Annotated in this window: 51 protein-coding genes, 1 tRNA gene, 1 pseudogene and 1 riboswitch (2 of these 54 only partly in view); of the genes and pseudogenes, 29 read left to right on the forward strand and 24 right to left on the reverse strand. The window is 66.9% G+C overall.

What is annotated here, in order from left to right; genetic code table 11:
* Nucleotides 1-293 carry the start of a class I SAM-dependent methyltransferase gene (locus BVC93_RS00835; RefSeq protein ID WP_157516716.1) on the reverse strand. Its footprint begins 751 nt before the window's first position, so only the first 293 of its 1,044 coding nucleotides appear in the window; it begins with the start codon at nt 291-293; its stop codon lies off the left edge, out of view.
* Nucleotides 294-397: 104 nt separating this feature from the next.
* On the opposite strand from BVC93_RS00835, the gene BVC93_RS00840 reads away from it, so the two are divergent.
* The 4 genes from BVC93_RS00840 (at nt 398) to BVC93_RS00855 (ending at nt 6,124) form a co-directional block, all read left to right on the forward strand.
* Nucleotides 398-1,237, forward strand: coding sequence for a UbiA family prenyltransferase (locus BVC93_RS00840; RefSeq protein ID WP_083735509.1), 840 nt, complete (start codon nt 398-400; stop codon nt 1,235-1,237).
* Nucleotides 1,224-2,279: a type III polyketide synthase gene (locus BVC93_RS00845; protein WP_083735510.1), complete on the forward strand. Its 1,056-nt coding sequence runs from the start codon at nt 1,224-1,226 to the stop codon at nt 2,277-2,279. The genes BVC93_RS00840 and BVC93_RS00845 overlap by 14 nt, the downstream gene beginning before the upstream one ends.
* Nucleotides 2,280-2,290: 11 nt before the next feature.
* On the forward strand, nt 2,291-2,782 hold the full coding sequence (locus BVC93_RS00850; RefSeq protein WP_157517152.1) for an isoprenylcysteine carboxylmethyltransferase family protein: 492 nt from the start codon (nt 2,291-2,293) through the stop codon (nt 2,780-2,782).
* A gap of 279 nt (nt 2,783-3,061) precedes the next feature.
* Nucleotides 3,062-6,124, forward strand: coding sequence for an ATP-binding protein (locus tag BVC93_RS00855; protein WP_236950195.1), 3,063 nt, complete (start codon nt 3,062-3,064; stop codon nt 6,122-6,124).
* Nucleotides 6,125-6,442: 318 nt separating this feature from the next.
* Here BVC93_RS00855 and BVC93_RS00865 read toward each other — a convergent pair.
* The 3 genes from BVC93_RS00865 to pgm all read right to left on the reverse strand — a co-directional run bounded on the left by BVC93_RS00865 (nt 6,443) and on the right by pgm (nt 9,468).
* Nucleotides 6,443-6,515, reverse strand: a tRNA-Ala gene (locus tag BVC93_RS00865).
* Between the two features lie 56 nt (nt 6,516-6,571).
* Nucleotides 6,572-7,837 (reverse strand): MFS transporter, encoded by a 1,266-nt coding sequence (locus tag BVC93_RS00870; RefSeq protein WP_083735512.1) that lies wholly within the window; start codon nt 7,835-7,837, stop codon nt 6,572-6,574.
* Nucleotides 7,834-9,468: a phosphoglucomutase (alpha-D-glucose-1,6-bisphosphate-dependent) gene (pgm, locus tag BVC93_RS00875; RefSeq protein ID WP_083735513.1), complete on the reverse strand. Its 1,635-nt coding sequence runs from the start codon at nt 9,466-9,468 to the stop codon at nt 7,834-7,836. The genes BVC93_RS00870 and pgm overlap by 4 nt, the downstream gene beginning before the upstream one ends.
* Nucleotides 9,469-9,576: 108 nt before the next feature.
* Between pgm and crcB (BVC93_RS00880) the strand changes: the two genes are divergently transcribed.
* The 9 genes from crcB (BVC93_RS00880) (at nt 9,577) to BVC93_RS00920 (ending at nt 18,880) form a co-directional block, all read left to right on the forward strand.
* Entirely contained in the window at nt 9,577-9,963 is a 387-nt protein-coding gene (crcB, locus tag BVC93_RS00880; RefSeq protein ID WP_083735514.1) for a fluoride efflux transporter CrcB, read from the forward strand.
* A 23-nt stretch (nt 9,964-9,986) separates the two neighbouring features.
* Nucleotides 9,987-10,325, forward strand: a complete 339-nt coding sequence (gene crcB, locus BVC93_RS00885) for a fluoride efflux transporter CrcB (protein WP_236950376.1) — start codon at nt 9,987-9,989, stop codon at nt 10,323-10,325.
* Nucleotides 10,322-11,287, forward strand: coding sequence for a DUF190 domain-containing protein (locus BVC93_RS00890; RefSeq protein WP_083735516.1), 966 nt, complete (start codon nt 10,322-10,324; stop codon nt 11,285-11,287). The genes crcB (BVC93_RS00885) and BVC93_RS00890 overlap by 4 nt, the downstream gene beginning before the upstream one ends.
* A 65-nt stretch (nt 11,288-11,352) precedes the next feature.
* Nucleotides 11,353-11,613 carry an acyl carrier protein gene (locus tag BVC93_RS00895; protein WP_083735517.1) on the forward strand — a complete coding sequence of 87 codons (261 nt, stop codon included), beginning with the start codon at nt 11,353-11,355 and terminating at the stop codon, nt 11,611-11,613.
* On the forward strand, nt 11,610-13,187 hold the full coding sequence (gene mbtM / locus BVC93_RS00900) for a long-chain-fatty acid--ACP ligase MbtM (protein ID WP_083735518.1): 1,578 nt from the start codon (nt 11,610-11,612) through the stop codon (nt 13,185-13,187). Before BVC93_RS00895 ends, mbtM begins: the two co-directional genes overlap by 4 nt.
* Complete coding sequence (mbtN, locus tag BVC93_RS00905; protein WP_083735519.1) at nt 13,184-14,338, forward strand: mycobactin biosynthesis acyl-ACP dehydrogenase MbtN; 1,155 nt, start codon at nt 13,184-13,186, stop codon at nt 14,336-14,338. Before mbtM ends, mbtN begins: the two co-directional genes overlap by 4 nt.
* Nucleotides 14,339-14,381: 43 nt before the next feature.
* Nucleotides 14,382-17,111 carry a helix-turn-helix transcriptional regulator gene (locus BVC93_RS00910; RefSeq protein ID WP_083735520.1) on the forward strand — a complete coding sequence of 910 codons (2,730 nt, stop codon included), beginning with the start codon at nt 14,382-14,384 and terminating at the stop codon, nt 17,109-17,111.
* A 54-nt stretch (nt 17,112-17,165) separates the two neighbouring features.
* A complete protein-coding gene (locus BVC93_RS00915) occupies nt 17,166-17,990 on the forward strand; it encodes an alpha/beta fold hydrolase (protein WP_083735521.1) in 825 nt (274 codons plus the stop codon).
* A 65-nt stretch (nt 17,991-18,055) separates the two neighbouring features.
* Entirely contained in the window at nt 18,056-18,880 is an 825-nt protein-coding gene (locus tag BVC93_RS00920) for an alpha/beta hydrolase (protein ID WP_083735522.1), read from the forward strand.
* Between the two features lie 71 nt (nt 18,881-18,951).
* Here BVC93_RS00920 and BVC93_RS00925 read toward each other — a convergent pair whose 3' ends face one another.
* The 5 genes and pseudogenes from BVC93_RS00925 to BVC93_RS00945 form a co-directional block, all read right to left on the reverse strand.
* Nucleotides 18,952-19,551 carry a GNAT family N-acetyltransferase gene (locus BVC93_RS00925; RefSeq protein ID WP_083735523.1) on the reverse strand — a complete coding sequence of 200 codons (600 nt, stop codon included), beginning with the start codon at nt 19,549-19,551 and terminating at the stop codon, nt 18,952-18,954.
* 44 nt (nt 19,552-19,595) lie between these two features.
* Nucleotides 19,596-19,827 (reverse strand): annotated as a pseudogene (locus BVC93_RS33840) (hypothetical protein).
* An 18-nt stretch (nt 19,828-19,845) separates the two neighbouring features.
* On the reverse strand, nt 19,846-20,133 hold the full coding sequence (locus BVC93_RS00935; protein ID WP_083735524.1) for a hypothetical protein: 288 nt from the start codon (nt 20,131-20,133) through the stop codon (nt 19,846-19,848).
* A gap of 116 nt (nt 20,134-20,249) precedes the next feature.
* Complete coding sequence (locus BVC93_RS00940) at nt 20,250-20,870, reverse strand: superoxide dismutase (RefSeq protein WP_083735525.1); 621 nt, start codon at nt 20,868-20,870, stop codon at nt 20,250-20,252.
* 182 nt (nt 20,871-21,052) lie between these two features.
* Entirely contained in the window at nt 21,053-22,477 is a 1,425-nt protein-coding gene (locus BVC93_RS00945) for a short-chain fatty acyl-CoA regulator family protein (RefSeq protein WP_083735526.1), read from the reverse strand.
* Nucleotides 22,478-22,606: 129 nt separating this feature from the next.
* Here BVC93_RS00945 and prpD point away from each other — a divergent pair, with 129 nt between their 5' ends.
* Genes prpD through BVC93_RS00960 form a run of 3 tightly spaced genes read left to right on the forward strand, consistent with a single transcriptional unit; the run spans nt 22,607 to nt 26,126 of the window.
* A complete protein-coding gene (gene prpD, locus BVC93_RS00950; RefSeq protein ID WP_083740706.1) occupies nt 22,607-24,112 on the forward strand; it encodes a 2-methylcitrate dehydratase PrpD in 1,506 nt (501 codons plus the stop codon).
* Nucleotides 24,109-25,026: a methylisocitrate lyase gene (prpB, locus tag BVC93_RS00955; RefSeq protein WP_083735527.1), complete on the forward strand. Its 918-nt coding sequence runs from the start codon at nt 24,109-24,111 to the stop codon at nt 25,024-25,026. The genes prpD and prpB overlap by 4 nt, the downstream gene beginning before the upstream one ends.
* Complete coding sequence (locus tag BVC93_RS00960) at nt 25,023-26,126, forward strand: bifunctional 2-methylcitrate synthase/citrate synthase (protein WP_083735528.1); 1,104 nt, start codon at nt 25,023-25,025, stop codon at nt 26,124-26,126. Before prpB ends, BVC93_RS00960 begins: the two co-directional genes overlap by 4 nt.
* Before the next feature lie 54 nt (nt 26,127-26,180).
* Here the strand turns inward: BVC93_RS00960 and metE are convergent, their stop codons facing one another.
* Both metE and BVC93_RS00970 read right to left on the reverse strand, forming a co-directional pair.
* Nucleotides 26,181-28,472 (reverse strand): 5-methyltetrahydropteroyltriglutamate--homocysteine S-methyltransferase, encoded by a 2,292-nt coding sequence (gene metE, locus BVC93_RS00965; protein ID WP_083740707.1) that lies wholly within the window; start codon nt 28,470-28,472, stop codon nt 26,181-26,183.
* A 99-nt stretch (nt 28,473-28,571) separates the two neighbouring features.
* Nucleotides 28,572-28,782: riboswitch (cobalamin riboswitch) on the reverse strand.
* Complete coding sequence (locus BVC93_RS00970) at nt 28,781-29,218, reverse strand: DUF998 domain-containing protein (RefSeq protein ID WP_236950196.1); 438 nt, start codon at nt 29,216-29,218, stop codon at nt 28,781-28,783. Its footprint overlaps the riboswitch before it by 2 nt.
* Before the next feature lie 123 nt (nt 29,219-29,341).
* Between BVC93_RS00970 and crtI the strand changes: the two genes are divergently transcribed.
* The 6 genes from crtI to BVC93_RS01000 are packed head-to-tail and all read left to right on the forward strand — an operon-like array spanning nt 29,342 to nt 34,958.
* Complete coding sequence (gene crtI / locus BVC93_RS00975; protein ID WP_236950197.1) at nt 29,342-30,847, forward strand: phytoene desaturase family protein; 1,506 nt, start codon at nt 29,342-29,344, stop codon at nt 30,845-30,847.
* The gene (locus tag BVC93_RS00980) at nt 30,847-31,791 is read left to right on the forward strand and encodes a phytoene/squalene synthase family protein (protein ID WP_083735531.1); all 945 of its coding nucleotides are present in this window, start codon (nt 30,847-30,849) and stop codon (nt 31,789-31,791) included. The genes crtI and BVC93_RS00980 overlap by 1 nt, the downstream gene beginning before the upstream one ends.
* 2 nt (nt 31,792-31,793) lie before the next feature.
* Nucleotides 31,794-32,129, forward strand: coding sequence for a lycopene cyclase domain-containing protein (locus tag BVC93_RS00985; protein WP_083735532.1), 336 nt, complete (start codon nt 31,794-31,796; stop codon nt 32,127-32,129).
* Nucleotides 32,126-32,437, forward strand: coding sequence for a lycopene cyclase domain-containing protein (locus tag BVC93_RS00990; protein ID WP_083735533.1), 312 nt, complete (start codon nt 32,126-32,128; stop codon nt 32,435-32,437). The genes BVC93_RS00985 and BVC93_RS00990 overlap by 4 nt, the downstream gene beginning before the upstream one ends.
* A complete protein-coding gene (locus tag BVC93_RS00995) occupies nt 32,434-33,951 on the forward strand; it encodes an FAD-dependent oxidoreductase (protein ID WP_083735534.1) in 1,518 nt (505 codons plus the stop codon). The genes BVC93_RS00990 and BVC93_RS00995 overlap by 4 nt, the downstream gene beginning before the upstream one ends.
* On the forward strand, nt 33,948-34,958 hold the full coding sequence (locus tag BVC93_RS01000; RefSeq protein WP_083735535.1) for a DUF5914 domain-containing protein: 1,011 nt from the start codon (nt 33,948-33,950) through the stop codon (nt 34,956-34,958). The genes BVC93_RS00995 and BVC93_RS01000 overlap by 4 nt, the downstream gene beginning before the upstream one ends.
* Here the strand turns inward: BVC93_RS01000 and BVC93_RS01005 are convergent.
* The 8 genes from BVC93_RS01005 to BVC93_RS01040 are packed head-to-tail and all read right to left on the reverse strand — an operon-like array spanning nt 34,936 to nt 44,101.
* Entirely contained in the window at nt 34,936-35,544 is a 609-nt protein-coding gene (locus BVC93_RS01005; RefSeq protein WP_083735536.1) for an FHA domain-containing protein, read from the reverse strand. The two genes, BVC93_RS01000 and BVC93_RS01005, sit on opposite strands and share 23 nt — an antisense overlap.
* The gene (locus BVC93_RS01010) at nt 35,544-36,833 is read right to left on the reverse strand and encodes a vWA domain-containing protein (protein ID WP_083735537.1); all 1,290 of its coding nucleotides are present in this window, start codon (nt 36,831-36,833) and stop codon (nt 35,544-35,546) included. Before BVC93_RS01010 ends, BVC93_RS01005 begins: the two co-directional genes overlap by 1 nt.
* A complete protein-coding gene (locus BVC93_RS01015; RefSeq protein WP_236950198.1) occupies nt 36,830-37,816 on the reverse strand; it encodes a protein phosphatase 2C domain-containing protein in 987 nt (328 codons plus the stop codon). The genes BVC93_RS01010 and BVC93_RS01015 overlap by 4 nt, the downstream gene beginning before the upstream one ends.
* The gene (locus tag BVC93_RS01020) at nt 37,813-40,011 is read right to left on the reverse strand and encodes a serine/threonine-protein kinase (RefSeq protein WP_083735539.1); all 2,199 of its coding nucleotides are present in this window, start codon (nt 40,009-40,011) and stop codon (nt 37,813-37,815) included. Before BVC93_RS01020 ends, BVC93_RS01015 begins: the two co-directional genes overlap by 4 nt.
* Nucleotides 40,008-41,144, reverse strand: coding sequence for a hypothetical protein (locus tag BVC93_RS01025; RefSeq protein ID WP_083735540.1), 1,137 nt, complete (start codon nt 41,142-41,144; stop codon nt 40,008-40,010). The genes BVC93_RS01020 and BVC93_RS01025 overlap by 4 nt, the downstream gene beginning before the upstream one ends.
* A 2-nt stretch (nt 41,145-41,146) precedes the next feature.
* Complete coding sequence (locus tag BVC93_RS01030) at nt 41,147-42,115, reverse strand: glutamate ABC transporter substrate-binding protein (RefSeq protein ID WP_083735541.1); 969 nt, start codon at nt 42,113-42,115, stop codon at nt 41,147-41,149.
* Nucleotides 42,112-43,353 carry a hypothetical protein gene (locus BVC93_RS01035; protein WP_236950199.1) on the reverse strand — a complete coding sequence of 414 codons (1,242 nt, stop codon included), beginning with the start codon at nt 43,351-43,353 and terminating at the stop codon, nt 42,112-42,114. The genes BVC93_RS01030 and BVC93_RS01035 overlap by 4 nt, the downstream gene beginning before the upstream one ends.
* 52 nt (nt 43,354-43,405) lie before the next feature.
* A complete protein-coding gene (locus BVC93_RS01040) occupies nt 43,406-44,101 on the reverse strand; it encodes a proteasome protein (RefSeq protein WP_083735543.1) in 696 nt (231 codons plus the stop codon).
* Between the two features lie 22 nt (nt 44,102-44,123).
* Between BVC93_RS01040 and BVC93_RS01045 the strand changes: the two genes are divergently transcribed.
* From BVC93_RS01045 to BVC93_RS01060, 4 genes are all read left to right on the forward strand, one after another.
* The gene (locus BVC93_RS01045; protein WP_083735544.1) at nt 44,124-45,086 is read left to right on the forward strand and encodes a DNA polymerase domain-containing protein; all 963 of its coding nucleotides are present in this window, start codon (nt 44,124-44,126) and stop codon (nt 45,084-45,086) included.
* Nucleotides 45,083-45,607 carry a TIGR00730 family Rossman fold protein gene (locus BVC93_RS01050; RefSeq protein WP_083735545.1) on the forward strand — a complete coding sequence of 175 codons (525 nt, stop codon included), beginning with the start codon at nt 45,083-45,085 and terminating at the stop codon, nt 45,605-45,607. Before BVC93_RS01045 ends, BVC93_RS01050 begins: the two co-directional genes overlap by 4 nt.
* A gap of 199 nt (nt 45,608-45,806) precedes the next feature.
* A complete protein-coding gene (locus tag BVC93_RS01055; protein WP_083735546.1) occupies nt 45,807-48,389 on the forward strand; it encodes an ATP-binding protein in 2,583 nt (860 codons plus the stop codon).
* 86 nt (nt 48,390-48,475) lie between these two features.
* Nucleotides 48,476-49,327: a class I SAM-dependent methyltransferase gene (locus BVC93_RS01060; protein ID WP_192860150.1), complete on the forward strand. Its 852-nt coding sequence runs from the start codon at nt 48,476-48,478 to the stop codon at nt 49,325-49,327.
* A 69-nt stretch (nt 49,328-49,396) separates the two neighbouring features.
* On the opposite strand, the gene BVC93_RS01065 is transcribed toward BVC93_RS01060, so the two are convergent.
* From BVC93_RS01065 to ggt, 3 genes are all read right to left on the reverse strand, one after another.
* Nucleotides 49,397-50,776 (reverse strand): HNH endonuclease signature motif containing protein, encoded by a 1,380-nt coding sequence (locus tag BVC93_RS01065; RefSeq protein ID WP_192860151.1) that lies wholly within the window; start codon nt 50,774-50,776, stop codon nt 49,397-49,399.
* Between the two features lie 97 nt (nt 50,777-50,873).
* Complete coding sequence (locus tag BVC93_RS01070; RefSeq protein WP_083735548.1) at nt 50,874-51,302, reverse strand: VOC family protein; 429 nt, start codon at nt 51,300-51,302, stop codon at nt 50,874-50,876.
* Entirely contained in the window at nt 51,299-53,215 is a 1,917-nt protein-coding gene (ggt, locus tag BVC93_RS01075; protein ID WP_083735549.1) for a gamma-glutamyltransferase, read from the reverse strand. The genes BVC93_RS01070 and ggt overlap by 4 nt, the downstream gene beginning before the upstream one ends.
* Nucleotides 53,216-53,359: 144 nt before the next feature.
* On the opposite strand from ggt, the gene BVC93_RS01080 reads away from it, so the two are divergent.
* Nucleotides 53,360-54,004: an SGNH/GDSL hydrolase family protein gene (locus BVC93_RS01080; protein ID WP_083735550.1), complete on the forward strand. Its 645-nt coding sequence runs from the start codon at nt 53,360-53,362 to the stop codon at nt 54,002-54,004.
* Nucleotides 54,005-54,006: 2 nt separating this feature from the next.
* On the opposite strand, the gene BVC93_RS01085 is transcribed toward BVC93_RS01080, so the two are convergent.
* Both BVC93_RS01085 and BVC93_RS01090 read right to left on the reverse strand, forming a co-directional pair.
* Nucleotides 54,007-56,352, reverse strand: a complete 2,346-nt coding sequence (locus tag BVC93_RS01085; protein WP_083740709.1) for an arylsulfatase — start codon at nt 56,350-56,352, stop codon at nt 54,007-54,009.
* A gap of 14 nt (nt 56,353-56,366) precedes the next feature.
* The gene (locus tag BVC93_RS01090; protein ID WP_083735551.1) at nt 56,367-56,762 is read right to left on the reverse strand and encodes a hypothetical protein; all 396 of its coding nucleotides are present in this window, start codon (nt 56,760-56,762) and stop codon (nt 56,367-56,369) included.
* 56 nt (nt 56,763-56,818) lie between these two features.
* On the opposite strand from BVC93_RS01090, the gene BVC93_RS01095 reads away from it, so the two are divergent.
* Together BVC93_RS01095 and BVC93_RS01100 are read left to right on the forward strand one after the other, a co-directional pair.
* Nucleotides 56,819-57,409, forward strand: a complete 591-nt coding sequence (locus tag BVC93_RS01095; RefSeq protein ID WP_083735552.1) for a TetR family transcriptional regulator — start codon at nt 56,819-56,821, stop codon at nt 57,407-57,409.
* 21 nt (nt 57,410-57,430) lie between these two features.
* On the forward strand, nt 57,431-57,671 hold the 5' end (the start) of the coding sequence (locus BVC93_RS01100) for a zinc-binding dehydrogenase (protein WP_083735553.1). It continues 800 nt past the right edge of the window; the window shows 241 of its 1,041 coding nt (coding positions 1-241); its start codon is at nt 57,431-57,433; the stop codon falls past the right edge of the window.

Genomic DNA, 57,671 nt, shown 5'->3' on the forward strand with positions numbered 1-57,671 from the left:
CGCGACGCACGGGTCAGCCGGTAGCGGCCACGCCGGACAGTGACGTGACGACCTGAACGCAGACAGTCGAGCAGCAAACGGGTGGGCACCGGGTGCAGGTGCAGGTCGGCCGCCAGTTCGGCAACCGTCGACGGTTGCTGCGCCAGTCGAGCGGTGATGCCGGTTTGCACCGCGGTCACCATCACCGCCGACAATGCCATACCACCCCACGCTTCCGCGGCGGCAGTGGGAACGATGCCGGCCCGCAAAGCAAGCCATTCAGCGGGATTGGCACCGCGCAGGACCAGCCTCACCGAACAAGTCCGTTCACCATCGATTTTTACTACCATGTCAGCATTCGGTCTCGCGTTGACTTGCTGTTTCTCCCACCGCGCGCAGACATGAGGGGAGGCCGACGATGACGGTTCACGCCCGAACACCGTCCCGCACCCTCACACGTGTCCGAGCCTTGATCATCGCCGGCCACGCCGGACCCTCGCTGGCGATCACCGCACTGGCCACGCTCTTGGCGCCGTCCGGCCCGGACCTTGTCCTGGCGGCGGTGGCGATGCTGGCTGGTCAACTGTCGATCGGCTGGTCCAACGACGCCGCGGATGCCGGTCGAGACGCAGCAGTGGGCCGCACCGACAAGCCGGTCGCTGCCGGCACCGTCAGCGTGCGGACAGCCTGGATCGCGGCATTCGCAGCACTGGCGGTCGCCCTGGTGTCGGCGCTTGCCATCAGCCCCCTCACTGCATCACTGCTCGCGGTGATTGTCGGCGCGGGCTGGATCTACAACCTCCGGCTGAAATCGACTCCGGCGTCCGCTCTGATGTATCTACTGGGGTTTGGTCCCATCCCCGCCTATGCGGCCAGCACGCTGCCGGGCCAGCCGATGCCGGCCTGGTACGCCACCGCAGCAGCGGCTCTGGTGGGTCTGGGTGGGCATTTTGCCAACGTGCTGCCCGACCTCGCCGCCGACCGGGCCACCGGTGTCAACGGGCTGCCCCAAATGGTGGGTGCCCGCTGGGGAGCTCGATCGGTGCGGGTTCTGGCGTTGGTGTTCCTGCTGTCGGCGTCGGTGCTGCTGGTGCCGGCCTCCGGTTTCCACCGGATCGCTGTTGTCGGACTGGGCGTGGCCGCCCTGCTGGCCCTGGTCGGCGCCCTGGGCAAGGGCCGGGTACCGTTCGCTGCCGCGTTCGGGATCGCGGCTGTCGACGTCGTGCTGTTGGTGGTGGTCGGCTATGCGCAGACCTGAGCACAGTCGGATCCTCGGCGTCCGGTCCGCCTTTCCCCGGAATCGTTATCCGCAAGCGGAGTTGACGGCAAAAGTAGCCGAACTCAGCGGGGTTGGTCCGGACGAGCGTGCGCTGCTGGAACGTCTGCACGGCAACGCCGGCGTCCAGTACCGCAACATCGTGTTGCCCATCGCCGAGTACGACCAGCTGCGCGGCATCGAGCTGACCAATAGCCGCTACGTCGAGGAAGCCGCCGATCTCGGGGAGCAGGCGCTGCGCAGCGCGCTGGAGTCAGCGCAGGTGCCTGCCGCCGACCTGGACCTGCTGATCGTCACCTCGGTGACCGGTGTGACCGTCCCGTCCCTCGACGCGCGGCTGATCACCCGGCTTGGACTGCGGCCAGATATCAAGCGAGTACCCATCTTCGGGCTCGGTTGCGTCGCCGGCGCGGCCGCCCTGTCCCGGCTGCACGACTATCTGCTGGCCTGGCCCGACCACCACGCCGCAGTGCTGGCTGTCGAACTCTGTTCGCTGAGTTGGCCGATGGGCAATGTCACGACCGCGGATCTGGTGAGCAGCGGACTCTTCGGTGACGGCGCGGCGGCGCTGGTGGCCACGGGAGGACAGCAGGGCCTGCGGGTGGTCGCCACCCGCAGCGAGGTGTACCCCGACAGCATCGACACCCTGGGTTGGCGACTGGGCGGCGACGGTTTCCGCATCGTACTGCGATCCGACCTGGCCGATGCGGTGGAGCAACGGCTGGCGGGCAGCGTCACCGGATTCCTCGCCGAACACGACCTCACCGTCGACGACATCACTTCCTGGGTGTGTCACCCCGGCGGCCCCAAAGTCATTGATGCCGTGCAGAACAGCCTCAAGTTGCCCGACAGTGCCGTGGCGTCGAGCCGTCGTTCACTCGCCGACGTCGGCAACCTGTCCTCGGCGTCGGTGCTGCACATCCTCGAGCAGATCGTTGCCGCTGCACCGCCGCCGGGATCGACCGGCCTGATGATCGGGCTGGGACCGGGAGTCAGCGTCGAACTGGTGTTGCTGCAGTGGTGATCTACTTCGTGATGCTCGGCCTCATCATGGTCGAGCGGGTGGCTGAGCTGGTGGTCTCCCAGCGCCACGCCACTGAGCTGTTGCGCCGCGGGGGTGTCGAGTTCGGACAGCGGCACTTCCCCGTGATGGTCGCGTTGCACGTCGGATTCGTGGTCAGCTGCTGGGTCGAGCCCCTGGTACTGCATCGCGAATTCATCCCGGCGCTGGGCTACCCGATGATCGCTCTGGTGGTGGCAGCAAATGTGTTGCGCTGGTGGTGCATCAGCACACTGGGCGTCCGGTGGACGGCACGGGTGATCGTGTTGCCACAGGTACCGCTGGTGAACATCGGCCCCTACCGGTGGTTCTCGCACCCGAACTATGTGGCAGTGGTGATCGAAGGAGCTGCGTTGCCACTGGCCGGGTCCGCATGGATCACCGCAACTGTCTTCACCGTGCTGAACGCCGCGCTGCTGACGGTGCGGTTGCGGTGTGAGACGCAGGCCTTGACCACGGCGGCGTGACGGTCGGATCCGACTGACCTCGCCGTCGTGCAACCGCCAGCCCTACGGCGCGAGACGAATCACCGGACAGCGTGCAACAAGCGATGTCACCATCGTTGTGTGGGTGCCGACGGGGATGGCGGTGAAATCACCGCGACGGAACTGATCTGCGCATCGTGTGGTGCGTCTTGCCGCCCTGCGGGCAACTTCTGCAGCCAGTGCGGCGCCCGGCTCACGCCGCCACCTAGGCCCGCTGAATACAAGCAGGTGACGGTGCTCTTCGCCGACGTGGTGAGATCGATGGATCTTGCGGCGGAACTCGATATCGAGCGCTTGCGCGAGGTCATGACGGACCTGCTGGAACGCGCGGTTGCAGTGGCGCACCGCTACGGCGGCGACACTGTCGAATACACCGGCGATGGACTCATGGTGCTGTTCGGCGCTCCGATTGCCTTGGAGGATCACGCTTTCCGCGCCTGCCTTGCCGCACTGTCCATGCAGGACGAAGCACATCGACAGGCCGCCGAGATCTTGGACCGTGACGGCGTGACGCTTCAGCTACGCATCGGTATGAATTCAGGGCGGGTGATCGCCGGTGAGTTAGGCGCGGGCACACCTCGCTATGCCGCCACCGGCGAGACGGTCGGGTTTGCTCAGCGAATGGAATCGGTGGCACCTCCCGGCGGAGTCATGCTGTCGGAGAACACCGCGCGACTGGTCGAGCACACTGCGCAGTTGGCAGAGCCGCAATGGCTGCACATCAAAGGCCGCGAACGCCCGGTTCGCGGGCGGCGCCTGGTCTCGATCGGCCCGCGCGTTGCGGCGAGTCGAGGTACCGAGGCGACTCTGGTGGGACGGCGGGGCGAACTCGCGGCCATCAGTTCGGCACTGGAGCGCACCACCGCAGAATGCGGTGGCGCGCTCACCGTGGTGGGACCACCGGGCATCGGCAAGAGCCGCTTGGCGAGGGAAGCGGCTACCTCGGCGGCCGGACGCGGAGTCGAGGTTTTCTGGGCGTTCTGCGAATCGCACACCGGTGATGCCCCCTTCCATGTCATCTCCAGGCTGCTGCGGGCCGCTCACGGAATTGCCGACCTCGACGGCCCCACCGCCCGCGTCTCAGTGCGTCAACAGGTTCCGGCCGCCGACCCCGACGATCTGCTCCTACTCGACGACCTCCTGGGTATCGCCGAGCCGAACATCAGTGTGCCGCAGATGGACCCGGAGGTCCGGCGGCGCAGGCTGACCGCGATGATCAGCACCTGGGCGATGGCCCGACGCCGGCCGACGCTGTTCGTCGTCGAGGACGTGCACTGGATCGACCCGGTCAGTGAATCCATGCTGGCCGACCTCCTCACCGTGCTCCCGCGCACCTCGACGATGGTGCTGATGACGTCGCGGCCCACGCACGAGGGTGTACTTCTGCGGGGCGACAAGGCTCAGATGATGGCGCTCGACCCACTGATGGATGCCGAGGTCGTCACCCTTCTGGACGAGTGGCTCGGATCAGATCCCTCGGTTCACCGGTTGGCAGCAGCCATCACCGAGCGGGCGGCGGGCAACCCGTTCTTCGTCGAGGAGATGGTGCTCGAGATGGTCCAGCGTGGAGTACTGGACGGCGAACGCGGCGGCTACACCACCCGAACGGATGCCACGAACCTGAGCGTGCCCGCCACGGTCGCAGCGGCCATCGGCGCGCGCATCGACCTGTTGGGCAGCGCGGCCAGGCTGACGTTGAATGCGGCGTCGGTGATAGGCGAGCGCTTCGGTGCGGAGCTGTTGTCGGCCTTGGGTTTTGATGCCGCCTTCGACGAGCCGCTGAATGCCGAGCTGATCGAGCTGGTGCGCCCCGGTCCGAGTGCCGAGTACGCATTCCGACATCCGCTGATCCGCGCGGTGACCTATGAGTCGCAGCTGAAATCCGAACGGGCACAGTGGCATCGACGGGTCGCCACGGCGATTCAAGAACGTGCTCCAGACTTGGCGCAGGAGAACGCCACACTGATCGCCGGGCACCTGGAATCCGCGGGCGAGGCCCACACCGCATACGGCTGGTACATGAGTGCGGCCGCCTGGTGCAACACCCGCGATGTCGGTGCCGCCCGGATCAGCTGGGACAAGGCGCGCCGCATCGCCGACGAACTGCCGGTCGAGGATCCCGGCCGACTGCCGATGCGCATCGCTGCGCGCACCATGCTGTGCGCCACCGGCGGATGGGGAAACGCGGGCGCGACAAGCCACGACAACCTGGGACGCTTCGAGGAACTGCGGGTGTTGTGCAGCGCGGCGGGAGACAAGATCTCGCTTGCCATCGGGATGTCCGGCGTGATCACCGAGCTGATGTACACGGGTCGTTCACGGCAAGGCTCGCCCCTGGCGTCCGAACAGATGACGCTGTTGGAATCGCTCGACGATCACACGCCGATGGTGGGCCTTGCCTTCGTCGCGTTCTGCAACTGGTCTGACTCCGGCGAGTTGAGCGAGACTCTGCGGTGGACGCAGGCCGTGATCGACGCCGCCCACGGAGACGCGGCCATGGGATCGGCCTTCGGGTTGACGTCACCGCTGGCCACTGCGCTGGCATTCCGCAGTACCGCTCGGTGGTGGCTGGGTCGCCCTGGGTGGCGTGATGACCTCGACGAGGCCATCGAGTTGGCAGGGCGCAGCGATCCAGGTGTCCTCGCCATCGTCATCGGCTGGACTTACGGGTTGGCGATTCTGTACGGGGTGGTCAGGGTCGATGAGCCCGCTCTGGACACCATCGAAACCGCACTGTCGATCGTCGCGCAGGCCGGCAACGACATCGCCGTTGGTCTCGTCACCTTCACGATGGCCAGCGCATTGCTCAATCGGGACAGCGCCGCCGAGCGTCGCCGTGGCCTCGATCTGATGCTGCGGTTCCGCGACCTCAGCCTGAAGGCAGGAGTGCCGGCCATGGCGCCGGTCGCCGACACGTGGATCGCGCGGGAGAAGGCACACCACGGCGACCGCGAAGCCGCCGTCGCCGACATGAACCGGGCCGTTGAAGAACTGCACCACAGAGAACGGCTCGGGTTCGGGATCTGGGCTACCCGCGTGCTGGTAGAGACGCTGTTGGACAGCGGCGCCGAGGATGACCTCACCAAGGCGCAGCAGGTGATCGATCGATTGGCCGATCTGCGGGCAGACGATGCTTCGGCGGTGCGTGACATCACGCTGCTGCAGCTGCGCACGCTGCTGGCGCGGGCCCGGCGCGACGACGCGTATCCAAAACTGCTCGGCCGGTATGTCGCGTTGTCGACCTCGCTCGGTTTCGACGGGCATACCGCTTGGGCCGAGGCGATGGGCTACGGCAATTCAACTGACACATGTTCTGATAGCTAGAGCTATGCTGGCAATCATGGGGGAACCTATGGCATACCTGCTCCAAGAGTGGTTGAACAACACTGGCAACTGTCAATGCGGTTGGTCTGGCAAGCGTCGCTGGCTTCGCGGTAGTGCTGTGCTGGATGTTCTTCAGCACTGCATGGACACCGGACACACCCCTGTCGGGTTGCCGACCACGCAAACACTGAACGCCTTCTGACGAGGCCGGCCGGCAACCTCACCGGTTCCCTCGGGCACACGTCCGAGGGCCCTGTAGCGGGGAGTGGCCACACACCAAAAACCCGCCCCGACCGAAGTCGAAGCGGGTTTCAAGGGTGGAGCTAAGGGGATTCGAACCCCTGACCCCCACACTGCCAGTGTGGTGCGCTACCAACTGCGCCATAGCCCCTTGTGTGGTGCGGTACGAAACTACACCACCGGATGAACACCAACCAAAATTGCTGGTCAGGGTATCTCTCCGCACCCTTCTGGCCCCAAGGGACGGGCCGGGGTGTGCACCGGTTCGGGCTTGGGCCGAGTCTCGGGCGCCAACAGCCAGCCGACGGCCGCCAGCAGCAGGATGACCCCGCTGATCATGAACGCCCATCCGAACGACAGGTACTGCGCGATCAACCCGACCAACAGCGAGCCGCCGATGGAACCCACATCGGCCATCATCTGGAAGGTGGCCACCGCCGTGCCTCCGCGCGCCTTGCTGCCGATGATGTCGGCCACCGCAGCCTGCTGTGGCGAGCTGAAGATGCCCGTCGCAAAACCCGCCACGTAGGCCGACACCAGAAACAGCACCAGGTTGTCACTGAGGCCCACCACAGCCGTCGAGAAGCCGGCGACGGTGAGCCCGAGGATCAGCAGCCAGCGTCGTCCCCACCGGTCGGAAATGCGGCCGCTGGGCACCACCGCACACACGTTTCCGATCGCGAACGTCGCCAGCGCCAGCCCGGCAAACCCGGCGCCACGGTGCAGCACCTCGGTGACGAACAACGGCACCAGCGCCACCCGCAGCCCCCAGGCGGTCCAGCCCGTCGCGAAGTTGGACAGCAGCGCCGCCCGGTAGGCGCCGTTGCGCAGCACCTGACGCACCGTCACCGTCTCGGTGATCTCGGTCTCCGGCGCCGCCAGCGACGAGTTGCGCAGGCTGATGAACACCACTGCGGCGGCCACCAGCAGCGCGCCGCCGTAGATCAGGAACGGTGCCGAAAGGCCAAGCCCGGCAGTCAGACTGCCCAGCACCGGTCCACCCACTGATCCGATCAGGAAAGCCGAAGAGAACATGCCCGCCACCCGGCCGCGGGCGTCGTCCGGGCTGATCCGGATCATCAGCCCCAGCGCCGAGATGAAGAACATCGTCGAACCGATACCGCCCAGCGACCGGAACAGCAAGAGCTGCCAGTAGGTTTCGGCGAAGGCGCAGGCACCGGTAGACAGCGCGACGATCAGCAAGCCGCTGACGTAGATGCGCCGCTCCCCCAGCCGCTGGATCAACGAGCCCGCGGCTGGGGCGAACGCCAGTCGCATCAACGCAAACGCGGTGATGACGAACGTTGCGGCGCTGATGCTGACGCCGAAATGCCGGGCGTACTCCGGCAGTACCGGCGCCACCACGCCGTAACCCAGCGCGATGACCGCGTTGGAGAAGATCAGGACCCAGACCTCACCGGGCAGCTTGGGCTTGGTGGCAACCGAACACTCGCCGTCGGAGACAGCACTCACGAGATGACGGCGTTGACGACCTCGCGGGCGGCTTCCTGCACCTGCGCCAGATGCTCGGGCCCCTTGAAGGACTCGGCGTAGATCTTGTAGACGTCCTCGGTGCCGGATGGTCTGGCGGCGAACCAGGCATTCTCCGTGGTGACCTTCAGCCCGCCGATGGCAGCACCGTTGCCGGGAGCGGACGTGAGCTTCGCGGTGATGGGTTCACCAGCCAGTTCGGTCGCCGACACCTGCTCGGGAGACAGCTTGCCCAGCTTGGCTTTCTGCTCCCGGTCGGCCGGAGCGTCGATACGGGCGTAGGTGGGCGCGCCGTACTTGTCGGCGAGTTCGGCGTAGCGCTGCGACGGGGTGGAACCGGTGACGGCCAGGATCTCCGAGGCCAGCAGCGCCAGGATGATGCCGTCCTTGTCGGTGGTCCACACCGAGCCGTCGGTGCGCAGAAACGATGCCCCGGCAGACTCTTCACCACCGAATCCGATTGTGCCGCCGATGAGTCCGTCGACGAACCACTTGAAGCCGACGGGCACCTCGACGAGTTTGCGCCCGATCCCGGCGACCACCCGGTCGATGATGGAACTGCTGACCGCGGTTTTGCCGACGGCCACCTCACCGGGCCAGTTGGGCCGGTGGGTGTAGAGGTAGTCGATGGCCACGGCCAGGTAGTGGTTGGGGTTCATCAGGCCGCCGTCAGGGGTGACGATGCCGTGGCGGTCGGAGTCGGCGTCGTTGCCGGTGGCGATCTGGTAGTCACCGATCTTGCCGATCAGCGACGCCATGGCGTTCGGCGAGCTGCAGTCCATCCGGATCTTGCCGTCGGTGTCCAGCGTCATGAACCGCCACGTCGCATCCACCAGTGGATTCACCACCGTCAGCTCCAGCTTGTGCCGCTCGGCGATGGCGGCCCAGTAGTCGACGGAGGCGCCGCCCAGCGGATCGGCTCCGATACGTATTCCCTCGGCGCGGATGGCGTGGATGTCGACGACGTTGGGCAGATCGGAGACATAGGCATCGAGGTAGTCATGACGCCGATGCATCGTCAGCGCGCGATCCAGCGGAACGCGCTTCACGTCCTTGAGTCCGCCGCGCAGGATCTCATTGGCGCGCTTGGCAATCCAGCCGGTGGCGTCGGTGTCGGCGGGGCCGCCGTTGGGTGGGTTGTACTTGAACCCACCGTCGCGGGGCGGGTTGTGCGACGGGGTGACGACGATGCCGTCGCACAGATCGGAGGTCCGGCCCCGGTTATAGGCGAGGATGGCGTGCGAGACGGCCGGGGTGGGTGTGTAGCGGTCGGCGGAGTCGATCATGGCGACCACATCACCCCCGGCCAGCACCTCGAGGGCCGAGACCCAGGCAGGTTCGGAGAGCCCATGGGTGTCGCGGCCGATGAACAGCGGGCCGGTGGTGCCCTGGCCGGCGCGGTACTCGACGATGGCCTGCGTCGTCGCCAGGATGTGGGCCTCGTTGAACGCACCGTCCAGTGCCGAGCCGCGGTGTCCTGAGGTGCCGAACACCACCTGCTGGGCGATGTCCTCGGGGTCCGGCTGGATCGAGTAGTAGGCGGTGAGCAGGTGCGGAACATCGATCAGGTCTTCTGGTTGCGCGGGTTGACCGGCGCGAGGGTTGGCTGCCACGCCCTCAATTCTGCCCACCCCGTCCAGTGGACGCGCAATAGGTGAACTTCGCCGCTTCGATCGACGACGGTACCCCTGCATGTGACGGGAACCTGACACACTGGCACCGTGTTCGGACACGACAACCGCGAGCTGGCTGCCGTGTTCGTCGGGGGCGCGGTGGGGACCCTGGCCCGGGCAGTGTTGTCCACCGAGCTGGCTCCGCATCCCGACCAGTGGCCGTGGGCCACGTTCATCGTGAACATCGTCGGGGCGTTCCTGCTGGGCTACTTCACCACCCGCCTGCTGGAGCGGTTGCCGTTGTCGAGCTACCGCCGGCCGCTGCTGGGCACCGGACTGTGCGGCGGGCTGACCACGTTTTCCACCATGCAGGTCGAGACTCTGCGGATGCTGGAGCACCGGGAATTCACGCTGGCCGCCGGATACACCGCAGCCAGCCTGCTGCTCGGGTTCGCGGCGGTGTACGCGGCGACGGCCTTGGTGCGACGCGCGTGAGCGTCTGGATCTGGGCCGCTGTCATGGTGATCGGCGGGTTCGGCGCGGTAGCACGGCTGGTGGTGGACCGTGCGGTGTCGCGACGCGTCGGCCGGCCGTTTCCCTTCGGCACGCTGGCAGTGAACATCAGCGGGGCGCTGCTGCTGGGGTTCTTGGGCGGGCTGGCACTCAGCCATGAACAGGCACTGCTGCTGGGTACCGCCTTTGTGGGCGCGTACACCACCTTCTCCACCTGGATGCTGGAAACCCATCGGCTGGCTGAGGAACGCCAGCTCCTGCCGGCGCTGGCCAACGTCGTGGTCAGCGTGGTGTTGGGGATCGGGGCGGCCTTCTGCGGTCAGTGGCTGGCAGGGTTGACATGAGCGAGATCTTCACCGCGTACTTCGCAGAACGAGAACGCACGGGCGGCCGCTTCCTGGCCGACGCCGTGCTGGAACTGTTCGGCCGACGGGAGGTGCCGACCAGCGTGATGTTGCGCGGTATCGCCTCATTCGGGTCCACCAACATCCTGCGCACCGACCGCACGCTCACCCTGTCGGAGGATCCGCCGGTGGCCATCGTCGCCGTCGACACGCCAGAACGCATCGGCGCCCTGGCCCAGGACGTCGCCGCCATGACGGGTGTCGGCCTGCTCTGCCGGGAACGCAGCGGCGCCATGCCCACCGACGGCGATGTCCGGGTCACGTTCTACCTTCACCACCGAGTCCATGTGACCGTGTGCGACGTGCTGCACCGGCTGGGGTTCTCCAGTGCGGAAGTGTTTCTCGGAGTGGACGGTACCGTCGCCGGTACGCGTCGACGCGGGAAGTTCTTCAGCCGCAACCTGTCGGTGCCGCTGATGGTCTCCGGTGTCGGCACAGCTGCACAGGCTGCCGCGGCGGTGGACACGTTTCCGCACATCCCGGCGACGGTCCACCCTGTGCAGGTCTGCAAACGGCAAGGGCAGAGGTTGGCCACCCCGCCAAGCGATGCGGCGTTCGCGAAGCTGGTGGTCCGCACCGCCGAGGACGCCCGCCACGACGGCAGACCGATTCACCGGGCGCTGGTCGGTGCGCTCAAGGACGCCGGGGGCAGCGGGGCGACGGCACTGCGGGGCGTCTGGGGTTTCCACGACGGCAGCCGCCCCCACGGAGACCGGTTCTTCCAGCTGTCCCGCCACGTTCCGGTGCACACCATGATCATCGACACCCAGGAACGAATTGCCGCCGCGTTCCCGATCGTCGACGCGCTGACCGCCGACATCGGACTGGTGACCTGCGAGCCGGTGGCCGCAGTGCTGGCCCGGCACGGCGAGCAAAGCCGCGGCAGTCTGCACACCGACTGACATCACAGCCGCCACAGGGAGGTAAGCGTAGCCTTACTTTAGCCCGCGGTGTAACGTCGCCCCGCATGGAGACGTCAAGCCCGGAAGCCGTCAGCGCGGCCCTCACGGAGATCCTGCGCGACGACCTGAACGTCGACATCAGCCGCGTGACACGCGACTCCCGCCTGATCGACGACGTGGGCCTGGACTCGGTTGCCTTCGCGGTCGGAATGGTGGCCATCGAGGACAAGATCGGCGTGGCACTCTCCGAGGAAGACCTGCTGACCTGCAACACAGTGGGTGATCTCGAGGCCGCGATCCTGGCGAAGGTGCCGGCCGGCCAGTGAGCTCGCTCGCGACCGCACTGTCGCGGGCAATGACAGCATCCACCAACGACCTCGTCCTGCTCGACAAAGGCACCGGGGCGTGGGTCCGCCACCCCTGGCAAGAAGTCCACGCCAGGGCCGAGAACATCGCCGAACGTGTCCTCGACGGACCAGCCGGCGCCGTAGGACTGGTGGGTGAACCGACCATCGAATTTGTCGCCGGCATCCACGGCGCCTGGCTGGCCGGGCGCTCCCTGTCCATCCTGCCCGGCCCCATCCGCGGCGCCGACGAACAGCAGTGGGCGCACGCCACCGCGCGGCGGTTCACCGGTATCGGGGTGTCCCAGGTGTTCAGCCATGGCGATCAGCTGAACCTGTTGCGCGCCAACGACTCCGCGGTGACCTTCCACGACGCCACCGAGGTCGGCAACGATCGGCGCTCAAGCACCCTGACCATGCAGCCCACACCCGAGGGTGTCCCCGCGGTGCTCCAGGGCACCGCCGGATCCACCGGCACACCGCGCACCGCGATGCTGTCGCCGGAGGCCGTGCTCAGCAACGTGAGCGGCTTGCTCGAACACACCCGCGTCGACCCCAGCCAGGACATCGGCTGCACCTGGTTGCCGCTGTACCACGACATGGGGCTGACGTTCCTGCTCACCGGGTTCCTGACCGGCGGCGAGATGTGGCTGGCGCCGACCTCGGCGTTCTCCGCCTCCCCGTTCCGGTGGCTGTCCTGGCTGTCGGACAGTGGCGCAAGCCTCACCGCCGCACCGAATTTCGCGTACTCGGTGCTGGGCAAGTACGCGCGACGAGTGCCGGATGTCGACCTCAGCCGGGTGCGCTTCGCGTTGAACGGCGGCGAGCCCATCGACTGTGAAGGATTTCAGCTGTTCCTCACCGAGTTGAGCCGTTTCGGCCTTGACCCACATGCCGCTGCCCCGTCCTACGGCCTGGCCGAGTCGACCTGCGCCGCCACGTCGCCACTGCCGGGCTCCGGTCTACTGTTCGACGAGATCATCGACCCGATAACCGATTCCGTACGCAGGCACGCCGTGCTGGGTGAACCCATCCCCGGTATGGAGCTGCGCATCAATCCCACCGAGGACATGTCCATCGCAGGGCGCGACGTGGGCGAGGTCGAGATCCGGGGTACCTCGATGATGTCCGGATACCTGGGCCAGGAGAGCCTGGCACCCGGCGAATGGTTCCGCACCGGCGATCTCGGCTACCTCACCAACGCCGGCCTGGTGGTGTGCGGCCGGATCAAGGAACTGATCACCGTGGCGGGCCGCAACATCTTCCCCACCGAGATCGAACAGGTGGCCGCCCAGGTGCGCGGTGTTCGTGCCGGTGCCGTGGTAGCGGTGGCCGCCGACAAGGATTCGGCACGGCCCGGGCTGATCGTCGCCGCTGAGTTCCGCGGCCCCGACGAGGCAGGCGCTCGCAGCGAGCTGGTGCAACGAGTGGCCTCGCAGTGCGGTGTGGTACCCGCCGACGTGGTGTTCATGGCGCCGGGTTCGCTGCCCCGCACGTCGTCGGGCAAGCTGAAGCGACTCGAAGTCAAGCAGACCCTGCAGGCGGTGCGGGTATGAGTGATCTGGATGCCTACCGTCTGCTGCTCGACCAGGTTTTCGACCAGCAGATCGTCGACTGGACCGCCGAAGCCGAAGCCTGCGAACGCTTTCCCCGCAAGTTGATCGAACACCTCGGCACCAGTGGGGTGTTCCGCAGCAAGTGGGGCCCCGCGGGCGGTCAGCACCCCGATGTCGCCAAACTCAACGAACTCGCCTTCCGACTCGGTCGTCTCGGGTCAGCGGGCATCGGCGTCGGCGTCAGCCTGCATGACTCGGCTATCGCGCTGTTACGCCGCTTCGGTAGATCCGAGCACCTCAAGACCATTTGCGAGCAGGCCATCGACGGTCGGGCGGTGCTGTGCATCGCTGCCTCCGAGGAGTCGGGCGGCTCGGATCTACAGATCGTGGAAACCGAAGTGCGTTCTGCACGGGATGGTTTCGAGATCCGAGGCATCAAGAAGTTCGTTTCGCTTTCTCCTATCGCCGATCACATCATGGTGGTGGCCCGCAGCGTCGATCACGATGCCACCAGCCGGCACGGCAACGTCCTGGTGATCGCCGTGCCCACAGCACAGGTCGACGTACAGACACCCTGGCGCAAGGTGGGGGCAGGCCCACTGGACACCGCGGCGGTGCACATCGACACCTGGGTCCCCGCCGACCATCTGGTGGCCCGCCCCGGCACCGGCCTGGCCGCCATCTCCTGGGGCCTGGCTCATGAGCGTATGTCGGTGGCCGGGCAGGTGGCATCGTCTTGTCAGCGGATCCTCGGCATCACCCACGCCCGCATGGTGCAGCGTCGCCAGTTCGGCGCCACCCTGTTCGAACACCAGGCGCTGCGGCTGCGGATGGCCGATCTGCAGGCCCGGGTGGATCTGCTGCGCCACGGGCTCACCGGCATTGCCGCACAAGGCAAGTTGGACCTGCGCGCGTCCGCTGCGGTCAAGGTGACGGCCGCGCGTCTTGGCGAGGAGGTCCTCTCGGAGTGCATGCACATCTTCGGCGGCTCCGGCTATCTGGTGGACGAGACGCCGTTGGGTCGCTGGTGGCGCGACATGAAGCTCGCGCGAGTGGGCGGCGGCACCGACGAAGTGCTGTGGGAGCTGGTGGCCGCGGCCATGAAGCCGGACTTCGCGGGTTATGACGCGATGATCGGCCCGCGCGACTGAGCCTGATGTTGCCGGGGCACGGGATTGTCAATACCGTCAGCGCGTGACCGATGCCATCACCCTGGTAGGTCGAGACAGCGAACTCGCCACCATCAGGGAACTGCTGGCCCTGGCCCGCAACGGCTTGGGTGCAGCCCTGGTGGTGCGCGGCGAACCCGGAATCGGCAAGACTGCGCTCCTGGACGCGGCCACCACCGACCGGTCCGGGATGCGTGTCATCCGTGTCGACGGCTACGAGGCCGAGGCCGCCATGCCGTACGCGGGGTTGCACCGGGTGGGGCTGACACTGCAGCAGTACCTGCCCACGCTCACCGATCGCCACCGTGCCGCACTGACGGTGGCCTGGGGCGCACAAGAGGGACCGGTTCCCGACCGCTTCCTGGTGGGGCTGGCCATGCTCGCGCTGTGTGCGGCAGCAGGCGCAGACCAACCGGTGGTGTGCATCATGGACGACGCGCACTGGCTGGACTCCGAATCGCTGTCGGTGCTGGCGTTCGTGGCGCGCCGGCTCACTGCGGAGTCCACGGTGCTGCTGTTCGCCTCACGCGACCACCAGGACACCGACACCGCCCTGGCCGGCATCGAGGTGATGCGGCTGTCCGGGCTGGACTCGCGGTCAGCGGTCCGGCTGCTCACCACCACTTTGGCCGAGGGATCGGATCCTTTTGCCGCACAACGTATCGCCGAGGCCACCAGCGGCAATCCTCTGGCACTGCTCGACCTTGCCCGTGACCTCAGCGTGCGACAGGTCAGCGATCTCACCCTGGCGGGCGACCCGGTACCGATCGGGAAGCGACTCGAGGCGCACTACCTGCGGCAGGTCCGGGAACTGTCCGCCGAAGCGCAGACGTGGCTGTTGGTGGCCGCCACCGCGTCGGCCGGGCACCCCGACCTCATCGAACGTGCCGCCGCGCAGTTGGGATCCTCACCGCAGGACGGTGCCGCGGCCGCAGCGGCAGGGCTGGTCAAACACAGCAGCACCAGCATCGACTTCCGCCACCCCCTGATCAGGTCCGCGGTGTACTCAGCGGCTACCGGAGCACAGCGGCGACGGGTCCATTCCATGCTGGCCGACGAAGCCGAGGCTTTGAACCTGCTCGAAGTGCAGGTCTGGCATGCCGCCAAGGCCACGCTGGGTCCCGCACCAGAGGTCGCCGACCGTCTCGACGACGTGGCCCAGCGCGCGGGGCGCCGCGGCGGCCTGGCCTCTCAGGCCAGCCTGCTGAATCAGGCCGCCGAGTTGACACCACCTGGACCGCAACGCAATGCGCGACTGTTGTCCGCTGCCGAAGCGGCAAGCGCGGCGGGGGCAGCACATCTGTCCCGCGACCTGCTGGACCGCATCGACGCCGACCACCTGGACGCGGTGCAGCACGGACGACTGCTCTCGGCCGAGACGGCGTGGGCGATGTTCGTTGCCGATCCGGCCGCCGTGATGCGCGGCCCGGCCCAGATGCTCGAGGCCGCCGAGTTCTTCCACGGTGCGGACTGCACATTGGAGCACAAGGCCCTGCTCAAGGCGTTCGAGCATGCGCTTGTGACCGAGCAGCAGATGCAGGGCACCGACCTCAAGGAACTCGGCCGCCGACTGCAGGCGGGTGTGCGGTGCGCCGAGGGCCCGCTGCGGGTGTTGTTGGAGGCGCTGGCGACACACGTCCTGGCGCCCTACGCTCAGGCCGTGCCGCCCATGCGAGCGGCACTGGCCGTCCTGGCTGAACTCGACGACTCCATGCTGCAGGACTGTGGATTTGTCGGAATAGCTTTCGCCACCGGCCTTTTCGACGACGCTGCCGCCATCCGGTATCTCGACCGACTGACCGCCATCGCCAGGGACAACGGCACCCTGCGTGCCTTGGACACAGTGCTGTGGGTGCGGGCGTCGTTCGAAGTGGGTCGTGGCGACCCGGCCACAGCACGGATGTTCATGGACCAGGTTCGCGAACTGCGGCGGGCCATCGGATACGAGGCAGAGAACGTCGTCAACGTCCCCGTCCTCGCCTGGTCCGACACCCCCGCCGAGCATGTCGACGGACTCGCTTCGCTGATCGCGCAGATGGGCTTCGGCGGTGTGCACCTGTCCACCCACGCCGCGCTGGCCGTGCGCGAGATCGCCGAGAACCGCTACGACGCCGCCTTCGACCGTCTGCAGCCACTCGTCGCGCGGCCCTTCCTGCAGGTCACCTATCTGCAACTCGCCGATTTCGCCGAATCCGCCTACCGCACCGGCCATCTCGAGGCGGCCACCGAGACGGCCGCCACCCTCTCGAGAATGGCCGACGTCAACGACGCCGCGTGGCTGCACGGACTCGACCATCGCTGCCGGGCGCTGCTCGACGATGACGAACAGCACTACCAACTGGCCGTCGACTTGTTGTCCACGGTGTCCGTACCGATGGAGCTGGGGCGCGCGCGACTGCTCTACGGCGAGTGGCTGCGCCGGCGCAAGCGTCGACGCGCCGCGCGGGTGGAGCTGCGGGCGGCGCTGGAGATCTTCGAACGGATCGAAGCGACTGCCTTTGCCGAGCGGGCGCGCGCCGAACTCGCCGCCACCGGGGAGAGCCCGGCCCAGCGGGAATCGGTGGCGGGCGTGGAGATGTCGCCGCGGGAGGCGGCGGTGGCAGGCATGGCTGCAGGCGGCGCCACCAACGCTGAAATCGCGGCGTCGCTGTTCATCAGCGTCAACACCGTCGACTACCACCTGCGCAAAGTGTTCGGCAAGCTCGGGGTCTCCTCGCGGCGCCAACTCAGCGAGCGGTTCCGCACAGCCACCTGATCACTACGAACAACACGTGGTTCGGAGGGCGGCCGTGGTCGACACACTGGCCGCATGCCCTTTGTGACCGCCGACGACGGCGCGCAGATCTTCTACAAGGACTGGGGTCTGGACGGCAGCCCGGTCCTGCTGAGCCACGGCTGGCCGTTGAACGCCGACGCCTGGGAGGCCACCGCGCTGTTCCTGGCCACCCACGGCCATCGCGCCGTCGCCCATGACCGCCGCGGCCACGGCCGCTCCAGCCAGACCTGGCACGGCAACGAGATGGACACCTACGCCGACGATCTGGCCACGCTGCTGAACACCTTGGATCTCACCGGTGTGACATTGGTGGGGCATTCCACCGGCGGCGGCGAAGTTGTCCGCTACCTGGCCCGGCATGGGTCGCAGCGGATCGCGAAACTGGTTCTGGTGTCCGCGGTTCCGCCGCTGATGCTGCGCACCGACGACAACCCCGCCGGACTGCCGTCGGATGTCTTCGACAAGATCCGCAGCGGCGAGCTGGCGGATCGCTCACAGCTCTATCGGAGCTTCGCCGACGGGCCGTTCTTCGGGCACAACCGACGCGGCGATGTGTCCCAGGGCGTTCGCGACGCGTTCTGGTTGCAGAGCATGGCGTGCGGGCACCGCGCCGCGTACGAGTGCATCGCGGCGTTCTCGGCCACCGACTTTCGACCGGACCTTGCCACGATCGACGTCCCCACCCTGGTCATTCACGGCGACGACGACCAGATCGTTCCGTTCGAGGTGGGCGGAAAGCGGTCGGCCGAGTTGGTCGCCGGCGCCACCCTGATCGTCTACGAGGGGTCCGGCCACGGACTGCCCGACACCGACCGCGACCGCCTGCACACCGACCTCCTCACCTTCATCAACCAGTGATTTCGGCGTGATTCCCGTCGCTGAGCGGTTGGAATCACGCCGAAATCCCAAGAAAGGAAGCCAGCATGACTGCCTGCGACACCATTGTCTTGATCCACGGCCTGTGGGTGACGCCCCGCAGCTGGGAGCACTGGGTGCCGTACTACGAGAGCAAGGGCTACCGAGTCCTGACACCGGCGTACCCCGGCTTCGACATCGAGGTGGAAGCGCTGCGCGACAACCCGGACGTCATCGCGAACCTGACCGTCCCAGAAACCGTCGACCATTTGGCCTCCGTCGTCGAATCGGTGGAGGTGCCACCGATCATCATGGGGCACAGCTTCGGTGGGATCATGACCCAGCTGCTCCTGGCCCGGGGGTTGGGCGCGGCCGGTGTGGTCTTCGATTCCGCACCCACCGAAGGTGTTCGTGTCAGCCCGCTGTCTCAGGTGAAATCACTGTTCCCGGCGTTGAAGAACCCGGCGAACTACCACCGGGCTGTCGGGTTCACCCCCGAGGAGTTCCACTACGCATTCACCAACACCCTGGAGCGCGACGAGTCCGACAAGGTGTGGGAGCGCTATGCCATCGCCGCCCCTGGTAGCTGGGTGTGGGCCTACGGATTGCTTGCGAATTACAAACCAGGCCATCAGGAGACGTGGGTGGACTACAAGGCCGACAGGGCCCCGTTGCTCTTCATCGGCGGCGAGAAGGACCACATCATGCCCCCAGCGGTCAACAAGTCCAATGCCAAGCACTACGCCTCGTCACCGGCTGTCACCGAGTACTTCGAGTTCGAAGGCCGTGACCACTGGACCTGTGGAGCTCCCGGCTGGGAGGCGGTAGCCGATCACGCACTGGACTGGGCACTGGCGTACGCGGACACCGCGCCCAGAGGTAAGCACGTCTGAACCGGACTACCGGAATTCCCGTGGTCTGGCCCTTGCTCGCCGGTTCTTTCGCCGCCGTGTCGTCGAGTCAATCAACCCGGACGGTTCATCGCATACAGCGCCATCCGCCGATTCGACATCTGGTGCTCGCCCAGGAAGTCGCACTTTGCGAACTCACACAGGCGGCGAGCGCCGGTGTTTCGGTAATCGGGGTCGAACATGATGCGCCGACACTGGGGCTCGATGTTGAACAGACTGGCAGCCAAGCGCGGCAACAGGATCGGGCCGAACCCGCGGTTGACGATGTTCACGTCCGCGATGGCAGCGTGCAGGCCCAGATCCCAGGGGTCGGCGTCGTAGCGGGGGGCGATGGAATCCTTGGCCGCGCGATAGACCTCGACGTAGCCGTAGTCCTCACCTTTGAAGCTGCCGATCACGGGGCGTGAGTACTCACCGGCGAGCTGGGCCCGAAGGTAGCCGTGCCACCACTGCACCGGACGGTCGTACTCCCACGCTTCGGCCAGGTGCGGGCGATTCATCCACTCCGAGAGCATCGCCGCGTCGCGGTCGGGATCCACCACGCGGATCGAGTACGGCTGCGGCAACTCCGGAACGGGCGGCGGCGGCACCGCCCTGACCTCATCGGTGATGTCGGTGAGCTCGCGAGGCAGGATGGGCAGCGCGTCAGTCATGATGAGCGCAAAGCCTACCCGAGGCCAGGCTAGGTTTACCTTCCTCAGCGGTCTGCGAGCACCGTGAGCAGCACCGCCGAATCATCGACCGCCGACAGTGCGTGCCGTGTCGGTGGCATCACCAGGAGGTCGCCTGGGGCACACGGCCGCGCAGCACTTGCAGCGTCGCTTCCCCGGGACTGTCGTGCTCACCGAGTGCGCGGCATGTCCGCTGTGAGTCTCCCGCGCTGCGGCCAACTGCTCGTCGACAACCTGTTCGAGAGAGAGCGTCTCCATGGCTTGTCCTCGAATCCGTCACGGGAGCAACAGAATGCCCGTTGTCAGCAAAGCGATCACCTTGACCACCTCGAGTGCCACGTAGCCATGGTGCGCACGGGACCGCGAACCGTCGGCTCCAGCCAGTACCTCATCGGAACGTCGACTCAGGACCGGCCGAACCGCCACGATCTGCAGTACCAGCGCCAGCGCCGGTGTCACGCCTGGGACACGAAACTTCAGCGGTGCTTCCACAAACGAGATCGCCACGACCATGCCCAACCACACGAACACCGCCGCGACAGCTACTGACCAGCCCATACCCATGATCCTCGACACCGCAAGAGCAGAATTCAACGTTCGGTCATGGCTACGTCCTGGTCAGCGATGCGCTCTGCAGCGCGGCTGCCACCCGCCCGCGAAACGCCGGCATCGCGTCGGCTTCAGAAGATCAGGCCGTTTGTCTTGCTGACGGCGGCGGCGTAACGATTCTGGACGTCAGCCCAGTTCACCACGTTCCAGAACGCTTTGACGTAATCAGCCTTGACGTTCTTGTACTGCAGGTAGAACGCATGCTCCCACATGTCGACCTGCAGCAACGGGATGATGCCCAGTGGCACGTTGGCCTGCTGGTCATACAGCTGGAAGGTCAGCAGTCGATCGCCGAGGCTGTCATATCCCAGCACCGCCCAACCCGACCCCTGCAGGCCATTGGCCGCCGCGGTGAACTGGGCGCGAAACTTGTCGAACGACCCGAACTGATCATCGAGGGCGGCCGCGAGATCACCCTGGGGCTTGTCGCCGCCGTTGGGCGACAGGTTTTTCCACCAGATGCTGTGGTTCACGTGCCCACCGAGGTGGAACGCCAGGTTCTTCTCGTGCAGGAAGATCGCGGCGTGATCGTCTCCCGCGCGGGCCTCCTCCAGCTTGGCCACCGCGTCATTGACGCCCTTGACGTAGGTGGCGTGGTGCTTGCTGTGGTGCAGCTCGTTGATCTGCCCCGAGATGTGCGGCTCCAGAGCGCCGTAGTCCCAGTCCAGATCGGGCAGGGTGTACTCCGCCATGCGCTTCCCTTCGTTCGTCACCGTGATCGACCTTTCGAGAATACCTGTCTGGATGTTCAGATGTTGTGATAGCTTGATGTAGCGGTCCGGCCGCCCGCCCGTCGATGCAGCAATCGGTGTCGTCTCGTGGCGAGGCATGGCGGCGCGGCCGACCGTGCTAACTTGCTGCGCTGCAGCTCATTTCAATTCGAGGTGAGTACGTCGGCCGGCGGGTACGGCAGGTCACTGCTGGAGTGCGGGTCGACGCGCACCGGCCGGCCCACGTACGGGAACGCCCGCTGCGGACAGGCCGGGCGATCACAGATCTTGCACCCCGCTCCGATCGCCACCGCGGCGTCGGGGTCGGCCGGATTGATGCCCGCCGAGTAGATGAGTTTCTCGGCATGGGCCAGATCGCATCCCAGGCCGATCGCAAAACTCTTCCTGGGCCCCAGGTAGCTGCTCGGGGTGGAGGTCGTGGTGCGGGCAATCCAGAAGTACGACCGCCCATCAGGCATCTGCGCCACCTGCGTGAGGAACTGATCAGGCTGGGAAAAGGCATGGTGCACCACCCACAGCGGACAGTTTCCACCCACCCGGGAGAAGTGAAATGCGGTGGCCGACTGTCGTTTCGAGATGTTCCCGGCGGAGTCGGTGCGCACGAAGATGAACGGCACGCCCCGCGCGTCGGTGCGCTGCATCGTCGAGAGGCGGTGACAGATGGTCTCGAAACCCACCTCGAAGCGGCGGGCCAGTTGGTCGATGTCGTAGCGCAGCGACTCGGCCTCGGCCAGAAAACGCCGGTAGGGCAACAGCAGCGCGCCGGCGAAGTAGTTCGCCAGCCCGATCCGTGCCACTCCCCTGGCCTCCGGACTGAGCTGGTCGTCGCAGGCCACCAAAGCGGTGATCACGTGATCCTGGGTGAGCAGCGCCAGCTGGGTGGCGAGTTGGAAAGCGCGCTGCCCCGGCTGCAGCCAGCGTGCCACGTACAAGGTCTTGGTATCCACGCGATACCACCTTTTGACGTTGGGCGACAATACATTCCCGTCGTCGAGCTGCACGGTGATGCCGTGTTGGGCAGCCAACAGGTCGGCCAACTGCGCGTCAAGACCACCGATCTGTAGCCGGTTTTCCGCAAACACGGCCTCGGCCGCCATGTCCAGGTCGGCCACATAGTTCTTGCGGTCGTAGAAGAAGTCACGCACCTCCTCGAACGGCATCGGTTGCTGCGCAGCCGTATTGGGGTCGCCGCTGGCCCTGCCGCGGAACACCTCGACCTCGGCGGTCACATCGTGGAATCGGCGGTGCAAACTGACCATCGCCTTGCCCACCTCTGGCATCCGTGCCACCAGTTCCTCGATCTGGGCAGCCGTGGCGGGGCTCTCGGCGAGAATCTCACGCAGGTCGGAGATCAGCCGGGCGTCGGAGTCCGGAGCGAAGTAGTGGGTCGGCAGATCAAATCGCTCGGTCAGCGTCAGCAGCACCGGCACCGTGATGGGGCGTTGATCGTTTTCGAGTTGATTGACATAGCTGGTGGACAGATCCAGGGCGCGAGCCAGTGCCACCTGGGTCAAACCTCGCTCTTCACGCAGTCGCCGCAACCTGGCGCCCGCGAATGTCTTGGCCATGATGCCTCCAGCCGCTCACGGTACCGCACCGCGCTTACACAACATTCGCAAAACAGCCCGCCCAAGGACACATGATTACGCCCTTACAGGCCATTTCGCACTTTGCGCTGCGGGATTAGCGTGCGGATCATGCGTAATCACGAAGTACGGACCCGACGTAGCGCCGATCAGTTCCCTCGATCCGAGCATCTGGCCTGGAAGCTCGCCGAACTGGCCGCCGATCCCGTCGCGGTACCCGCGGACACCGAAGCGATGGTGCTCAACCGCATCATCGACAACGCTGCGGTGTCGGCAGCATCGGTGATCCGCCGACCGGTCACCGTCGCACGTGCGCAGGCACAGGCGCACCGGACCAAACAAGGCGCGACCGTCTTCGGCGTCGAGGGAACCTACTCGCCCGAATGGGCCGCCTGGGCCAACGGTGTGGCCGTCCGCGAGCTGGACTTCCACGACACTTTCCTGGCCGCCGACTACTCGCATCCCGGTGACAACATCCCGGCTCTGGTGGCCGTGGCTCAGCAACTGGGCGTGCGGGGCTCCGACCTGATCCGCGGTATCGCCACCGCGTACGAGGTCCAGATCGATCTGGTGAAAGGTATCTGCCTGCACCGGCACAAGATCGACCACGTGGCACACCTCGGCCCGGCGGTGGCGGCGGGACTGGGCACCATGCTGCGCCTGGACACCGACACCATCTACGCCGCCATCGGCCAGGCGCTGCACCTGACCACTGCCACCCGACAGTCGCGCAAGGGCCTGATCTCCAGCTGGAAGGCCTTTGCACCGGCCTATGCAGGCAAAGTCGCGATCGAGGCCGTCGACCGCGCGATGCGGGGCGAAGGGGCACCCGCCCCGATCTGGGAGGGCGAAGACGGAGTGATCGCCTGGATGCTGGGCGGCCCCGACCACACCTACCAGGTACCACTGCCCGAACCCGGCGAACCGAAACGGGCCATCCTGGACAGCTACACCAAGGAGCACTCCGCCGAGTACCAGAGTCAGGCGCCGATCGACCTCGCCCGCCGGATGCGCAACCGCATAGACGATTTCGACCAGATCGAGTCCATCCTGCTGCGCACCAGCAATCACACCCACGTGGTCATCGGCACGGGTTCGGGAGACCCACAGAAGTTCGATCCCGGTGCCTCCCGCGAAACCCTCGACCACTCGGTGATGTACATCTTCGCGGTGGCCCTGCAGGACGGGACCTGGCATCACGAGCGGTCGTACGCGCCCGAGCGCGCACACCGGCCGGACACCGTCGCGCTGTGGCGCAAGATCTCCACCGTCGAGGATCCGGAATGGACGCGTCGTTACCATTCGGAAGACCCGAGTGAGAAGGCATTCGGCGCCCGCGCCGAGATCACACTGCGCGACGGCACAGTGATCGTCGACGAGCTGGCGGTGGCCGACGCGCATCCCCTGGGCGCCCGTCCGTTCGAGCGGGACCAGTACGTTGCCAAGTTCACCGAACTCGCCGAGGGCGTCATCGAACCGAGTGAACAACAACGCTTCCTCGATGTGGTGGCCCGAGTCAGCGAACTCGAGGCCGGTGCCCTCGGCGGGTTGAACCCGTTGGTGGATCCGCGGGTGCTGGACAAGGCGCCGACGATTCCGTCCGGGATCTTCCGGTGACCGGGCTGTTGGCCGCCTCCACGTCCGCGGCCCAGAAGCGTTCCCACTTCCGTACCGTTCTCAACTCTGGTCAGCTGCAGCGCTTTCCGGGCGCATTCTCCCCGCTGGTGGCCAAGCTGGTCACCGAGATCGGGTTCGAGGGGGTGTATGTCTCCGGGGCCGTGCTGTCGGCGGACCTGGGCCTACCCGATATCGGCCTGACCACGTTGTCCGAGGTCTCCGCGCGCGGAGCTCAGATCGCCGCCGTGACCGATCTGCCGACCCTGATCGACGCGGACACCGGCTTCGGCGAACCGATGAGCTCTGCCCGCACGGTGACCGTGCTCGAAGACTGCGGACTTGCCGGCCTGCACCTGGAGGACCAGGTGAACCCGAAGCGCTGCGGTCACCTCGACGGCAAGGCGGTGGTGCCCACATCGGAGATGGTCAAGCGGCTGCGTGCAGCGGTATCTGCTCGTCGCGATCCGAACTTCGTGATCTGTGCACGGACGGACGCCGCAGGCATCGAGGGGGTGCCCGCGGCCATCGAGCGTGCCAAGGCCTACGCCGACGCCGGAGCAGACCTCATCTTCACCGAGGCACTCACCACGCCGGCCGATTTCGAACAGTTCCGGGCCGCCGTGCAGACCCCGCTGCTGGCGAACATGACCGAGTTCGGCAAGTCCGATCTGCTCACCACACGGCAGCTGGCCGACATCGGCTACAACGTCGTCATCTACCCGGTATCCACGCTGCGACTGGCGATGCACGCCGTGGAGACCGGACTCCGCGAGATCCATTCGACGGGAACACAATCCGGGATCCTGGACCGGATGCAGCAGCGCAGCCGACTCTACGAACTGCTGCGCTACGCCGACTACAACGAGTTTGACTCCGACATCTACAATTTCGCCCTGCAAGGAGCGCGGACATGAGCACACCCACCATCCACAAGGGGTTGGCCGGCGTCGTCGTGGACACTACGGCCATCTCCAAGGTGGTTCCGGAGACCAACACGCTCACCTACCGCGGTTACCCGGTGCAGGACCTGGCCGCGCAGTGCAGTTTCGAGCAGGTCGCCTACCTGCTGTGGAACGGAGAGCTGCCGACCCCGCATCAGTTGGAGCTGTTCTCCCAGCGGGAGCGGGCGGCGCGGCGACTGGACCGCTCCATGCAGTCGTTGCTGGCCAAGCTTCCCGACACCTGCCATCCGATGGACGTGGTGCGCACCGCCATCAGCTATCTGGGTGCCGAGGACCCCGATGAGGACGACCCGTCCACCAACCACGCCACATCGCTGCGGATGTTCGCCGTGCTGCCCACCATCGTCGCCTTCGACATGCGCCGTCGGCGCGGGCTCGAACCCATTGCCCCGCACAGTCATCTGAGCTATGCCGAGAACTTCCTGAACATGTGCTTCGGCGCCGTTCCCGAACCGGTGGTGGTGCAAGCCTTCGAGCAGTCGATGGTGCTCTACGCCGAGCACAGCTTCAATGCCTCCACTTTCGCCGCAAGGGTGGTGACGTCCACCCAGTCGGATATCTACAGCGCCGTCACCGCAGCCATCGGTGCGCTCAAGGGCTCACTTCACGGCGGCGCCAACGAAGCCGTCATGCATGACATGCTCGCCATCGGCAGCGCCGACCGGGCCGCGGAATGGTTGCACGCCAGGCTGTCCCGCAAGCAGAAGGTGATGGGGTTCGGCCATCGGGTCTACCGCAACGGCGACTCGCGGGTGCCGACGATGAAGGCAGCCCTGGTCCGGGTGGCAGCGGTGCGCGACGGCCAACGCTGGCTGGACATCTATGAGGTGCTGGAGCGCGCCATGGCGGCCACCACCGGAATCAAGCCCAATCTCGACTTCCCCACCGGTCCTGCTTACCACCTGATGGGGTTCGACATTCCGAGTTTCACACCAATTTTCGTGATGAGCCGCATCACCGGCTGGACCGCGCACATCATCGAGCAGGCCGCGTCCAATGCCCTGATCCGGCCGCTGAGCGAGTATTCGGGTCCGCCGCAGCGGGCGCTCTGATTTGGGCGTGATTCCCACCGCGCAGCGGTGGGAATCACGCCCAAATCGCATGAACTACTCGGCGCGTACCTGTCGGGCGGCGGCCACCATGTTGCGCAACGAGGCCCTCACCTCCTCGGTGCGACGGGTTTTGAGCCCGCAGTCGGGGTTGACCCACAACCGCTCGGCAGTCACAGCAGCCATCGCGGCACGCAACGACACGGCCATCTCCTCGGTGGTGGGCACCCGCGGCGAATGGATGTCGTAGACACCGGGTCCCACGCTGTTGCCGAAGCCGATCGCGTTCAGGTCGTCGAGCACCTCCATGTGCGAGCGGGCCGCCTCGATGGAGGTGACGTCGGCATCCAGGTCGGCGATGGCCCCGATCACCTCTCCGAACTCCGAATAGCACAAGTGCGTGTGAATCTGGGTGCAGTCGCTGACCCCGGACGTCGACAGCCGGAACGCAGCCACCGCCCAGCGCAGGTACTCCTCTTTGTCCTTGACGCGCAAGGGCAGCAACTCCCGTAGTGCCGGTTCGTCGACCTGGATGATCGCGATGCCCGCTGTTTGCAGATCCACCGTCTCGTCACGGATCGCCAGCGCGATCTGATTGGCGGTGTCCGCCAACGGCTGGTCATCGCGGACGAAAGACCAGGCCAGAATCGTCACCGGCCCGGTCAGCATGCCTTTGACCGGCTTGTCGGTCAGCGACTGGGCATAGGTGGCCCAGTCGACCGTCATCGGCCGCCGCCGCACCACGTCGCCGTAGAGGATCGGCGGTCGCACACACCGGGTGCCGTAGGACTGCACCCAACCGTTCTGCGTGGCGAAGAAGCCGTCGAGCTGCTCGGCGAAGTACTGCACCATGTCGTTGCGTTCGGGCTCTCCGTGTACCAGGACGTCGATGCCCAGCTCTTCCTGCAGTGTGATGACTTCGGCGACTTCGGCCTTCATCCGCCGGGTGTACTCGGCCTGGTCGATCTCCCCGGCCCGCAAGGCGGCGCGCGCTTGACGGATCTGCGTGGTCTGCGGATACGAGCCGATGGTCGTGGTGGGAAGGACGGGCAGGCGCAGCCGGGCGTCCTGCGCGGCGCGGCGCTCCGGGGCGGCACCTCGGTGCAGACCCGCGGCCAGCACCGTGCCGAGCACTGCGCGGATGTCGGCATTGTGCAGCCGCGCATCCGATCTGCGCGACGCCACCGCCGCCGCCGAAGCCGCAAACACGTCCTCATCGCGTTCACCGCGCACCGCCGACGCCAACGTGACCACCTCGCGGACCTTTTCGGCACCGAACGCCAGCCAGCTGCGCAGCGCGTCGTCCAGCCCTGTCTCCGGCTCCAGCGAGTACGGCACGTGCAACGTCGAGCACGACGTGGACACCGCTACCGCGCCGACCGATCCCACCAGCGCGTTGAGCGCGCCGAGCGCTTTCTCCAGGTCGGTCGCCCAGATGTTGCGCCCGTCCACCACCCCGGCGACGACGAGCTTCTCCGCCAGTTCGGGAACCGCCGTCACGGCTTGCTCGCTGCCTGCCGCCAAGTCGACGCCGATGGCCTCGACCGGGGTGCGGGCCAGCGCGGGCAGCGCCGCGTCGAGTCCGCCGAAGTAGGTGGAGACGAAGATCGACGGTCGTTCGGCCACCTCACCGAGACGGCGATAGACGGACTCCGCGAGACCTGCGGCGTTGGAGAGGATGTCGGTGACCAGCACGGGTTCGTCGAGCTGTACCCACGAAGCGCCCGCTGCGGACAACCGGCCCAGCAGGTCGATGTACAGGGGAACGAGATCGTCGAGCCGTTCGATCGGATCACCACCACCATCAACGGCTTTGGCCAACGCGAGGAACGTGATGGGCCCGATCACCACCGGGCGAGCGGCGATCTTCTGTGACAGCGCTTCCGCGAGCTCACCGAGCACTTTGGTGGGGTGGAGGCTGAAGGTCGTCGACGGGCCGATCTCCGGGACGATGTAGTGGTAGTTGGTGTCGAACCACTTGGTCATCTCCAGTGGGGCGATCTCCCCGGTACCACGAGCGGCGGCGAAGTAGCGGTCCAGATCGTCGTCGACGACGGCCACCCGGGGCGGCAGCGCACCCAGCATCACCGCGGTGTCCAGCATTTGGTCGTAGTAGGAGAACGTGTTGACCGGAATCGAGTCCAGGCCTGCGGCGGTCAGGGCCGCCCAGGTGGAAAATCGCAGACCCGAGGCGACGGCCTCGAGCTTGGCGCGGTTGATCTTGCCGGCCCAGTAGTTCTCGGTGGCGCGTTTGAGTTCGCGGTTGGGCCCGATCCGGGGTGAACCGAGAACGGTGGCGGAGAAGGTCGGTGACACGGGATGGTTCCTTCGGTACGACGGAGTGCCCATCGCCCACGGCCGTACCGCCGGACCGACCACCTGCACGACGCAAGGGATCACCACGCCGGCCATACGCCCAGTCCACGAGGCGATGCGCCGCCGGACGCGGCGCGCCCGGCACAACTGGCAGGTCTTCGGACTCACAGGCGCGCATCCGTGGATGCTCCTACTGGCCGTCGCTTCCCGATGCTTGACATCAGTGCCGTTGACGGCGGTCGTTCCTGCATACCGCTGCGGGACAGTCCCGGATTCTCACCGGGTTCCCTCTTGCGATGCCCTTGACGGATGTCAAAGGCAAACCAGCTGCACCGGGAACACTACCGCGAACGTCCCGCGAGCAGCACCACCGCGGTGACCAACTCCCAGACGATGATCGGGTACACCGACCGACACCAGGACCAGCGGCCGGCGCCACCACCCACAACGAGGGCCAGGTTGCCACCGATGATGGCGAGCCCGGCGCCGATACCGTGCCACGGCACCTTGGTGTCGAGGTAGCTCGGGAACACGGCGATGACCACGTTGCCCAGCGCATTCACCGCGGCGGCCGCGACGAAACCGCGCCTGGTCAGGACCGGCTCCGCTCCGTGGGTGACAACGACGGCTCCGACTGCGAACAATGCACCGTGAACCACGAACCCGACGTTCATAACGGTTGCGACGCCGAGGTCGCTGAGGTAGTTATACAGGTAGCTGTAGCCTGGGAGTGCCTTTGCTGCAAGAGCTTCGGAGGCCAGGTAGACAGTCGCGCCCACAATCCAGCAGCCAGCTGCCGTTCGCCCCGAGTCCACAGCGTTTCTGGTACCCGAGAAGCGATGTTTTCGACCTGGCCAGAACGGGAACTTCCTTCGCACTGTCTGTAGCCCGGGAGGACCTTCGTGACCCTGCGTTTCCGTCAACCCCGCCGCGTGGTGGTGGTCGGAGCTGGTCTTTCCGGGCTCTCTGCTGCCATGCACCTTGCCGGCCGCGGTGTCGCGGTCACAGTGCTGGAGCGCGGCCACCACCCCGGCGGACGGATGGGCCGAGCCGACATCGACGGCTACCGGCTCGACACCGGGCCCACCGTGTTGACCATGCCGGAGATCATCGACGACGCCTTCGCCGCAGTGGGCGAATCCAGTGCCGACCGCTTGGACCTGATCCCGGTGGCACCGGCATACCGGGCCTCCTTCGCCGACGGCACCGCACTGCAGGTACACAGCGATGCGGCGGCCATGGCCGCCGAGGTGGAACGCTTCGCCGGCCCGCAGCAGGCGCAGGGCTATCTGCAACTGCGCCAATGGCTCACCCGCCTCTACGACGTGGAGTTCGACGGCTTCATCGGATCGAACTTCCAATCACCTCTTTCGCTGGTGAACTCCGATTTGCTGCGGTTGCTGTCCATCGGCGGGTTTCGCCGCTGGGACTCCGTGGTCAGGCGATTCCTGACCGATGAGCGCCTGCAGCGGGTGTTCACCTTCCAGGCGCTGTATGCGGGGGTGCCGCCGCAGCGGGCGCTCGCGGTGTACGCCGTCATCGCCTACATGGACACGGTCGCCGGGGTGTACTTCCCGCGGGGCGGCATGCGTGCCGTGCCGGACGCCATGGCTGCCGCAGCCAGCGCCGCAGGAGTCGAATTCCGTTACGGCACTTCGGTGACCGAGCTGATACACAGTGGCGGCGTGGTCAGCACCGTGGGTACCGACACCGGCGAGCGGTTCGCGGCCGACGCCGTGGTGTTGACCACCGAACTGCCCGACACCTACCGGATGCTCGGTCGAACGCCGCGTCGATTGCTACGCCTGCGTCCGGCGCCATCCGCCGTGGTGGCGCACATTGGCTGCCGCGCAACAGGTTCAGACCTTCCCCACCACAACATCCTGTTCGGAGACGCCTGGCGCGACACCTTCCGGGAGATCATCGACCACGGCACGGTGATGTCGGATCCGTCGCTGCTGGTCACCAGACCCACCGTCGCTGATCCCACACTGGCACCCGAGGGCCGCGACCTGCTCTATGTGCTGGCTCCTGCCCCCAACACCGAGGTCGGCACCATCGACTGGTCGGCGATCGGTCCCGCCTACACCGAGCAGATGATCGAGACGGTGGACCGCCGGCTTCCCGGCCTGATCGAGGACCCCCAGTTGCTCGACGTCGTGGATCCGTCCGGCTGGGCCCGGCAGGGCATGGCCGCAGGCACCCCGTTCGCGTTGGCGCACAACTTCACCCAGACCGGGCCATTCCGGCCGGCGAACCGGATCCGCGGTATCGACAACGTGGTGCTCGCCGGGTCGTCCACCGTGCCCGGAGTCGGCGTCCCGACGGCGGTGATCTCCGGCCGACTGGCCGCCGAGCGGCTCACCGGTTCTCCTTCCCGCAGACAACAGACGATGGTGGTGCGCTGATGCTCAGCTCTGAACTCGATGCCGCAGGCGTCCACGACCCCCAACTGCGCGAGGCCTATCGGGTGTGCCGCGAATTGAACGCCGAACACGGCCGCACCTTCTTTCTGGCCACCCGCCTGCTGGCGCCGGACCAGCGTCCCGCCGTACACGCGCTCTACGGGTTCGCCCGCCGCGCCGATGACATCCTCGACGATCTCGACTCCACCGCCACCATCGCGCAGCGCCAGGAACTGCTCGAGCGCCTGCGAATCCAGCTGTTCAACCGTCTGGTCAACGATGAAGCCGACGGGGATGACCCGGCGCTGTCCGCTGTGGTGCACTGCGCCCGCACCTTCGGCATCAGCTGGGACCTGTTCGACGATTTCCTGACCTCCATGCGGATGGACCTGACCGTCACCGACTACGCGGACCGGCCAGCGCTGCAGCGCTACATGCACGGCTCGGCCGAGGTGATCGGCCTGCAGATGCTGCCGGTGCTGGGCACGGTGGGTCCCCGCGAGGAGGCGGCGACGTATGCCGCGGCGTTGGGCACGGCCTTCCAGCTCACCAACTTCATCCGCGATGTGGACGAGGACCTCGATCGCGGCCGCGTCTACCTGCCCGCCGACGAGCTCGCGGCGCACGGTGTGGACCGGGATCTGCTGCAGTGGTGCCACGACAATCGTGTCACCGATCCGCGGGTGCAGCGGGCACTCACCGAGCAGGTCGCCATCACCCGTGAGGTGTACTCGGTTGCCGAGCAAGGGATCCCGTTGCTGGATCCGCGCTCTCGACCCTGCATCACGGCGGCACTGACGCTCTACTCCGAGATCCTGGACCGGGTCGAGGACATGGGTTTCCTGGTGTTCGGCCAACGAGCCACCGTCGGTAACCGCCGCCGTCTACAGGTGGCGGCAGTGGGGCTGCTGGACGCCTGGCGCAGCCGGCACACCCGGGCGGCGTGAGCATGGACCGCTGGCAGTACCTGCTGGTGCTGGCGGCCTGCCTGGCCATCACCGCGCCGCTGGAGTTCCTCGGCACCGGGGTGTACCGCCAGATCGGTAGGGCGGCACGGGCGATCCTGCCGGTGGCCGCGGTGTTCATCGCCTGGGATCTGGTGGCCATCCTGGCTGACATCTGGTCCTACAACCCGCAGTACATCACCGGCGTCCACATCGGGCCGGTGCCGCTGGAGGAACTGCTGTTCTTCCTGGTGATCCCGATGTGTGGGTTGCTCACCTATTCGGCGGTGGAGGGCATTGTGGCCCGGCTGCGCAAGCGTTCGCGGGTGCGACGCACGTGATCGGCTACACCCTGCCCACCGCCGTCGCCGTGATCGTGGTCTGTGTCCTGGAATGGAAAGTGCTGCGCACCGGTATCTTCCGCAAACCGGTCTACTGGATCTCGATGGTCATCGTGCTGGGCTTCCAGATCCCGGTGGACGGGTGGTTGACCAAGCTGAGCGCCCCCATCGTCCTCTACGACGAACAGCACACCACCGGCATCCGCATACCGTGGGATATTCCCGTCGAGGACTTCTTCTTCGGATGGGCCATGGTCACCGCTGTGCTGATGCTCTGGGAACGCTCCCGCACCAAGGAATCCCGATGAGTGACCGCAGACGCGTCGAACACCCCGCGCCCCGGGGACTGCCGAACGCTGCAACGCTCGACCGTCCGCCACGGGTGGCAGTGGTGGGCGCAGGCATCGCCGGGCTGACCGCGGCCACCGCGCTGGCTGAGCGCGGCGTGCGTGTCCAGATCGTGGAACGCGAACATCATCTCGGTGGCCGGGTCGGCGCGTGGACCGAGGTGCTGGACGACGGCACCCCCGTGGCGATGAACCGAGGTTTCCACGCCTTCTTCCGGCAGTACTACAACCTGCGCGCAGTACTGCGTCGTGTCGATCCGGATCTGGGCATGCTCACCGCGGTGCAGGACTACCCACTGGTGGACGGGGACGGCCGGCGCGACACCTTTCGTGGACTGCCCACGTCACCACCGCTGAATGCCATCGCCTTCGCGTTGCGCAGCCCCACTTTTCGGCTTCGGGACCTGATCCGCCTCGACGCCCGGGCTGCCGCACCGCTGGCTGCGGTGTCGGTACCGGAGATCTACCGGCGACTCGACGACACCGATGCAGAAGCATTCCTGGCAGCCATCAACTTTCCCGAGGCGGCCAGGCATCTGGCTTTCGAAGTGTTCTCCCGCAGCTTCTTCGCCCGGCCGTCGCAGCTGTCGGCCGCCGAGTTGGCCACCATGTTCCACATCTACTTCCTGGGCTCGTCGGAGGGTCTGATCTTCGATGTCGCGGACTCCAACTTCGATGTCGCGCTGTGGAATCCGCTGAGGAAGTATCTGGAGAACCTCGACGTGACGTTCCGCACCGGCACCGGCGTGGACAGAATCGACGCCGGCGACGAGTTCTACGTGCACTGCGGCAGCGGCCACGACATCGCCGTCGACGCGGTGGTGATGGCAACCGATGTCGAAGGCCTACAGCGCATCACCGCGGCCTCCCCGGGACTCGGCGATCACCACTGGCGTAACCGGGTGGCGGCAATGGGTCGCGCGGCGCCGTTCGTGGTGCACCGATTGTGGCTCGACCGACCCGTACATCCTCATCGACCAGCGTTTCTCGGCACGGGCGGGCTGGAACCGCTGGACAATGTGAGTGTGCTGGAGCGCTACGAGCAGCAGGCCGCCGACTGGGCACGCAGCACCGGAGGATCGGTGGTGGAACTGCACTCCTATGCAGTCGGCGAGGACGAACCCGACCTACGGGAACCCCTGCTGGATCGCCTGCGTCAACTGTTCCCCGAGACCGCCGGGGCGCAGGTGATCGCCGAGCGGATACTGCGACGCGCCGATTGTCCACGGTTCGCACCCGGCGACTTCGCCGACCGCCCGGGCGTGCACACCCCGACGCCCGGATTGGTGCTCGCCGGCGATGGTATCCGGGTGGATCTGCCGGTGGCGCTGATGGAACGTGCCGCCACCACCGGCTTCTGCGCCGCCAACGCACTGTTGCACGGCTTCGGCATCGCCGGACATCCCATCCACACCGTCCCGACGCGGGGCCGGATGCCGGTGCTGAGCAAGCTGGCAGGAAGAGTGAACCGATGAACCTGTTGCGTAAAGCGTCGAAAGCCACACCGTTTCAGGTACTTCCGCGGGTGCGTTGGGCGCAGCAACGTGCCACCTGGCGCGATGCCGACCCGGCCATCATCAACTCGGCTCTGCGACGGGCACTCGAGCGCCCGAGCGGCAACTGGTATGTCATCGCCGCCGCAGGCGACATCGGGTCCAAGCCCCATGCCGTCAGCGTCGCCGGGCGTGAGCTGGTGGCGTGGCGCGACACCGACACAACGCTGCACGTCGCACCCGCCGCCTGCCCGCATCTGGGCGCCGATCTGTGCACCGGCGTCGTGGACCGCGGTGCGCTGGTGTGCCCGTGGCACGGCCTGCGGCTGAGCGGCCACCCCCGGCAGGGCTGGGCGCCGTTTCCGGCCCATGACGACGGTGTGCTGGCCTGGGTGCGCCTCGACGATGTGGGTGGCGAAACACCCACGGAAACACCGATTCTGCCCGTTCGGCCAACGGAACCGCGATTGTCCGCCGTGACGCGTCTCAGCGGGTTGTGCGAGACGCGGGACATCATCGCCAACAGGCTGGACCCTTGGCACGGCGCATGGTTTCACCCGTACTCGTTCACCCGCCTCGAGGTGCTCGACGCTCCGCCGCCCGAAGCCGACCTGCCTGAACACCTGGATCGCTTCGTCGTCGCGGTGACGTTTCACATCGGACGGTTGGGGGTGCCCGTCATCGCCGAGTTCAGCTGCCCTGAGCCACGCACCATCGTCATGCACATCGTCGAGGGTGAGGGCTCGGGAAGTGTGGTGGAGACGCACGCCACCCCGCTGGGTCCCGGCCCCGACGGACGCCCACGCACCGCCGTCGTCGAGGCGGTGATCGCGCATTCGGACCGGCCGGGTTTCGTGCACGCCCCTCGCGCCTCGGCGCTGGTGGCGCCCCTGATGCGCCACGCCGCCACCCGGTTGTGGCGCGACGACTTGGTGTACGCCGAACGGATCTACGCGCTGCGCACCCTCACGGACCACACACCACGGTGATGGTGGTCCACGCCCCGACGTGGATACGGTCGCCGTCGGCCAGGGTGGTCTCCTGGCCTTCGGCCAGCAGCGTCTCGCTACCGTTGAGGCTGGTACCGTTCGTGGAGCCCAGGTCGGTGATGGTCAACCCGTCACCACGCACCCGCAGCACGGCATGCTGAGTGGAGACGCCGCGGTCGCTGGGGTGGATACCCAGATCGATCTCCGGCTCCACCCCCTGCCCCACGTTGCGTCGGCCGATCAGAGTCGTGCTCTGCTGCAGGGTGATTCGACGCTCGGGGAAGAACTGCGGGAAGCCCACGGTGTCAGGTCCGCCGCGGGCCAGCACCCGGTTGTAGAACTCCCGGTCGGCGGCCACCACAGCCGTCCACACCGCCACCGAAGTCGACGGCGCCACGGGAGCGGGCGTGGGCGCAGGGAGCGCCGAGTCGTGGCCGCAGGATTCGCAGAACCGGCCGTTGATCGTCGCACCGCACGCCGAACACACCTGTGCCGCAGGTGCCGGTGGGGCAGCGGACATCGCCGAACCGCACACATCGCAGTAATCGGTGGCCGTCGAGGTATGTCCCTCCACACAGGTCGGCATCAGGACTCCTTCCGCACCCGGGCCGTCTTGGTGGATCTGGCGTCCAGGGCCATCTCGTCGGCGGCGGCCACTTCCCGCTTCAGACGTGCGGTCCCGGTCTTCTCGTCCACCTCGACAACACCACGCAGCAGGGTGGCAGTGCCGTCGTTGCCGGATTCCACGGCCAGTTCCATCGCCCGCTGCAGTTTGGCGGTGGCCGTCGCGACGTCGCCGCTCTTGCGTGCACTCAAGCCCTCCTGCACGGCCTGCGCCAGCTCGGCCTGCCCGGTGTAGTGCGCCACCCGTCTGCTGATGCGCGCCGACAGCGCCGAGTCCGCGGTCCACACCGCCTTGACCAAGCCTTCACCCAGCACCTGGTCGCCTGCGACGACAGTCATTCTGGCGGCGAGCTTTTCCCGCCCCACCGCGGCGGGCTCGACCTCCACCTGCACGTGGTAGTCACGCTCCTCGGCACCCCAGGCGCCCAGCGGGTACTCCCCTGTCTGCGCTGCGGTGTCGACGCGACGTCCGGTCAGGTCCTCGACGGTGGGTGCCACCTGTTTGACGAACTCGATGCGGGCACCAGCGGGAGTCCACAGCCGCAGGGTCATCGCCGCGATCGACTTGCCCATCGATGAGCGCATCATCTCAGCGAAATCCTCGGCCAGGTCTTCAGGGTCAGCCACGATGTCGACGGTGCCCAGCAATGCCGAGGCGATGGCGCGAAGCTCCTCGACCACCCAGTCGGTGCCCACGCCACGGCAGTCGCAGGTGAACACTCCTTCGCTCAATCCGATTTCCTGGCCCAGCTGTTCGGGGGTCTCGTGCTCGTCCTTGCCGTCAGTCAGCAGAATCGCGTGCGCCAGCGCGCCGGGCCGCTGCTCGACGATGCCACGGACGTGGGCCAACCACCTGCCGATGGCGGTGCCACCCTTGGGCCGCAGCGCGTCGACGGCCCGGGTGGCCTCCGCCTTGGTGCGCGGATCAGCCTGCGCCAGGGCACCGTCGGCCGGATAGACACTGTGCGCCTTGTCCGACCCCGCGACGATGACGAAGTAGGTGCCGTCCACCAGTTCGTTGATCGCCGCCAGGGTGGCGCGCTTGGCCCCGTCGAACTTCGACGACGGCGAGAGCATCGACGTGGAGGTGTCGATGACGATGGCCTCGATCCGTTCGGTGGGCGGGGCCGCGGTCTCGATGCCCGATCCCGCGCTGACGCTGACGATGGCATCGACGGTGCCGCTGCCTTCGGCCAGGTACGGGTTGTGGTCGACCTCGACGGAGATACCTTGCACCTGCGGTGAACTCATTGGGCTCCTCCGATCGGGATGAGTGCGACGGTGATGTTGTCCTGACCTCCTGCTGCCAGGGCGAACTCCACCAGCGCCTGTGCCGCCGAGGACTCGGCAGCACAGAAACGGGCGAGATCCGCGGCACCCGGCAGATAGTTCCAGAGCCCGTCACTGCACAACAACAGGGTTCCGGGTCCGGTGAGGGTGAGGGTCTGCACGCTGGAATCAGCCCAGGGCTGGGGTTCGGAGTCGGCCCCCAGCCACCGGGTGATGGTGTGGGCACCCCGCAGCACCGCCGGGGAGTCGGCCGGCAGGCCGGTGCTGATGAGTTCCTGGGCCAGTGAGTCGTCGACGGTCAATTGCTGTGCCGCCGTGGGATCCTCGGGCAACCAGTATGCCCGGCTGTCGCCGACATTGCCGAGGGCGACCTGTGCGGTACCGTCGTCTGCGGGTACCACCACCGCAGCGGTGTAGGTGCACGACGGTGAGGTGGACGTCGACGAGCCGGTGTGCGCGGCGGCGGCGGCTTCGGCGGCTTGGGTCAGTCCGGCCAGAATGGCCGCGCGGGCATCGCTCGAGGCGCTCAGCGCCGTCAGCATCGTGTCCACCCCGGCGGTGGCGGCGGCCAACGATGCCAGTTGCGCGTCCTCGGAGGTGGACACCCCGTCGCTGACGACGATCGCGAAAGCCGTTGAACTGCCTGCCAGTACCCCGGCGGCAGCGGCGTCTTCGTTGCGGTGGTGCTCGATGCCACGGTCGGTGACCAGCACGATGGGGGCGATCTCGGCCTCAACACGATCGGGCGCGGCGCGCCGGTGCCCGCAGGCACTGCAGTAGCCGTCGGTGAAGGTGCTGTTGCCGCAGTCCGCGCAGGCGCCGCCGTCGTCTTTCAGTGGCTGTGGCACCGCAACACGACGGATGTCGGCCAACGACGTCCCGCAGCCACCGCAGAACCGGTCGGCGGGCGCAACGGGTGCAGCGCAGCTGCGGCACGTGCTCACAGCGTTGTCCTGGGTCGGATTTGATTCGCCTTCTCCACCAAGCTGATTCGCTCCCACACATCCGGCGTCTCATGAGCAAGGTCGCGATAGCTGCGCTCCATCACCGAGCGGACGCCCGGCTCGGTGAACTCCACCCCCAGCAGCCACTGGGTGCTCGGCGTGCGGCCTGCCTGCAGCCAGGCCAGCGCCGCACCCAGTACGCGCAGTTCCGTGGTCGCCCGCCGCGCAGCCGATTCCAACGTCAGCGCCGAGGTGCGGGTGCCCGCATCCACCAGAGTCGGTTCGTCGATGGTGTCTATGGTGGCGCCGGCGAGCAGTATCTCCACGGCCGTCACCCGTGCGGTGGTGTAGAGCGCCGAGGTGGGCGCCACCCGGTCCAGTGCCGCGATGGCCCCCGCGCGGTTACCACGGCGGGCCAGCTCACGTGCCAATCCGAACGCGGCGCTGACGTAGCCCCGGTCGGTGCGCCACACGACGTCGTAGTAGCGCAGCGCGCGGTCGTGGCCGCCGCGAAGTTCGGCCGCCGCGGCGATGGCCACCTTGGGCGCCAGCTCGCCGGGCAATGAGGCCAGCACCGCGTCGAATTCCAGTTCGGCTTGTTCGAAATCGCCTTCCAACAGCGCACATTGGCCTGTGTACCACCGCAACCGCCAGTCGTTGGGTATCACCGTGTTCAGCTTGGTCAACCGTGCCCTGGCAGCTGCCGGGTTGCCCAGTTCCAGAGAAGCCCGCACCAGCCGCAGCGGGATCTCCACCGAGGAGGCGTCGTCCTGGCTGGTGCCACTTCGCGACAGCGTTAGCGCCTGTTCGAGCTGCGCGGGCGAGGCGCCACTGGTGGTGGCCAGCAGCACCGCACCGCTGTCGCCGGGATCCACCACCGGCACCGACAGTGCCACCACCAGGTCGGCGGCCGTCAGCGGCACACCTGCGCCGAACACCGCCCGCTGGGGACTGAAATAGTGTGACACCCTGGGCTTCTCGACCCCGGTGTTGATGGCGGCGATCTCGTGCAGCACGCCGGTCAGCTGGTCGGCCATCTCTTCGATGGACGAGAAACGTTGGGCGGGGTCGGGATCGGTGGCCCGCAGGATGGCCCGGTGCAGCGATTCGTACTTCGCCAGCATCGGGACGGTTTCGGGTCCGGGCAAGGTCTCGACGAAATGGCCCTTTTCCTGTGGCACGTCCATCACCAGCACGGCCAGCGTCCGGCCCACGGTGTAGACGTCGCTGGCCACGGTGGGTCCGGTCTGGGCTACCTCGGGGGCCTGGTAGCCCACGGTGCCGAACAGCGAACCCTCGGTGTCATCCATGCGGATGACGGCGCCGAGGTCGATCAGTTTGAGCTGTTCGTCGCTCTGCATCACGTTGTCGGGCTTGAAATCGCAGTAGGCCAGCCCCTGGGAGTGCAGGTAACCCAGGGCCGGGGCGATCTCGATGATGTAGGCCACCGCCTGGTCCGGCGGCAGCGGGGCCCCCAGCGTCTTGCGGATCTGCTTGAGCGAGGTGCCCCCGACGAACTCCATCACGATGTAGCCGACGGCCGCACCCGTGGGATCGATGTACTGGACGAAGTTGTAGATCTTGACGATGTTGGGGTGTTCCACCTCGGCCAGGGCCAGCACCTCCGCCGCCGCTGCGGCGATGGCATCGGCGTCGTTGGTGTTGATCAGGCCCTTGAGCACCACCCACCGGTTGTGCACGTTGCGGTCCACCGCCAGATAGATCCAACCGAGACCGCCGTGGGCGATGGCGCCCTGCACCTCGTACTGGCCACCCACCAGATCACCACGGCGTAGCTTGGGCACAAACGAGTACGGGGTGCCGCACTGGGTGCAGAAACCTTCGGTACGCCCCGGCTGGTCGTTCTGGGCGCGCCCCACCGGCTTGCCGCAGTCAGGATTGCCGCAGAACCGGTTCCGTTCGGGCACTTGAGGATCAGTGAGGATAGCCGCGGCCGGATCACCTTTGGGCACCCGCGGGATAGTGACGATGCCTGCGCCGAGGCGGCCGCGCGTGCTCGACGACCGGCTGGACCCGGTCCTGGCCGTGGCCGCCGACCGCGCCGTGGCGACACTGGGTTGCACCATGGCAGCGGTGCCTTCGGGGGCTGTCGATTCGGCGGCGGGCGCGGTGCCGCACACAGTGCAGTAGCCGTCGACGACGGTGCCGTCACATCCTGGTTCCGCACACGTCATCGCGTACTCCCCCGCTTCTCGGTGAGCAACTCCTGGTAGTCGGCGACAGCGCGGGTGACCGCACGCAGATCACAGGGCCGCCGTGACAACAACCCGGACGCGATCTGCGCGCATGACAGCAGATCCCGGTCCTCGCCCAGGCCCAGTCGGGCCGCTTTGGCCTCGTAGGCGGTCAATCTGCCTTTGAGCTCGGAGCGCCGGTCCAGCAGGCCCTGGGCCAGTTCGGCATCGTGACGGGCGCTGTGCAGGGCATCGTCGATCCGCATCCGCAGCGCCCGCAGCGCTGCGGGATCCGGCGTCGACAGGGCGGCCAACGCGGCGCGCAGCTCCGGTTCGGCGTCGTCGCGCACCGGGAAGGCGCCGGTGATCACCGTGCGTTCTGCTTCGATCCTGGCCCGGGCGGCCTCGGTCACCGCGCTCTGCAACAGGTTGAGCCGGGCCGCGGCCTCCGCCAGTGCCAGCGGCCAGTTGGCTTGCAGCGCTGCGAGTTCGGCGGCCTCGGCAACACTGGTCCGCACCTTGTCCGCGATTACCGCAAGCCGAGCGTCCACGTCGTGTCGTTCCAGTGACAACGGATCATTGGCCGACAGTGTCAGCAGCTCGGCGAGTTCGGGCGGGACGGGCGCGCCGGCGTTCTCCAGCTGCTTCTGCAAGGGGGCAAGTCCTCTGGCCACCCGGTTGTTGGCCGCGTCCACGGAGTCGAGAAACTCCACGACCGCCGGATACGTGGCCTGCATGCGCTCGGCGGTGTCGGCCAGGCCGACGTACTCGACCGTCTCCGCCGATCCCCCGATCTTCCGTTGCGCCAGGGGCACCGCTTGCCGGGACACCTCGTAGTGCCGCTCGCGCAGCAGCCGAGTCAGCTCGGCCCGCTCCTGGTCGTCGAGCCGTGCCCGGCCCCGCTTGGCCTGCACCGCGTCCAGGATGGTGGTCATCCGGCCGAGGTCCTGCCAGAGCTGCGCCAGCACGTTCTCGATCACCGCCCACCGCTGAGCGGTCAGTCCGGTCGGCGGGTAGTGCCGCACATGCGTCAACCCCGGGTGATTGTCCAGCTCCACCATGGTGGCCGACATCGCCGCGACTTCCTTGGCGCGCGAATCGAGTTCGCGGTCGATCTCCTCTGTGCTGAGCATGCTCAGTCCTGGTACCGCGGCGCGGGCGGACCGGGTGAGGGGCCGAAGCTCTGCAGATGACGGGCATAGAGCCGTTCCCAGGTGCCGTCGTCACGCATGCGCTCCAGCACGGCGTTGACGAACCGCACCAGGTCGACATTCTCTAACCTGACTCCCACTCCATACGGTTCGACACCCAGGCTGTCGCCCATCATCTCCACGGTGGGGTCTTGCCTGGCCAGCCCAGCGAGCACGGCGTCGTCGGTGCTGATGGCGTCCACCTGCCCCTGCTGCAGCATCACCAGGCAGTCGGTCCAGCTGCTCACCCCGACCAACTCGGGGCGCTTCTGCAGGTTGTACAGGGTCGCCATGGACGTGGTGCCGTTGACCGCGCACACCCTCTTGCCCAGGAGATCGGTTGCCGCGGAATCGATTCCTGCTCCTTTGAGGGCAAGCACCCGCTGTTCGGCGTTGTAGTACACAGTGGAGAAGCCGATGTTCTGCTTGCGGGCGCAGGTGATGGAGAACGTCCGCACCACCAAGTCCACCTGGCCGGACTGCAGCGCCGCTTCTCGCTGGCTGGCGTCGACCACCCGCAGGTCGACCCGGTCGGGATCGCCGAAGATGGCGCGGGCAATCTCGTGCGCGATGTCGATGTCGAAGCCCTCGAGCTGACCTGTGGAGGGGTTGCGGAAACCGAACAGGAAGGTGTTCTGGTCCACCCCCACCACCAGACGACCGCGCTCCTGGATTGCGGCCATCGACGATCCCGGCGGCATAGCCCCCGGCGCGGGCAGCGGTCCGGGCCGCAGGCTGGCCTCTCGGTCGCAGTCCACGGGCGGCGTCGCCGGTACCTCGGTGACATCCTGGGCGCCGGCCGGGCTGGGGTACACCGGCGAGACCGCAACCGGCTGTTCGGGTGCCGAGGACGAACATCCCGCCAGCGTCACGGCCGCCACGGCGGTGACGACCAGTGTTGCCCATTGCGTCACAGGAACTCCTTGAGCCGGGGCCAGAGTCCGACCACGGCGGCCGCAGCCGCCAACACCATCAATACCAGCGTTGCGGTGGGACTCCAGGACAAGACGTTCCCGGCCCGGGCAACATCGTCACGCAGTGCGGCCCTGGTCTCTTCGATGCCGTCTCGCAAGTCGGCTTCGACAGCACCGAACTGGGCGGCCGAGGCGTTCGGATCGGGGCCGATGGCCTGGTTCAAGGCGGCGCCGTAGTCACCGCTGAGATAGAACTCGACGTGTCGGCGGTGGCTCTCACCCCACGCCTGTAGGTCCGGGTCCTGCAATTGCTCCTGCAGCCGGGCCATTCGCTCGTTGAACGACTTTTCCGAGGCCGTGATGTCGCCGCGAGCGATCAGCTGCAGCGTCTCGTCGGTGCGCACCTGCTGCACCAGGATGCGAGCCTCGGCGAGGTCGGAGTAGCGATTCCCTTGAGCCCGGCCGTCGTTGATGGCAGCGCCGGCCAGCACCGTGGCGATCAACACCCAGCCGGCCACCCCCACCACCAGGCCGGCACAAACCAGCAGCCCCAGGTTGAACGTCCGGTTGGTCCGTCTGGTGGCGATCACCGAGCTCACCACGATCGCCGCGATCACCAGCACCAGAAGCACCAGCGTGACGATGGGCGTCGACCCCACCGCTCGCTGGTCCCGGTCGAGGGCGGCCATCTTGTCCTCGAAGATCTGCTGCGCTCCCGGCAACAGCGAGTTCTGCATCAACGCCGATGCCTCACGCAGATAGGCCGAGCCGACCGGAAACCCCTGCCGGTTGTTGACCCGCGCCGACTCCACGAGACCTGCGTAGGTGGCCAACTGCAGAGAGATGTCGGCGGCGGCGGTTCTGGTGGCGATATCAGTGGCACCCGCAGTGACATCGGCCAGTGCCGCGGAAGCATCGGCAAGCGCGCCCTTGTAGCGGTCGCGCATTTCCGAGGTCTCGATGCCGCCGGAGAGGAACGACGCCGCCGCAGCAGCGTCGGCAGCTGACAGTTCGGCGTAGAGGTCCTGCGCCGCATACGCCAGCGGCTCGGACCGGTCGAGCACCGCGTCGTGCCGGGCGATCCTGGAATCGAGTTGGCCGCCACTCACCACGCCGGTCAACACGCAGGCTCCGGCCAACAGCACGGCGATGAGGCTCAGCACACCGGGAGTGGTACCGGCGAAGCGCCGCAGCCACGCCATCGAGGCGCGGGTGTCCACCGTGCGCGGTGTGGCCATCGCCTTCACCCCCATCCGTCAGCGAGATGGTATCCGGGTGTGCTGGGCGCGGTCAGTCGAACAGCCGGTCGAGGGCTCCCTGCTCCAATTCCACCCAACGAGCGACGTCACTGCGAACGGCGTCGACCTCGTCCGGACTCAGGTGGTGGGCGCCGTCCGGTGTCAGCCGGCAGATGTCCATAGGGCCGCCCACACTCGGAGAGGAGGCGTCCAAGGCATCGAGCACACGCAATGCGGCAACGACACCATGGTCGAGATCGCGTTCGGTCATCCGGAAGTGAGCCAGCAGCGCGTGGGCCTGCTGCGCCATCGGAGCGCCGCTGCCGATGGCCTGAAAGCCGGTTTCTTCGTGATGGCCGAGCAGGCCGTTGGGATCCAGGTCGATGATGAACGGTTGGTCTCCGACGTATCCGGCGGCCAGCAGATAGGTGGCCGGCGTGCCCGCCTTCTGCTGCCCGGGAACGTCCTCGATGAAGGCGTCGTAGTGATGCTGGAACACCGGAAGTGCCTTGGCCTGCAACGCATGACCGATGTTGCGGGCCTCCATGACGGCATCGGCCTCCTCCCGGAAGATCTGCTCGATGTCGTAGAGCACCGCCCGCGAGCCGCTGCCGCCCCACGCCGCGTGGGCACCGAGCGGGTGGAGCTTCTGGGCCGGATAACTCAGCCCGCGGCCTGGATCGGTGATCTGCGAGTCCGATGCCAAGGCGATGCCGTTGGCGCATTTGATGGCGAGAACCACAGTCATGACTCCACCGTAAGGTGAGGCCATGACAGTGCACGAGGAGCGTGCCGGGGTCGAGCTGACGAATCTCGACCAGCCCCTGGGCCCCGACTCCGGTGCCACCAAACGTCACCTGCTGGACTACCTCGACGCGGTGTCCGATCGTTTGGTTCCGGTGCTGGCGGACCGTCCGCTGACGGTGCTGCGGGCACTGCGCGGACGTGCGCCGTTCATGCAGAAGAACGTGCCGAAGTACACCCCGGAATGGGTGCGGACCGTGCCGATGTGGGCGGAAACTTCCAAGCGCGAGATCCACTACGCGGTGTGCGACGACCGCCGGACCTTGCTGTGGTTCGGTAACCAGCGCGCCATCGAGTACCACCCGACACTGGGACTGACCGACAACATCTACCGCCCGACACATCTGGTGCTGGATCTCGATCCGCCCGACGGTTCCGACTTCTCGGCGGTGGTAGCCGTCGCACACCTGGTGCGCCAGGCGCTCACCGACAGCGGACTGTCCGGTGCGCTGAAGACCAGCGGCTCGCGCGGAGTGCACGTCTTCGTGCCGATCGACGGTTCGGCCCGGGTGGACGACGTTGCCGCGGCCACCCGTGCGCTTGCCGCCAGGGCCGAGGCGCTGGACCCAGACCTGGCCACCACCGCGTTCATCGTGGAGGACCGTGCCGGCAAGGTCTTTGTGGACGCCACCCGCGCGGGAGGCGCCACCGTGGCGGCGGCCTACAGTCCACGGTTGCGGCCGGGCACACCCGTGTCGTTCCCGCTGGCCTGGTCGGATCTGGAGCGGGTGAATCCGGGTGATTTCACCGTGCGCACCGCAGTCGACGCGCTGGACGGCCACGACCCGTGGGCCGAGTGCATGCCCGCCGCGCAACAGCTGCCCACCGACCTGATCGAGCAAGGCCACACCATTCCGGTGGCACGGGTGGCCGCCATGCACGAGGGCAAGCGGCGAGCCAAGGCCAGACGCGAAGGCGACGCGCGGTGAGCAACATCTGTGTCTTTCTGTCGGCGGCGGATCTCGACGCGCGCTATACCGACGCGGCTGTCGAGCTGGGTGCCGCGATCGGAGCAGGCGGGCACACCCTGGTGTGGGGCGGGTCAGACACCGGTTTGATGCGGGTGCTCGCCGACAGCGTTGCGGCACACGGGGGCCGGCTGCTCGGCATCTCGGTGGAGTTTCTGCGGCATCTGGCCCGCCCCGATGCCGACGAGATGGTGGTGACCACCGACCTGGCCGCGCGAAAAGCGTTGATGTTGGCCCGATCCGACGCCATTGTCGTCATGGCAGGCGGGTTGGGCACCTTGGACGAGGCCACCGAAGTACTGGAACAGAAAAAGCACGGGTTGCACGACTTGCCTGTGGTCCTGTTGAACACCGCGGGTTTCTACGACGGCCTGATCCTCCAGCTGCGCAGGATGGAAACAGAGGGATTTTTACCCCGACCGCTTGATCAGCTGGTGGTGTTCGCCGACTCCGGCACGCAAGTTCCTGCGATGATCGACTGACGCTGAGCCACACGTGCTCTCACCGGATCACGGTGCCCGAGCAGCCCCGGCCCCGCCGAAGACGATGTGATTCTTGGTCATTCGGCGGTCCAGCCGGGACCCGGCCGGTGAATGTATTCACATTCACTGGCAGCCACCACCATGTCATCGGTGCAACATCGCCATTTCCCGTGCACCCGTTCGGCGATAACATCGCCTGGTGACGCTCACCGAGCGCGAGCCGCAGCTCGGACAGCTCGCTGCCCTGGCCGCCTCCATCCGCGGCGGGCGGGGTGGCGCAGTGATGGTGTGCGGGGAATCCGGGGTGGGCAAGACCTCGTTCGTCGAAGCCGCCCTGGACCGATTCGACGGGGCGCGGGTGCTGTGGGGCGCATGCGATCCGCTGTCCACCCCGCGTCCGCTGGGCCCATTACATGATCTGGCCGCCGAGTTCAGCGGGGTCACAAGGGATCTCCTGAGCGGAAGCCCACAGCCGTACGACATCTTCGCCGCGGTGTTCGACGACCTGCGGACTCTGCCGTCGGTCCTGGTCCTCGATGACCTGCACTGGGCTGACCAGGGCACCGTCGATCTGCTGCGGTTCCTGCTGCGACGGGCCCGCGGTGCACCCCTGCTGACCATCGGCATCCTGCGCGACGACGAGGTGAGTGTCACCCACCCGCTGCGCGGCCTGCTGGGTGATGTGGCCCGCTCCCCGCACGCCCGGACTCTGGTGTTGCCCCCGCTGTCCGAGCAGGCGGTTGTCTCGCTGGTGGGCAACCGTGATGTCGACCCGCGGTGGCTGCACCGGGTCACCGGCGGGAACCCGTTTTTTGTCTGCGAAATGCTGGACCACGACCCAAACTCGGATCTGCCCACCACGGTCCGCGACGCCATCCTGGCCCGGACAGCCGATCTGGGGAGCGACGCCTGGGAGCTGCTGAACCTGCTGACATGTGCCCCGGGTTCGATCCCGGATCATCTGCTCACCGATCTGGGGGTGACGCTGCCCGCCCTGCGTACCCTCGACGAAGCGAAACTGATCCGCCGCGACGCCCGCGGTGTCGCGTTCCGCCACGATCTGTGCCGGCGTGCGGTCTCCAGCGTCATCCCGCCCGGCGCCGAGGCCGGTCTGCACCGGCGGTTCATCGACGCCCACCGTGCGTCATCGCACGTCGACCCGGCGGTGCTCACCCATCACGCGTTGGGCGCCGCCGACAAGACACTGATCACCTCGGCCGGCGTGGCCGCGGGCCGCGCCGCGGCTCGCTCCGGCGCGCACACTCAGGCCTGCGAATTCTTCGAAATCGCGCTGGACAGAGGCGAATTGCTGGACATGGCCGTGGAGGCGCAGCTGCTGGAGCTCCTGGCGGCCGAGTACTACCTGACCGATCGCCTCGATGACGCCATCGACGCGTGCCGGCGCGCCCTGGTCATCCGCCAGCAGCTCGGCGTCCCGAGCGCAGTCAGCGCCGACCACCACGCCTTGGCTGTCTACCAGTGGTACAACGGCAATCGCGCGGTGGCCGACAGCCACGCGGCCGACGCTGTCGCCACCCTCGACCCGCAGTGCTCCGAGCCGGCCGCACTGATCACCCTCGGCCACGCCTTCTGCATGCAGGCATTTCTGGCGGTGCAGTCCAGCCACCTCGAGCCGGCGCAGGCGCTGCTGCAGCGTGCCCGCGAGATCTCCTCTGCCATAGTCAATCCCGATCTCGACGTGCGGACAAGGATCACCGGCTACTACTGCGCCATCGCTGCGGGCGAGCCAGCGGTGCGTGACGAACTGCTGGCGCTGCTGGCCGCTGGGCCACGCCACATCGACGAGACGTACTCGGCGGGCTACACCAATTTGACCTACCTCGACGTCGAACAGCGCCGTCTGGTGGTGGCCGCCGAACTGTTGGAGTCCAGCATCCCGTTGATGGTCGAGCACGATCTGCCGATTTGCCGCGCGGTGCAACTGGGTTCACGCAGCCGCCTCAAACTGCTGGTGGGCGATTGGGATGACGCACTCTGCGATGCCGACGCGGTGCTGAGCGCGCAGAGCGCGCCGCTGGCCCGCACGTGGCCACTGCTGATCCGCGGCCTGGTGTCGCTGCGGCGCACCGGCGATGACGCCGGCGGTATCGACGCCGCCTGGGAGCTGGCGTGCCGGTTCGGCGAGCCGGTTCGGGTGTTGCCGGCGGCCGCCGCCCTGGCCGAACGCAGCTGGCTGACCGGTCGCGTCGACCCCCGGCTGACCGCAGTCCGCGCGCTGCTCGACACCGCCGCGGTGGCGGGTCTGGAGTGGTCGCGCGGTGAGCTGCTGATGTGGCTGCGCCGCCTCGATCCAGACGTGCAGGCCGAGGGGGTGGCAGCGCCGTACCGGTTGCTGTTCGACGGCCACTTCGAGGCCGCAGCCGAGGCCTTCCAACAGCTGTCGACGCCGTATGACGGCGCCCTGGCCCTCGTCGATTCCGGTGACCCCACCCTGGCGCGTCGCGCACTCGACATCCTGGACCGGCTGGGTGCCGAGGCAGTGGCCGCCAAGCTCCGATTCGATCTGCGAGCCGCCGGCGCGCAGGTGATTCCCGCGCCACGACGAGCCAGCACTCGCGCCAACCCAGCGGGATTGACCACCCGCCAGGTGGAGGTGCTGCGACTGCTCGACGACGGGCTCACCAACGCCGAGCTGGCGCAGCGATTGTTCCTCTCGGTGAAGACGGTGGATCATCACGTCTCGGCGATCCTGACGAAACTGGATGTTGCCAAGCGCCGCGACGCGGTGCGCCGGGCCAGGGAGGTCGGAATTCTCGAGTAAGGCGAACTTGGGTAGTTCTTCCCGATGTGGCGCAACCTCAACCGGCGGATCGTGGAGGACATCACACCGATCCGAGGAGTACCACCATGAGCGCCACTTTGTCCCCCGCCGAAAAGGATGCCGACCGCGCCCTGAAAGCCAAGCACCGCGCACTGTGGGCTTCCGGTGACTACCCGGCCGTCGCCCACGAGCTGATCCCGGAACTCGGCCCGCGGCTGGTGCAGGCTGCAGGCATCAATGCCGGCCAGCGGGTGCTGGATGTCGCGGCCGGTTCCGGCAACGCCGCGGTACCCGCGGCAGCAGCGGGCGCCCGGGTGGTGGCCAGCGATCTGACTCCGGAACTGTTCGACGCAGGCCGCGCCCACGCCGCTCACCACGGTGTCGAACTGGAATGGGTCGAAGCCGACGCAGAAGCACTGCCGTTCGAGGACAACAGCTTCGACGCTGTGCTGTCCTGCGTCGGTGCGATGTTCGCGCCGCACCATCAAGCCACCGCCGACGAGCTGGTCCGGGTGGTCCGCCCGGGTGGCACCATCGCGATGATCAATTGGACCCCGACCGGATTCATCGGCAAGCTGTTCGCCACCATGAAGCCCTACGCGGCGCCGCCACCTGCCGGGGCCAGCGCTCCCCCGCTGTGGGGTGACGAGGACCATGTGCGGGAACTGTTCGGCGACACGGTGATCGATCTGCAGACCCGGCGTGAGACCGTACGCTTCGACGTCAGCGCCAGCCCGCTGGAGTTCCGCGAGTACTGGAAGCGCAACTATGGGCCCACCATCGCGGCGTACCGCTTCAACGCCGACAACCCGGCGCGGGTCGCCGAACTGGACCGCGACTTCCTCGCACTCTTGGAGGCCTGGAACAGCGCGACAGAACCGGATACCACCGCCTACGACGCCGAGTACCTGGTGGTGACAGCCATCAAGCGTGGTTAGTCCTGGCTCGCGCACACCGGTGGCCGGCGGCCCTGGTTGCTCCGCCGGCAGCAGGCTGTGTACTCCGGGTTACGGGTGGTCGTCGGGATCGATGATCCGTTCCGGGAAATGCAGGTTGTTGGTACGGGGCTGCCCGCAATCCAGCTCTGGTGGCGGAATCCATTCCGTCCGCCCATCTTCGGGGCGATTACGGGTGGTCCACCCGGTGGTTTCCACCGTCCGATTGTCCGGCCCACACGCCAAGGTCAGGTCCTCGATGTTGGTCTCGCCGCCGTGTTGCCAGTCCTTGTTCGCATGATGCACTTGGGAGCGGTAGGCGCTGGCATCGCAGCCGGGCATTGTGCAACCCCTGTGCTGGGCCAGCAGCATCAACCGCTGCGCGACCGACGCCGTGCGCCGTGCCCGGCCCAGGTGCAGGGGCAGGCCTTTGCCGTCAAAGAGCGCCAGCCAAGGACGAGAGTGCGCGGCAAGCTTCAAGACATCGGACATGGGCAACCGGGTGCCGCCGGCGGTGATGCCGTGCCCGATGCCCTTCTCCAGATCGGTCAGGTTGGCCACGATAATCAGATTCGCCGGCAGCCCGTTGATGGTGCCGATCGGCGTCGTGGAGAGAATCTGGCGGCACATCCACATCAACGCATCGTGATTGCGCTGGCCTTGGTTGCGGGTGTCTGCGCGTTTCTGATCCTCAGAGGGAGTCCCGAACACGCATGGGTTGTCATCGTGGGGGTTGCACATGCCGGGGGCGGCGTTGCGCTCAAAGATCGGCTCGATCAACGCCCAGGCCTCGGGTGTGAGCTTGCCCTTCACCGGGATCAACCCATCGGCGTCCTGCTTGCCGCAGTGCAGATAACTCTGTGCCTGGCGGTCCTCGTCGGAGAACTCGCCATCCTGGTTGAGCAGATACGCCATGTGATCGGCGGCCTTGGCAAAACCGTCGACCGTCAACTCACGGGCGTGCTTGGCCAGTTCGACTTCGGCATTCTCGCGGGTTTGGTGGTCGATCGACTTCGGCAGCTTGTGGAAAAAGGATCTGATCTTCGTTATGTGGTCGGTACTGATCAGCCCGTCGGTTTGCCCTTGGGCCACCGTCGGCCACTGCGGTGCCAGTGGTTCTCCCGTCAACGACGCCCGCGGCCCGAGCAGCCCGGCGTTCTTGAGGCGGCGGTGGGCTTCGGCGTCGCTGATCCGCAAACGGGTCACCAGCACCTTGGTGAACGTCTTGGCACCCAACTGTTTCGGCGTGCACTCCGCCATGAGTCGTTGGTAGATGGTGTGATCGAGTACCGGCTGCTGACGTGCCACGATCTCGCGGCGCTCCTGGACTTCGAGTAGTTCCAGATCGCTGAAGCCGTCGATCGAATAGTGCTTCATCCGCGCGGTGGCGGCTTCGATCAGCGCCAGGTCAGCAAGCATCGCCTCCCTGTCCTGCACCGCCGATCTGACCATGAGTCGAACATAGAGGCGGCCACCGACAAAAAACCCGCCAATGGGACGCCAGAAACCACAGTGACACATGGGTTTTCAGTCATCAGCGCCAAGGCCATCAAGCGGTGACGAACAGCTCCAGCTGGATGTTGTCGGGGTCGCGGAACACCACCGTGGCGAACTCGAACGGCACCGCACCGTCCCGGATTCCCGAGTGCGCGATGCCGAGTTCGTCGAGCCAGGCAGTCCACGCCTCGAGTTCGGTACGCGTACCGACGTTCAAGGCGATGTGGTCGAGCCCGGTGCGAGCTTCGTCGAACGGCCGGCCGTCGTTGCCGCTGTTGGTGTGCAGCCCGATGATCACCCCGGAACGCCGGTCGACCAGTAGTTCGCCGTAGCCGGTGTCCTCACAGTCGTAGTGCGGGAACTTCATCGGCACCCGGTCGGCACCGAACAACCGCTGATACCAGTCGAGGCTGGCCTCGATATCGGTGACGGTGATGGAGAAGTGGTGGATACCCGTGATGGTGGGTGCGCTCTCGGTCATTCGGTGTCTCCCATGACGACGCCTTCCCGGCGCGGGTCGGCACCACCGACCCAACCCGGCTCACCGCGGACGATAGCCGAGAGACCGCTGGACTGGTCGGCAAGGTCCACCTCGTGGCGGAGGGCGCGCAGTCCCTGCACCAGGGGGTCGTGCGCTCCGTCGTCAGCGGTGTCGATGACGGGATGCTCGCCGCCCACCTTCGTGTCCGGGGTGTTGGCGGCACCGAAGTCCACCATGGACACCGCCTGCTGCGGGTTCATTCCCCAATCCAACACCCCGACAAGGGTTTTCACAACGAACTGGATGATGGCCGAACCGCCGGGTGAGCCCACCACGGCATAGAGTTGGCGCTCGGGTCCGGGATTGTCGAAAACCAGCGTGGGCGCCATGGAGCTGCGTGGCCGCTTACCCGGGGCCACCCGGTTGGCCACCGGCACTCCGTCGGGACCCGCAGGTTCGGCGGAGAAGTCGGTGAGCTGGTTGTTCAGCAAGAAGCCGTCGACCATGTGGAACGAACCGAACGCCGATTCCACGGTGGTGGTGAACGACGCCGCATTGCCCTGAGCGTCGACCACGCTGATATGGCTGGTGCCATGCTCGGGGGTGGGTGGCACCGGGGTGGTGGGCGGACCGAACTCGCCCGGCCTGGCGGTGCCCATGCTGCGGCCCATCGAGATCTGGGCCGCGCGTCCGGCCAGGTAGTCACTGCCCAGCAAAGTGTCGGGGCTGCCGCCGGGAAGCGCCACGAAATCGGTGTCGGCGACGTACTTGTCGCGGTCGGCATACGCCAGCCGCTCGGCCTCGGCGATCAGGTGCACCCCCATCACCGTGGGTCGGCCGCCATTGAGGTCGAGGTCAGTAGGCGCGTGCTCGCTCATCGGGAAGTGCTCGAGGATGCCCAGCGTGGAAGCCACCGCGATGCCGCCGGAGGATGGGGGCGGCATCCCGCAGATCTCCTTGCCGCGGTACGGGGTACACAGCGGTTCCCGCGCCTTGGCGACATAGCCGGCCAGGTCGTCGGTGGTCATCAGGCTCGGGGTGCGACCGCCGGACGTGTCCGCAGCCGCGGCGACGATGTTCTCGGCCACTGTCCCCTGGTAGAAGCCGGCGGCCCCGTCAGCGGCGATGACACCGAGGGTCTTGGCGTATGCGGGGTTGTTCAGGCGGGTGCCCTCGGCTTTGGGGTTGCCCTGGTCATCGAGGAAGTAGGCCGCCGCCTCCGGGTCGGCGCTCAACTCCTCGGCGGAGCTCTCGATCGCGGTGGCCAGTCGCGGGCTGATGTCGAAACCGTCGTCGGCCAGAGTGACTGCGGGGGCGAACAGTTCACCCCACGGTGCCTTGCCGTGGGCGTCGTGGACATCCTCGAGCATGCGCACCACGCCGGGAACGCCGATGGAGCGACCAGAGGCCCGCGCGTCAGGCTTGGGTTCGGTGCGATCGACGTCGTCGATCCAGCGCAGGTAGTTCTCGGTAGCCGCAGCGGGCGCCGTCTCTCGGCCGTCGAAGGCCTGGACCTCCCCGGAGGCCGCGTCGTAGTACAGCAGGAACCCACCGCCGCCGAGGCCGGAGGACTGTGGTTCCACCAGACCGAGCACCGCCTGAGCGGCCACCAGGGCGTCCGCGGCGGTGCCGCCGGCCCGCAGTACGTCGCAGGCGGCCCTGGTGGACAGCGGATTGGCGGTCACGACGGCGTAGCTGGCGGTGTGCACCGCGGTCATGTCGGAGCGGTAACCGGTGGCCACCTCGGGAGCGGCGGGGTCGCTGTCGTCGGCGCCGTTGGTGACCTCCGCCGCCGGTTCCGAGCCGGTCTCACACGGTCCGGGCGGCGCAGCGGGGGTGTTTTCCCGGGTCCCACAGGCGGGGAGTAACAGAGCGAGCAGCGCGAGCGACGCTGTCACCGTGCGAACCGACATGACGTCCTCCCGGAGGGTCGACCTCTGCTCCCGTTCAATGAATACAGTGGCAGTCGGCGCCACTCTGGGCAACCACTGTGACTCCGATCAGATGGTCGTGTGCAGCGGCGCGCCGCCGGTTCCGGTCTGCCAAAATATCGCCCGATGAAGCTCAGAAGACTGCTCGGGACCCTGGTGGTGCTGTCTGTTCTGGCCGGCTCGGTCAGCGGTCATGCCACCGCTGCGCCGGGTTCGTTTCCGGTGGTGGCGTTCATCGGCGACTCCTACACCTGGGGTTCCGGTGCGTCCACCCCGGACAAGCGGTGGACGTCGTTGGTGGCCGACAAGATGGGCTGGTTGGAGTTCAACGTCGGTGAGGGCGGTACCGGGTATCTCAAGACGTTCGAGAACCGGCCCAACTACTTCGGTCAGCTCGACGAGATCAGTGCGCTTCGCCCGGACATCGTGGTGGTGGCGGGCGGGCAGAACGACCAGACCATGCTGACCGCCAACCGCAACGAGTTGTTCGCCGGCGTCAGTCATTTCTTCGTCCAACTGCGCTCCCGGATGCCGCGGGCACGCATCATCGGAATCGGTCCGTCGTTCCCTGACGCGTTGACACCCGAGCGCTACAACTTCGACCAGGTGGTGCGCGACGCGGTGCGGGCCGTGGGCGGCGAGTTCGTGTCCCTGATCAGGCCCACACCGGTGCTCGATCCCGCGATGCTCGCACCTGATCACGTCCACGTGGGCGACGCCGGTCATGCCGCCATCGCGTCACGGATTCTGGCGGACATGCATCCGGTGTGACGTCAGTCGCGGGCGAAACCGACATCGGTTGCCGTCCGGGGCGTAAGCGGACTCTCTCCGCGCACCTCGATGCTCACCTCGTCGAGTGTTGCGCCACGGAGGGGAAACGGTGAGCTGTACCGGCTGGACACCGAATGGCTCACGCTGCGGCCCGCCGAGACGGTCTGCAACATGTCCAACCCGGCCATGGGCACGCCCCTGCGCGCGCCGGCAACTCGGCCGTTGATGGTCAGCTCCGCGTCGCCGAGGACATCGAAGCTTCCTTCGATCGATCCTGTCTTGAGATAGCTGAGCTGGATGTCGTTGCGCCCCAGATCGATATGTCCTACAGACGTGATGACCTGCTCTGTGCCGGCGAGGTTGGCCACCCAGTTGACCCGGCCGTCATCGAAGAACAGCGCGTGGCCGCCGGCCCGGTTGCCCTGGGAGAACACCACACCACAGGCATCGGCTCTGTCCACTGACAGAGTCGCGCGCAGGGTGAACGAGCGGCCCAACAGCAGGCCGGGAACGGGAGTGTGCCCGGCCGGGGTTCCCGGGTAGAACACCGATCGTGTTGATGCCCCGGCGCCGCCGACACCGAACCCCCGCGCGACGATCTCAGTCACACTGAGATCGTTGAGTGGGTAGGCCTGGTACCGCACGGCGTTCTCGTGCCACAGCGCTTTCAGTTCCTCGAGCCTGTCGGGATGTTCAGCGGCGAGGTCGCGGATCTGGCTGCGGTCTCGGTCGAGGTGGAACAGCTCCCACGTGTCGTCGTCGAAGTGGGACCAACCCCGTTGCGCCAACGAGGTCGGCGGGTGCACAGCGTTGGCGAACCAGCCCTGATGCCAGATGCCGCGGGTCCCCAGCATCGAGTAGAACTGCGTCGTTTTGCGTCCGTCTCCGGTTCCCGTCAGCAGGGCCGACGCAAAACTGGTCCCTTCCAAGGGCTTCTGCACTATGCCCTTGACGGTGGTCGGTGCGGGCAGACCCAACAGGTCATACATCGTCGGCGTCACATCGCTGACGTGGACGTACTGGTCACACACGGCGCCGCGGGCACTCAGCCCGGCGGGCCACGAAATGATGCACGGATCGGCGATGCCACCCTCCTGGGACGCGTATCGCTTGAACATCTTGTAGGGGGTGTTGAAGGCCATGGCCCACCCGGTCGAATAGTTCATCTGCGTACTGGGTCCACCGAGTTCGCCCATTCTGCGCAGTGCGTCTTCGGCCGAGAGTGCAGACCCCTGCATCGGGATCGTTTCGTGCAGCGTGCCTGTCGGGCCGCCTTCTCCGCTGGCTCCGTTGTCGGACATGGCCACGATGATCGTGTTGTCCAATTGCCCTGTCTCCTCGAGGAAGTCGAGCACACGCCCGATCTGCGCATCGGTGTAGCTGAGGAATCCGGCGAACACCTCGGCCATTCGGCACTGCACTGTCTTCTCGTCATCGGACAGCAAGTCCCAGGACAACACCTCGTCGCCCGCCGGCCAGGGCAAGCCCTGCGAGGAGGTGCGGGCGCTGTTCGGATTCATCGGCGACAACTCGGTGTCGTCCGGAATCAGCCCCAGCGCCTTCTGATTCGTCAGTGCGATCTCGCGATACCGCTCGTAGCCCATGTCGAACCGGCCCCGGTACCTGTCGGCCCACTCCACGGGAACCTGGTGTGGCGAATGCCCCGCCCCCGGACACAGATAGAGGAACCAGGGTTTGTCCGGGGCTGCCGCACGGTGATCGCGCAGGAAGCCGATGGTGTTGTCCGCGAGGTCCTGTGACAGGTGATAGCCGTCCTCGGGCGAGGCAGGCGGATCGATGTGCCTACTATCGCTGACCAGGCTGGGGTACCACTGATCGGTCATGCCGTCGAGGAAACCGTAAAACCGGTCGAATCCCCGACCCTGTGGCCAGAGCCGTCGCGACCCCGCCGCATGGCAGTCGTCCAGCGGGGCCAGGTGCCACTTGCCGACGGCGTAGGTGGACCATCCACGCTCGGCGAGCACCTCGGACATCAGGGCCGTCTCCGCCGGGATGCGCCCGTGCTGCCCCGGAAAGCCCTGCACCATGTTCACCACCGACGACACCCCGACCGACGTCGGGTTGCGGCCCGTCAGCAACGCTGCGCGCGTCGGCGAGCACAGTGCCGTGGTGTGGAACTGGCTCAACCGGACGCCCCGGTCGGCAAGTCGCTTCATGTTGGGCATCTCGACCAGTCCGCCGAAACAGTCCCAGGTCGCGATACCGGTGTCATCCCACAGCAGGTACAGCACATTCGGTGCGCCGGTGGGTGCTTCCGCCGGGCGGTAGGGTGCCCAGTCCGGTACGGAATCGCGGATGTCGGTGCTGATGGTTCCTTGAAAGTCCATGGCCGGGGTTCCTTTCAGGCCGACGCCGGCTCGCGGTGGCCGGCTCCGGAGAGCCACGGGTGGATCAGCGGCCCCACCACCGCCACCAGTACGCACATGCCGAGGCCGATCCACAGGTCGGCACTGTGCACCCATGAATCGAGGGCCAACCCTGCCACCACTGCCAGTGCCAGCAGGCCCAGTTTGGCGATGAGGAAGCGGCCGACCGAGTGCTCGGGCACGTTCTTTCCTCGTCGGGAGGCCCAGTGCCGCACCGCGGTGGACAGTGTCATCACGACGCCCATGATCAGCAGGAGCCGCAACACGGTCTCCCACAACGGGTCGCTGCTGTGCAAGAGCCACAGCCCGCCGAACACCATGCCCGCCACCAGATAGCCGATCTGAGTTCGCCCGCCCACAAAAAGTGTCATGGCTGACAGTTTAGGCAAAACTGTCAGAGCTGACAAGATTTTTCTATAGTGGTCTCATGACCGGCGACATCGGGAAGCGCGAGGCGCACAAGATCGCCACCCGCCACGCCATCCAGGCCAGCGCCGATGCGCTCTTCGCCAGCCGGGGCTACGCCGACACCACCGTCCGCGACATCGCCGACGCCGCCGGCATCACCGAACGGACCTTCTTCCGCTACTTTGCCGGCAAGGAAGCGCTGCTGGTCAAGGACATCGAGGCGTTGCTGCCGGTGCTGGCGGACGCAATTCGCCGACGCCCTGCCGCCGAGCCACCGCTGGACGCGGTGCGCAACGCGGTACTGGAACTCGGCAAGCAACTGCCCGACGCCAATTCCTTGTCCTGGCTGTTCCACGACGGTCCACCGGGCCCGAAGTTGGAGAAGTCGACACCCGGGCTGCTGCTGCGCTTCGAACAGCTCATCGCCGACGCCATCGCCGATCGCCTCCCCGGCACCCCGGATCCCCGCTTTCGCAGCGAGGTCTTGGCCCGGTGCGCGGTCGGCGCACTGCGCAGCGCAGGCATCCGGCGCTGGTACCTCGACGACGAGGACGTCCCCAGCCGGGAGGAACTGATCACCCAGGCCTTCGACATCCTCCGGTACGGCTGAGCGCTAGTACCTTGGGCGCTCATGCGCGCAGTGGTGTTCGAGGAGTTCGGTGGACCCGTCGAGGTCCGGTCGGTGGCCGACCCCACACCATCGGCCGGCGGAGTCGTCGTCGAAGTACACAACACCGGTCTGTGCCGCAGCGACTGGCACGCCTGGGCCGGACATGACGACGGCGTCACCCTGCCCCACGTTCCCGGCCACGAACTCGTCGGTGTCATCGCCGCGGTGGGCGCGGACGTCCGACGGTGGGAGGTCGGGATGC

This window comes from Mycobacterium sp. MS1601, assembly GCF_001984215.1.
GTDB lineage: Bacteria > Actinomycetota > Actinomycetes > Mycobacteriales > Mycobacteriaceae > Mycobacterium.

Bases quoted from the DNA above. Each gene is read 5' to 3' on its own strand.
- BVC93_RS00840 (WP_083735509.1), top strand. From the start codon at position 398: ATGACGGTTCACGCCCGAACACCGTCCCGCACCCTCACACGTGTCCGA.
- BVC93_RS00845 (WP_083735510.1), top strand. From the start codon at position 1,224: ATGCGCAGACCTGAGCACAGTCGGATCCTCGGCGTCCGGTCCGCCTTT.
- BVC93_RS00850 (WP_157517152.1), top strand. From the start codon at position 2,291: ATGCTCGGCCTCATCATGGTCGAGCGGGTGGCTGAGCTGGTGGTCTCC.
- BVC93_RS00855 (WP_236950195.1), top strand. From the start codon at position 3,062: ATGGATCTTGCGGCGGAACTCGATATCGAGCGCTTGCGCGAGGTCATG.
- crcB (WP_236950376.1), top strand. From the start codon at position 9,987: ATGGTGATCGGCGGGTTCGGCGCGGTAGCACGGCTGGTGGTGGACCGT.
- BVC93_RS00890 (WP_083735516.1), top strand. From the start codon at position 10,322: ATGAGCGAGATCTTCACCGCGTACTTCGCAGAACGAGAACGCACGGGC.
- BVC93_RS00895 (WP_083735517.1), top strand. From the start codon at position 11,353: ATGGAGACGTCAAGCCCGGAAGCCGTCAGCGCGGCCCTCACGGAGATC.
- mbtN (WP_083735519.1), top strand. From the start codon at position 13,184: ATGAGTGATCTGGATGCCTACCGTCTGCTGCTCGACCAGGTTTTCGAC.
- BVC93_RS00915 (WP_083735521.1), top strand. From the start codon at position 17,166: ATGCCCTTTGTGACCGCCGACGACGGCGCGCAGATCTTCTACAAGGAC.
- BVC93_RS00920 (WP_083735522.1), top strand. From the start codon at position 18,056: ATGACTGCCTGCGACACCATTGTCTTGATCCACGGCCTGTGGGTGACG.
- BVC93_RS00925 (WP_083735523.1), bottom strand. From the start codon at position 19,551: ATGACTGACGCGCTGCCCATCCTGCCTCGCGAGCTCACCGACATCACC.
- BVC93_RS00935 (WP_083735524.1), bottom strand. From the start codon at position 20,133: ATGGGTATGGGCTGGTCAGTAGCTGTCGCGGCGGTGTTCGTGTGGTTG.
- BVC93_RS00940 (WP_083735525.1), bottom strand. From the start codon at position 20,870: ATGGCGGAGTACACCCTGCCCGATCTGGACTGGGACTACGGCGCTCTG.
- BVC93_RS00945 (WP_083735526.1), bottom strand. From the start codon at position 22,477: ATGGCCAAGACATTCGCGGGCGCCAGGTTGCGGCGACTGCGTGAAGAG.
- prpD (WP_083740706.1), top strand. From the start codon at position 22,607: ATGCGTAATCACGAAGTACGGACCCGACGTAGCGCCGATCAGTTCCCT.
- BVC93_RS00960 (WP_083735528.1), top strand. From the start codon at position 25,023: ATGAGCACACCCACCATCCACAAGGGGTTGGCCGGCGTCGTCGTGGAC.
- metE (WP_083740707.1), bottom strand. From the start codon at position 28,472: ATGGGCACTCCGTCGTACCGAAGGAACCATCCCGTGTCACCGACCTTC.
- BVC93_RS00980 (WP_083735531.1), top strand. From the start codon at position 30,847: ATGCTCAGCTCTGAACTCGATGCCGCAGGCGTCCACGACCCCCAACTG.
- BVC93_RS00985 (WP_083735532.1), top strand. From the start codon at position 31,794: ATGGACCGCTGGCAGTACCTGCTGGTGCTGGCGGCCTGCCTGGCCATC.
- BVC93_RS00995 (WP_083735534.1), top strand. From the start codon at position 32,434: ATGAGTGACCGCAGACGCGTCGAACACCCCGCGCCCCGGGGACTGCCG.
- BVC93_RS01000 (WP_083735535.1), top strand. From the start codon at position 33,948: ATGAACCTGTTGCGTAAAGCGTCGAAAGCCACACCGTTTCAGGTACTT.
- BVC93_RS01005 (WP_083735536.1), bottom strand. From the start codon at position 35,544: ATGCCGACCTGTGTGGAGGGACATACCTCGACGGCCACCGATTACTGC.
- BVC93_RS01010 (WP_083735537.1), bottom strand. From the start codon at position 36,833: ATGAGTTCACCGCAGGTGCAAGGTATCTCCGTCGAGGTCGACCACAAC.
- BVC93_RS01020 (WP_083735539.1), bottom strand. From the start codon at position 40,011: ATGACGTGTGCGGAACCAGGATGTGACGGCACCGTCGTCGACGGCTAC.
- BVC93_RS01025 (WP_083735540.1), bottom strand. From the start codon at position 41,144: ATGCTCAGCACAGAGGAGATCGACCGCGAACTCGATTCGCGCGCCAAG.
- BVC93_RS01035 (WP_236950199.1), bottom strand. From the start codon at position 43,353: ATGGCCACACCGCGCACGGTGGACACCCGCGCCTCGATGGCGTGGCTG.
- BVC93_RS01040 (WP_083735543.1), bottom strand. From the start codon at position 44,101: ATGACTGTGGTTCTCGCCATCAAATGCGCCAACGGCATCGCCTTGGCA.
- BVC93_RS01045 (WP_083735544.1), top strand. From the start codon at position 44,124: ATGACAGTGCACGAGGAGCGTGCCGGGGTCGAGCTGACGAATCTCGAC.
- BVC93_RS01060 (WP_192860150.1), top strand. From the start codon at position 48,476: ATGAGCGCCACTTTGTCCCCCGCCGAAAAGGATGCCGACCGCGCCCTG.
- BVC93_RS01065 (WP_192860151.1), bottom strand. From the start codon at position 50,776: ATGGTCAGATCGGCGGTGCAGGACAGGGAGGCGATGCTTGCTGACCTG.
- BVC93_RS01070 (WP_083735548.1), bottom strand. From the start codon at position 51,302: ATGACCGAGAGCGCACCCACCATCACGGGTATCCACCACTTCTCCATC.
- ggt (WP_083735549.1), bottom strand. From the start codon at position 53,215: ATGTCGGTTCGCACGGTGACAGCGTCGCTCGCGCTGCTCGCTCTGTTA.
- BVC93_RS01080 (WP_083735550.1), top strand. From the start codon at position 53,360: ATGAAGCTCAGAAGACTGCTCGGGACCCTGGTGGTGCTGTCTGTTCTG.
- BVC93_RS01085 (WP_083740709.1), bottom strand. From the start codon at position 56,352: ATGGACTTTCAAGGAACCATCAGCACCGACATCCGCGATTCCGTACCG.
- BVC93_RS01090 (WP_083735551.1), bottom strand. From the start codon at position 56,762: ATGACACTTTTTGTGGGCGGGCGAACTCAGATCGGCTATCTGGTGGCG.
- BVC93_RS01095 (WP_083735552.1), top strand. From the start codon at position 56,819: ATGACCGGCGACATCGGGAAGCGCGAGGCGCACAAGATCGCCACCCGC.